General features: G+C 70.7%; 51 protein-coding genes and 4 pseudogenes (1 of these 55 cut by a window edge). 27 read left to right on the top strand and 28 right to left on the bottom strand.

The features are described 5' to 3' along the window. Together ACF088_RS19275 and dusB are read right to left on the bottom strand one after the other, a co-directional pair. Positions 1-222 carry the 5' end (the start) of a MarR family winged helix-turn-helix transcriptional regulator gene (locus ACF088_RS19275; RefSeq protein WP_392376973.1) on the bottom strand. Its footprint begins 357 nt before the window's first position, so only the first 222 of its 579 coding nucleotides appear in the window; its start codon is at positions 220-222; its stop codon lies off the left edge, out of view. A gap of 493 nt (positions 223-715) precedes the next feature. After that, positions 716-1,864 carry a tRNA dihydrouridine synthase DusB gene (dusB, locus tag ACF088_RS19270; RefSeq protein WP_392376972.1) on the bottom strand — a complete coding sequence of 383 codons (1,149 nt, stop codon included), beginning with the start codon at positions 1,862-1,864 and terminating at the stop codon, positions 716-718. 164 nt (positions 1,865-2,028) lie between these two features. On the opposite strand from dusB, the gene ACF088_RS19265 reads away from it, so the two are divergent. Next, positions 2,029-3,483, top strand: a complete 1,455-nt coding sequence (locus ACF088_RS19265) for an MFS transporter (RefSeq protein WP_392376971.1) — start codon at positions 2,029-2,031, stop codon at positions 3,481-3,483. Between the two features lie 171 nt (positions 3,484-3,654). Here ACF088_RS19265 and ACF088_RS19260 read toward each other — a convergent pair whose 3' ends face one another. After that, on the bottom strand, positions 3,655-4,602 hold the full coding sequence (locus ACF088_RS19260; protein ID WP_392376970.1) for a helix-turn-helix transcriptional regulator: 948 nt from the start codon (positions 4,600-4,602) through the stop codon (positions 3,655-3,657). 122 nt (positions 4,603-4,724) lie between these two features. On the opposite strand from ACF088_RS19260, the gene ACF088_RS19255 reads away from it, so the two are divergent. The 3 genes from ACF088_RS19255 (at position 4,725) to ACF088_RS19245 (ending at position 8,312) form a co-directional block, all read left to right on the top strand. Continuing rightward, positions 4,725-6,239, top strand: a complete 1,515-nt coding sequence (locus tag ACF088_RS19255; protein WP_392376969.1) for an MFS transporter — start codon at positions 4,725-4,727, stop codon at positions 6,237-6,239. Between the two features lie 295 nt (positions 6,240-6,534). After that, positions 6,535-7,539 carry an aldo/keto reductase gene (locus ACF088_RS19250; RefSeq protein WP_392376968.1) on the top strand — a complete coding sequence of 335 codons (1,005 nt, stop codon included), beginning with the start codon at positions 6,535-6,537 and terminating at the stop codon, positions 7,537-7,539. A gap of 191 nt (positions 7,540-7,730) precedes the next feature. Further along, positions 7,731-8,312 (top strand): TetR family transcriptional regulator, encoded by a 582-nt coding sequence (locus ACF088_RS19245; RefSeq protein ID WP_392376967.1) that lies wholly within the window; start codon positions 7,731-7,733, stop codon positions 8,310-8,312. A 231-nt stretch (positions 8,313-8,543) separates the two neighbouring features. Here the strand turns inward: ACF088_RS19245 and ACF088_RS19240 are convergent, their stop codons facing one another. From ACF088_RS19240 to ACF088_RS19230, 3 genes are all read right to left on the bottom strand, one after another. Next, positions 8,544-9,698 (bottom strand): N(5)-(carboxyethyl)ornithine synthase, encoded by a 1,155-nt coding sequence (locus ACF088_RS19240; RefSeq protein WP_392376966.1) that lies wholly within the window; start codon positions 9,696-9,698, stop codon positions 8,544-8,546. A gap of 95 nt (positions 9,699-9,793) precedes the next feature. After that, positions 9,794-10,069 carry a DUF2087 domain-containing protein gene (locus ACF088_RS19235; RefSeq protein ID WP_392376965.1) on the bottom strand — a complete coding sequence of 92 codons (276 nt, stop codon included), beginning with the start codon at positions 10,067-10,069 and terminating at the stop codon, positions 9,794-9,796. Positions 10,070-10,327: 258 nt separating this feature from the next. Beyond that, complete coding sequence (locus ACF088_RS19230) at positions 10,328-10,768, bottom strand: MarR family winged helix-turn-helix transcriptional regulator (protein ID WP_392376964.1); 441 nt, start codon at positions 10,766-10,768, stop codon at positions 10,328-10,330. A gap of 93 nt (positions 10,769-10,861) precedes the next feature. Here ACF088_RS19230 and ACF088_RS19225 point away from each other — a divergent pair, with 93 nt between their 5' ends. Beyond that, positions 10,862-11,236, top strand: a complete 375-nt coding sequence (locus ACF088_RS19225; protein ID WP_392376963.1) for a cupin domain-containing protein — start codon at positions 10,862-10,864, stop codon at positions 11,234-11,236. Between the two features lie 238 nt (positions 11,237-11,474). Here the strand turns inward: ACF088_RS19225 and ACF088_RS19220 are convergent, their stop codons facing one another. Next, complete coding sequence (locus ACF088_RS19220; protein ID WP_392376962.1) at positions 11,475-11,903, bottom strand: VOC family protein; 429 nt, start codon at positions 11,901-11,903, stop codon at positions 11,475-11,477. Between the two features lie 583 nt (positions 11,904-12,486). On the opposite strand from ACF088_RS19220, the gene ACF088_RS19215 reads away from it, so the two are divergent. Beyond that, positions 12,487-13,167, top strand: coding sequence for a DUF899 family protein (locus tag ACF088_RS19215; RefSeq protein ID WP_392376961.1), 681 nt, complete (start codon positions 12,487-12,489; stop codon positions 13,165-13,167). Between the two features lie 19 nt (positions 13,168-13,186). Here the strand turns inward: ACF088_RS19215 and ACF088_RS19210 are convergent. The 4 genes and pseudogenes from ACF088_RS19210 to ACF088_RS19195 all read right to left on the bottom strand — a co-directional run. Next, positions 13,187-14,105 (bottom strand): annotated as a pseudogene (locus tag ACF088_RS19210) (IS982 family transposase). A 222-nt stretch (positions 14,106-14,327) separates the two neighbouring features. Then, positions 14,328-14,921: a TetR/AcrR family transcriptional regulator gene (locus tag ACF088_RS19205; protein WP_392376960.1), complete on the bottom strand. Its 594-nt coding sequence runs from the start codon at positions 14,919-14,921 to the stop codon at positions 14,328-14,330. A gap of 82 nt (positions 14,922-15,003) precedes the next feature. Further along, positions 15,004-16,326 carry an MFS transporter gene (locus ACF088_RS19200; RefSeq protein ID WP_392376959.1) on the bottom strand — a complete coding sequence of 441 codons (1,323 nt, stop codon included), beginning with the start codon at positions 16,324-16,326 and terminating at the stop codon, positions 15,004-15,006. A 134-nt stretch (positions 16,327-16,460) separates the two neighbouring features. Continuing rightward, positions 16,461-16,577: pseudogene (locus ACF088_RS19195) on the bottom strand (IS982 family transposase); the annotation flags it as partial. Positions 16,578-16,620: 43 nt separating this feature from the next. On the opposite strand from ACF088_RS19195, the pseudogene ACF088_RS19190 reads away from it, so the two are divergent. Next, positions 16,621-17,193: pseudogene (locus ACF088_RS19190) on the top strand (transposase family protein); the annotation flags it as partial. 622 nt (positions 17,194-17,815) lie between these two features. After that, positions 17,816-18,556: a hypothetical protein gene (locus ACF088_RS19185; protein ID WP_392376958.1), complete on the top strand. Its 741-nt coding sequence runs from the start codon at positions 17,816-17,818 to the stop codon at positions 18,554-18,556. Positions 18,557-18,818: 262 nt separating this feature from the next. Here the strand turns inward: ACF088_RS19185 and ACF088_RS19180 are convergent, their stop codons facing one another. Continuing rightward, the gene (locus ACF088_RS19180; protein ID WP_392377167.1) at positions 18,819-19,457 is read right to left on the bottom strand and encodes a response regulator; all 639 of its coding nucleotides are present in this window, start codon (positions 19,455-19,457) and stop codon (positions 18,819-18,821) included. Positions 19,458-19,465: 8 nt separating this feature from the next. Next, a complete protein-coding gene (locus tag ACF088_RS19175) occupies positions 19,466-20,692 on the bottom strand; it encodes a sensor histidine kinase (RefSeq protein WP_392376957.1) in 1,227 nt (408 codons plus the stop codon). A 177-nt stretch (positions 20,693-20,869) separates the two neighbouring features. Between ACF088_RS19175 and ACF088_RS19170 the strand changes: the two genes are divergently transcribed. Further along, positions 20,870-21,301 (top strand): hypothetical protein, encoded by a 432-nt coding sequence (locus ACF088_RS19170; RefSeq protein WP_392376956.1) that lies wholly within the window; start codon positions 20,870-20,872, stop codon positions 21,299-21,301. A 499-nt stretch (positions 21,302-21,800) separates the two neighbouring features. Here the strand turns inward: ACF088_RS19170 and ACF088_RS19165 are convergent, their stop codons facing one another. Then, a complete protein-coding gene (locus ACF088_RS19165) occupies positions 21,801-23,183 on the bottom strand; it encodes a glycine--tRNA ligase (protein WP_392376955.1) in 1,383 nt (460 codons plus the stop codon). 211 nt (positions 23,184-23,394) lie between these two features. On the opposite strand from ACF088_RS19165, the gene ACF088_RS19160 reads away from it, so the two are divergent. The 5 genes from ACF088_RS19160 (at position 23,395) to ACF088_RS19140 (ending at position 27,980) form a co-directional block, all read left to right on the top strand. Continuing rightward, positions 23,395-24,357, top strand: a complete 963-nt coding sequence (locus ACF088_RS19160) for a metal ABC transporter substrate-binding protein (RefSeq protein ID WP_392376954.1) — start codon at positions 23,395-23,397, stop codon at positions 24,355-24,357. Positions 24,358-24,436: 79 nt separating this feature from the next. After that, positions 24,437-25,216 carry a metal ABC transporter ATP-binding protein gene (locus ACF088_RS19155; protein ID WP_392376953.1) on the top strand — a complete coding sequence of 260 codons (780 nt, stop codon included), beginning with the start codon at positions 24,437-24,439 and terminating at the stop codon, positions 25,214-25,216. A gap of 82 nt (positions 25,217-25,298) precedes the next feature. After that, complete coding sequence (locus ACF088_RS19150) at positions 25,299-26,198, top strand: metal ABC transporter permease (protein WP_392376952.1); 900 nt, start codon at positions 25,299-25,301, stop codon at positions 26,196-26,198. Between the two features lie 148 nt (positions 26,199-26,346). Next, positions 26,347-26,778 carry a transcriptional repressor gene (locus ACF088_RS19145; RefSeq protein WP_328386914.1) on the top strand — a complete coding sequence of 144 codons (432 nt, stop codon included), beginning with the start codon at positions 26,347-26,349 and terminating at the stop codon, positions 26,776-26,778. A 608-nt stretch (positions 26,779-27,386) separates the two neighbouring features. Continuing rightward, positions 27,387-27,980: a hypothetical protein gene (locus ACF088_RS19140; protein ID WP_392376951.1), complete on the top strand. Its 594-nt coding sequence runs from the start codon at positions 27,387-27,389 to the stop codon at positions 27,978-27,980. Positions 27,981-28,074: 94 nt separating this feature from the next. On the opposite strand, the gene ACF088_RS19135 is transcribed toward ACF088_RS19140, so the two are convergent. The 3 genes from ACF088_RS19135 to ACF088_RS19125 form a co-directional block, all read right to left on the bottom strand. After that, positions 28,075-28,893: an isoprenyl transferase gene (locus tag ACF088_RS19135; RefSeq protein WP_392376950.1), complete on the bottom strand. Its 819-nt coding sequence runs from the start codon at positions 28,891-28,893 to the stop codon at positions 28,075-28,077. Positions 28,894-28,967: 74 nt separating this feature from the next. Next, positions 28,968-29,714, bottom strand: coding sequence for a DNA repair protein RecO (gene recO, locus ACF088_RS19130; RefSeq protein ID WP_350250842.1), 747 nt, complete (start codon positions 29,712-29,714; stop codon positions 28,968-28,970). 37 nt (positions 29,715-29,751) lie between these two features. After that, the gene (locus ACF088_RS19125) at positions 29,752-30,051 is read right to left on the bottom strand and encodes a hypothetical protein (RefSeq protein WP_392376949.1); all 300 of its coding nucleotides are present in this window, start codon (positions 30,049-30,051) and stop codon (positions 29,752-29,754) included. 118 nt (positions 30,052-30,169) lie between these two features. On the opposite strand from ACF088_RS19125, the gene ACF088_RS19120 reads away from it, so the two are divergent. The 8 genes from ACF088_RS19120 to ACF088_RS19085 all read left to right on the top strand — a co-directional run bounded on the left by ACF088_RS19120 (position 30,170) and on the right by ACF088_RS19085 (position 36,886). After that, complete coding sequence (locus ACF088_RS19120; protein ID WP_392376948.1) at positions 30,170-31,003, top strand: helix-turn-helix transcriptional regulator; 834 nt, start codon at positions 30,170-30,172, stop codon at positions 31,001-31,003. Then, the gene (locus ACF088_RS19115; RefSeq protein ID WP_392376947.1) at positions 30,985-31,275 is read left to right on the top strand and encodes a DUF397 domain-containing protein; all 291 of its coding nucleotides are present in this window, start codon (positions 30,985-30,987) and stop codon (positions 31,273-31,275) included. Before ACF088_RS19120 ends, ACF088_RS19115 begins: the two co-directional genes overlap by 19 nt. A gap of 241 nt (positions 31,276-31,516) precedes the next feature. Further along, the gene (locus tag ACF088_RS19110; RefSeq protein ID WP_392376946.1) at positions 31,517-32,965 is read left to right on the top strand and encodes an ATP-binding protein; all 1,449 of its coding nucleotides are present in this window, start codon (positions 31,517-31,519) and stop codon (positions 32,963-32,965) included. Beyond that, positions 32,962-33,390 carry a roadblock/LC7 domain-containing protein gene (locus ACF088_RS19105; RefSeq protein ID WP_350250847.1) on the top strand — a complete coding sequence of 143 codons (429 nt, stop codon included), beginning with the start codon at positions 32,962-32,964 and terminating at the stop codon, positions 33,388-33,390. The genes ACF088_RS19110 and ACF088_RS19105 overlap by 4 nt, the downstream gene beginning before the upstream one ends. Then, on the top strand, positions 33,387-33,749 hold the full coding sequence (locus ACF088_RS19100) for a DUF742 domain-containing protein (RefSeq protein ID WP_030413708.1): 363 nt from the start codon (positions 33,387-33,389) through the stop codon (positions 33,747-33,749). The genes ACF088_RS19105 and ACF088_RS19100 overlap by 4 nt, the downstream gene beginning before the upstream one ends. A gap of 28 nt (positions 33,750-33,777) precedes the next feature. Next, entirely contained in the window at positions 33,778-34,356 is a 579-nt protein-coding gene (locus ACF088_RS19095; RefSeq protein WP_392377166.1) for an ATP/GTP-binding protein, read from the top strand. Beyond that, entirely contained in the window at positions 34,353-35,735 is a 1,383-nt protein-coding gene (locus ACF088_RS19090; protein ID WP_392376945.1) for a cytochrome P450, read from the top strand. The genes ACF088_RS19095 and ACF088_RS19090 overlap by 4 nt, the downstream gene beginning before the upstream one ends. Further along, positions 35,651-36,886 (top strand): cytochrome P450, encoded by a 1,236-nt coding sequence (locus ACF088_RS19085; RefSeq protein WP_392376944.1) that lies wholly within the window; start codon positions 35,651-35,653, stop codon positions 36,884-36,886. The genes ACF088_RS19090 and ACF088_RS19085 overlap by 85 nt, the downstream gene beginning before the upstream one ends. Before the next feature lie 156 nt (positions 36,887-37,042). Here ACF088_RS19085 and ACF088_RS19080 read toward each other — a convergent pair whose 3' ends face one another. From ACF088_RS19080 to leuA, 3 genes are all read right to left on the bottom strand, one after another. Then, positions 37,043-37,741 carry a TerB family tellurite resistance protein gene (locus ACF088_RS19080; RefSeq protein ID WP_392377165.1) on the bottom strand — a complete coding sequence of 233 codons (699 nt, stop codon included), beginning with the start codon at positions 37,739-37,741 and terminating at the stop codon, positions 37,043-37,045. Between the two features lie 339 nt (positions 37,742-38,080). Continuing rightward, positions 38,081-39,115, bottom strand: a complete 1,035-nt coding sequence (locus ACF088_RS19075) for an SGNH/GDSL hydrolase family protein (protein ID WP_392376943.1) — start codon at positions 39,113-39,115, stop codon at positions 38,081-38,083. A 189-nt stretch (positions 39,116-39,304) separates the two neighbouring features. Continuing rightward, positions 39,305-41,083, bottom strand: a complete 1,779-nt coding sequence (gene leuA, locus ACF088_RS19070; RefSeq protein ID WP_392376942.1) for a 2-isopropylmalate synthase — start codon at positions 41,081-41,083, stop codon at positions 39,305-39,307. 327 nt (positions 41,084-41,410) lie between these two features. On the opposite strand from leuA, the gene ACF088_RS19065 reads away from it, so the two are divergent. The 4 genes from ACF088_RS19065 (at position 41,411) to ACF088_RS19050 (ending at position 45,647) form a co-directional block, all read left to right on the top strand. Next, the gene (locus tag ACF088_RS19065; RefSeq protein WP_392376941.1) at positions 41,411-42,499 is read left to right on the top strand and encodes a M4 family metallopeptidase; all 1,089 of its coding nucleotides are present in this window, start codon (positions 41,411-41,413) and stop codon (positions 42,497-42,499) included. A 132-nt stretch (positions 42,500-42,631) separates the two neighbouring features. After that, positions 42,632-42,898 carry a protealysin inhibitor emfourin gene (locus ACF088_RS19060; RefSeq protein ID WP_392376940.1) on the top strand — a complete coding sequence of 89 codons (267 nt, stop codon included), beginning with the start codon at positions 42,632-42,634 and terminating at the stop codon, positions 42,896-42,898. 116 nt (positions 42,899-43,014) lie between these two features. Next, on the top strand, positions 43,015-44,388 hold the full coding sequence (locus tag ACF088_RS19055; RefSeq protein ID WP_392376939.1) for a GH1 family beta-glucosidase: 1,374 nt from the start codon (positions 43,015-43,017) through the stop codon (positions 44,386-44,388). Continuing rightward, the gene (locus ACF088_RS19050; protein WP_392376938.1) at positions 44,385-45,647 is read left to right on the top strand and encodes an MFS transporter; all 1,263 of its coding nucleotides are present in this window, start codon (positions 44,385-44,387) and stop codon (positions 45,645-45,647) included. The genes ACF088_RS19055 and ACF088_RS19050 overlap by 4 nt, the downstream gene beginning before the upstream one ends. 94 nt (positions 45,648-45,741) lie before the next feature. Here ACF088_RS19050 and era read toward each other — a convergent pair whose 3' ends face one another. The 6 genes from era to ACF088_RS19020 form a co-directional block, all read right to left on the bottom strand. Further along, on the bottom strand, positions 45,742-46,689 hold the full coding sequence (gene era / locus ACF088_RS19045; RefSeq protein ID WP_392376937.1) for a GTPase Era: 948 nt from the start codon (positions 46,687-46,689) through the stop codon (positions 45,742-45,744). Positions 46,690-46,881: 192 nt separating this feature from the next. Then, positions 46,882-47,247 (bottom strand): cytidine deaminase, encoded by a 366-nt coding sequence (locus tag ACF088_RS19040; protein ID WP_392376936.1) that lies wholly within the window; start codon positions 47,245-47,247, stop codon positions 46,882-46,884. A 711-nt stretch (positions 47,248-47,958) separates the two neighbouring features. After that, positions 47,959-49,302, bottom strand: a complete 1,344-nt coding sequence (locus ACF088_RS19035) for a hemolysin family protein (protein ID WP_392376935.1) — start codon at positions 49,300-49,302, stop codon at positions 47,959-47,961. 11 nt (positions 49,303-49,313) lie between these two features. Continuing rightward, positions 49,314-49,811, bottom strand: coding sequence for an rRNA maturation RNase YbeY (ybeY, locus tag ACF088_RS19030; protein ID WP_088797596.1), 498 nt, complete (start codon positions 49,809-49,811; stop codon positions 49,314-49,316). 71 nt (positions 49,812-49,882) lie between these two features. Beyond that, positions 49,883-50,887 carry a PhoH family protein gene (locus ACF088_RS19025; RefSeq protein ID WP_159480811.1) on the bottom strand — a complete coding sequence of 335 codons (1,005 nt, stop codon included), beginning with the start codon at positions 50,885-50,887 and terminating at the stop codon, positions 49,883-49,885. Positions 50,888-51,089: 202 nt separating this feature from the next. Next, the gene (locus ACF088_RS19020; RefSeq protein WP_392376934.1) at positions 51,090-52,235 is read right to left on the bottom strand and encodes a carbohydrate kinase family protein; all 1,146 of its coding nucleotides are present in this window, start codon (positions 52,233-52,235) and stop codon (positions 51,090-51,092) included. 66 nt (positions 52,236-52,301) lie between these two features. On the opposite strand from ACF088_RS19020, the gene ACF088_RS19015 reads away from it, so the two are divergent. Continuing rightward, on the top strand, positions 52,302-53,657 hold the full coding sequence (locus ACF088_RS19015) for a 6-phospho-beta-glucosidase (RefSeq protein WP_392376933.1): 1,356 nt from the start codon (positions 52,302-52,304) through the stop codon (positions 53,655-53,657). Between the two features lie 218 nt (positions 53,658-53,875). On the opposite strand, the pseudogene ACF088_RS19010 reads toward ACF088_RS19015, so the two are convergent. Both ACF088_RS19010 and ACF088_RS19005 read right to left on the bottom strand, forming a co-directional pair. Further along, a pseudogene (locus ACF088_RS19010) lies at positions 53,876-55,165 on the bottom strand (aminotransferase class III-fold pyridoxal phosphate-dependent enzyme); the annotation flags it as partial. Between the two features lie 315 nt (positions 55,166-55,480). Next, positions 55,481-55,879 (bottom strand): hypothetical protein (locus tag ACF088_RS19005; RefSeq protein ID WP_392376932.1); only part of this gene is annotated, 399 nt, incomplete at its 5' end.

Below are 55,879 nucleotides of genomic sequence, written 5' to 3'. Positions count from 1 at the left end.
CCGCTCGCCCCAGATCCAGACCACCCACAGCACGACGAAGGAGGTCCAGGTCAGCTCGGCGTCGCGCAACACGGAGTTCTCGAAGTACTGCCGTACGGCGGCCGCGGCGCGATGGATGCTCGCAACCGCGGCCATCCGCTCATGACAGACGAGGACGGGAGTGTCACCGAGTTTGGCCTGGACCGCCTTCTCCGTGTCCCCGAGGGAACGGTGCCCGCTCACCACAACAGCCCCCTCAGCCTCTGCCCGGCCCGTAGGTGCCCGGCACCGTGACACCCGGTGCCCGTACGGACTCAAACGGTAGCGGCGGGCGGCGGCCGTCCCTTCGCCGACACGCCCCGCAGACTCCGCACGCCCCGCACGCCCCGCACGCCCCGCACGCCTCAGGCTGCCTCCGAGGGCCTCCTGTCCGTACGGGGGGCAGCGCCGCTGCTTCCGCCGGGCCCGTCCCCCGTACGGGCCCGGCGGAGGTTCCCCGATTCCTCCGGGCGGCCGGATGCGCGCCACGCTCAGACTGCTGCCTGACGTAGCGTCAGGGTCAAGGCCCGTCCGGTGAATACCGGGGGCGTGCCCCGTGAGTACGCCGTGAGTACCCCGTGAGCACCTCCGGCAAGGGTGACCGCGCAGCCATGGGGCACCTGGCCTCAGGGCAACAGTGCGCCCCGGCACCTCCGCCCTATGGGGAGGTGCCGGGGCGGTGGATCAAGGCCCGGCCTCAGCCGCCCGACGTGTCCAGCTCCGCGTCGGCGTCCACGCCCGCGCAGTCGTAGGGGTCGTCCAGCCAGCCGTCCGGCAGGACGACACGGTTGCGGCCGGAGGTGCGGCCGCGCGGGCCGTCCGCGCCCACCGGCCACGACTGGTCCAGGTCCAGCTCCGACAGCAGCGCGTCCAGTTCGTCGAGCGAGGAGGTCACCGCGAGGCTGCGGCGCATCTCGGAGCCGATCGAGAAGCCCTTGGTGTACCAGGCGACGTGCTTACGGAAGTCGATCACTCCGCGCGTCTCGTCGCCGATCCACTCGCCGAGCAGCGTGGCGTGCCGCAGCATCACCGCCGCGACCTCCTTGAGCGTGGGCTGCGCGTACCCCTCCGAGGCCTCGCCCCCGGTACCCGTGCCCTCGAAGGCGGCGACCAGGTCGCCGAACAGCCAAGGCCGTCCCAGGCAGCCGCGCCCCACGACCACCCCGTCACAGCCGGTCTCCCGCATCATCCGCTGTGCGTCGTCGGCCGACCAGATGTCACCGTTGCCGAGCACCGGGATCTCCGGGACATGCTCCTTGAGGCGCGCGATGGCGTCCCAGTCGGCGGTGCCGCCGTAGTGCTGGGCCGCGGTCCGGCCGTGCAGCGCGATCGCCGTGATGCCCTCCTCGGCCGCGATCCGCCCCGCGTCCAGGTAGGTGATGTGGTCGTCGTCGATGCCCTTGCGCATCTTCATCGTGACCGGCAGCGACCCCGCGTTCGCCACCGCCTCGCGCAGGATCGAGCGCAGCAGGTTCCGCTTGTACGGCAGCGCCGAGCCGCCGCCCTTGCGGGTCACCTTCGGGACCGGGCAGCCGAAGTTCAGATCGATGTGATCGGCGAGGTCCTCTTCCGCGATCATGCGGGCGGCCTTGCCGACGGTGTCCGGGTCGACGCCGTACAGCTGGATCGAACGCGGCTTCTCGGTCTCGTCGAAGTGGATCAGCTGCATGGTCTTCTCGTTGCGCTCGACCAGCGCCCGCGTCGTGATCATCTCGCTGACGAACAGTCCCTTGCCGCCACTGAACTCCCGGCACAGCGTCCGGAACGGGGCATTGGTGATCCCGGCCATGGGCGCGAGCACCACGGGCGGCTGCACCGCATGCGGACCGATCTGCAGCAGAGTCATGACGGCGATACCTTCGGCTTTCTTCGGCTTTCTTCGGCTTGCTTCGACGGGACGGGCGAGCCGCGGCCGTACGGGCGGTCCGGCCACTGCGATCTCCCATTGTCCCGCACCGCGGGAGTGGCCCTGCCGGGGCCGGATACCCACGATCGTTGTAGCGTTCAACCATGCCGGATCTCAGCCGCCGACGGCGTCTCCTGGTGCTGGCGATCTGCTGCCTGAGCCTGCTGATCGTCAGCCTGGACAACACCATCCTCAATGTCGCCCTGCCGTCCATTCAGCACGAGCTGCACGCCTCGGTCGCCGGTATGCAGTGGACGATCGACGCCTACACCCTGGTCCTGGCGGCGCTGCTGATGCTGGCCGGTTCCACCGCCGACCGGCTCGGCCGGCGCCGGATCTTCCTGGTGGGGCTGGTGGTCTTCGCGGTCGGCTCGCTGCTGTGCAGCCTGGCGCCCGACCTGGAGTGGCTGGTGGTCTTCCGGATGGTGCAGGCGGTCGGCGGCTCGATGCTCAACCCCGTCGCCATGTCGATCATCACCAACACCTTCACCGAACCGCGGGAACGGGCCCGCGCGATCGGGGTGTGGGGCGGGGTCGTCGGCATCAGCATGGCGGCCGGGCCGGTGATCGGCGGGCTGCTGGTGCAGAGCGTCGGCTGGCGTTCGATCTTCTGGATCAACGTCCCGATCGGGGCGCTGGCGTTCTTCCTGACCCTGCGCTACGTCCCGGAATCCCGCGCTCCCAAGCCGCGCCGCGTCGACCCCGTCGGCCAGCTGCTGGTGATCGCACTGCTCGGCTCGCTGACGTACGCGATCATCGAGGCGCCGGATGCCGGCTGGACGTCCCCCGAGATCCTGGTGTTCGTGCTGGTGGCGCTGGCGTCCCTGGCCGGTCTGATCGCCTACGAGCGGCGCCGTAGTGAACCCCTCATCGACCTGCGGTTCTTCCACAGCGCACCGTTCAGCGGGGCCACGATCGTGGCGGTGTGCGCCTTTGCCGCGCTCGCCGGCTTCCTCTTCATCAACACGCTGTATCTGCAGAACATCCGTGGTCTGTCCGCTTTGGACGCCGGTCTCTACATGCTCCCCATGGCCGGGATGACGCTGATCTTCGCACCGGTTTCGGGGCGGCTGGTCGGCAACCGGGGGCCCCGGCTGTCGCTGCTCCTCGCCGGTACGGCGATGGGGGCGAGCGGGCTGCTCTTCGCGGCTTTCGACGCGCAGGCGACGAACTCGTTGCTGTTCACCGGCTATGTCCTGTTCGGCATCGGATTCGGCCTGGTCAATGCGCCGATCACCAACACCGCGGTGTCCGGTATGCCGCGTGCCCAGGCAGGGGTGGCCGCCGCCGTCGCCTCCACCAGCAGGCAGGTCGGGCAGTCGCTCGGCGTCGCGGTGATCGGCGCCGTACTGGCGGGCGGGGCACACGTCGCCGCCAGCGCGGACGCCTTTGTCGCGGCCGGCCGCCCGGCGTGGTGGATCATCGCCGGCTGCGGCGCGGCCGTGCTGCTGCTCGGCGCCCTGACCACGGGCCGGTGGGCGAAGGCAACGGCCGACCGCACGGCGCTGCTGTTCGACGACGAGGCGCGGGGGCAGCAGGCGGCGGACGCACGGTCGTAGGGGGCCGGATGGTCCGTGTGGCGTGGTGGCGGGTTGGCGTGGTGCCGCGGTGCCGTCCGGTGCCTTCGTCGCTCTCCTCGCGGCGCCGTCTGCTTCCGGCCCCCGCCCCCGCCGCCCGTACCCCTCAGTCCCCATACCTCTCAGCCCTCGTGCCCCTCAGCGCTCGTTCCCTCAGACCGTGACGAGCGCCGGGGGCTCCGCCGACTCCGCCGACTGCGCCGATTCCGCCGCCAGCTGTTCCAGCCGCTCCCGGCTCACCTCGTCCACCGGTGTGTAGGACAGCAGCTTGGGTCCGGGGTTGGGCCCCGTCCACAGGCTCATTGCGGACAACTGCAACACGCCCACCCGGGGATGCCGGAAGAGCTTGACCGAACTCATCGGGCGGATGACTTCATGCTGTGCCCAGATCTCCCGGAACTCGGGCGACGCCTCCGTCAGCCGAGCGACCAGCGCCTTCCAGGCCGGTTCCGCGACATGCTCGGCCATCGACGCCCGGAACTTGGCGGCCATCACCCGCAGCGTGGCGTCCAGATCGACCATGCTCGACCGCCAGCCGGGGTGGGTGAACGCCAGCCACATACAGTTGCGGTCCGCTTCGGGCAGCGCATCGAGGTCGCACATCAGACGGCCGTATGTGCCGTTGTAGGCGAGGATGTCGAACCGGCTGTTCTGGACGAGCGCAGGGAACGGCTCCAACTGGCGCAGCATCAGCCGCAGTTCGCGCGTGACGCCCGTGCACTCCGTGCCCGGCGTCGGATCGATCGCCCCGGCCAGGGCGAACAGATGGCTGCGCTCGGCGCGGTCGAGCAGCAGCGCACGGGCGACCGCGTCCAGGACCTGCGGCGAGACGTGGATGTCCCGGGCCTGTTCGAGCCAGGTGTACCAGGTGACCCCGACGGCACCGAGGTGCGCGACCTCCTCCCTGCGCAGACCGGGGGTACGACGGCGGGCACCCCGCGGCAGCCCGACCTGCTCGGGCGTGATCCGCTCCCGCCGGCTGCGCAGAAAAGCGGCCAGCTCCGCCCGGCGGGCGGTGTCGTCGCGCGGAGTGGTGGCGGCGTGCGGCGGGGCACCACCAGGGCCTGTGGCAGTCTGCGTCAGGGGCATGTCCACGGTCATGGCTCCAGCGTGCCGCAGTCCGCAGCCAGTTGCCAGGTAGCACTGGTACCAGGATAAGAACACTCTGGTACCAGTCTGAGCGGCCGACGATCATCGGGTCCGTGAGCGATACCCGAGCACAGATGACCACTGCGGAAGCCACGGCTGCGCCCCCTGGAGCCGCGGCCACCCTCGCGGATCCCGCGATCCCGAAGACCCCGGCGGCCCCGGCGGCCCCGGCCGCACCGGGCCCCGCCGCGCAGCGGCCCCCGGCCACGACCGCGCTGACCCCGCTCGGCCTGCTGACCGTGCTGCTGGGCGCGGCCCTGCCCATGATCGACTTCTTTATCGTCAATGTCGCGCTGCCGACCATCGACCACGACCTGCACGCGGGGCCCGCGATGCTGGAGATGGTGGTGGCCGGCTACGGCGTCGCCTACGCCATGCTGCTGGTCCTCGGCGGCCGGCTCGGCGACATGATCGGCCGCCGTCGGCTGTTCCTGTGGGGCCTGGCCGCCTTCGGCCTCACCTCACTCGCCTGCGGTCTCGCGCCGGACGCCGGGACACTGGTGGCCGCCCGGGTCGCCCAGGGCGCCGCGGCCGCACTGCTGCTGCCGCAGGTACTGGCCACCATCCAGGCCACGACCACCGGCAAGCGGCGCGCCAAGGCCGTCAGCCTGTACGGGGGCACGGCCGGTGTCGCCAGCGCCGTCGGCCAGGTACTCGGCGGCCTGCTGGTCTCGATGGACCTGGCGGGCACGGGCTGGCGCGCGGTCTTCCTGGTGAACGTCCCGATCGCCGCCGCGGCCTGGCTGCTGGCCGCCCGTACGGTCCCCGAGACCCGGTCGCCGCACCCGAGCCGGGTGGACGGCCCCGGCACCGCGCTGCTCGCCGCCACCCTGCTCACCCTGCTGCTGCCGCTGACGGAGGGCCGGGCGGCCGGCTGGCCCGTGTGGTCCTGGATCCTGCTGGCCGCATTCCCCTTCGCCGCCACCGCGTTCGTGCGCGTCGAGCGCCGGGCCGAACGCGCCGGCCGCACCCCGCTCGTCCCGCCCTCGCTGCTGCGCATCCCCTCCGTGAACAGCGGACTCACCATGATCATCCCGTTCACGCTGGGCTTCGGCGGCTTTATGTTCGTGGTCGCCGTCGCCCTCCAGAACGGGCTGCACTACGGCCCGCTCGCGGCCGGGCTGTCCCTGGCGCCGCTGTGCGTCACGTTCTTCTTCGCTTCGCTCGCCGGTCCGCGGCTGGTGATGCGGTTCGGGCGGCGGGTGGTGGTCGCCGGTTCGCTGATCCAGGGCATCGGCCTGATCGCCCTGGCACTGACCGTGCACACGGGCTGGCCCGGGATATCGGTGGCCGGGCTCGCGGCGAGCATGGCCGTCCTGGGCCTCGGGCAGGGCATGGTGCTGCCGGTGCTGATGCGCATCGTGCTGAGCGAACTGCCGGTGGCGCAGGCGGGCGTGGGCGGGGGCGTCATGGTCACCACCCAGCAGTCCGGCCTCGCGCTGGGCGTGGCCACCCTCGGCACTCTCTTCCTCGCCCTGATGCCGTCCCTCGGCATCCGCGACGCGATGCTCGCCGCCCTGCTGACGCAACTGGTGATCGTCGCAGGCACGACGACGCTCGCACTGCGCCTGCCCCGCCTCGTGCGCTGACCTGGGCCGACCTGGGCTGACGGGAGCCGACCTGGGCCGACCAGGGCTGACCGGGCTGACACGAGCCGACCTGGGCGGGGACGGAGGGGACGGCGGGGGCGACGGGGGCGACGGGGGCGACGGGGGCGACGGAAGGGGACGCGACTCGCGCATGACGGGACGCGACTCGCGCATGACGACTGACAATTATTGAAATCTGTCATCCGTCATGTCATAGTGAAGACAGGGCACAGCCCCCGCCCTCGCCCCCAGCCCCCCACGCCCCCTCATCCCTCCCGTCCTCCAGGAGCACGCAGTGCAGACCCGCACCCTGGGCACCACCGGCCCGCAGACCTCCGCCCTCGGCCTCGGCTGCATGGGCATGTCCGCCCTCTACGGCGACAGCGACCGCAGCGAGTCCATCGCCACCCTTCACGCCGCCCTCGACGCGGGCATCACCCTGCTCGACACCGGTGATTTCTACGGCATGGGCCACAACGAACTGCTGATCAACGAGGCCCTGCGCACCGCCCCCGCGGCGGCCCGCGAAAAGGCGCAGATCAGCGTCAAGTTCGGCGCCCTGCGCACGGTCGAAGGCGGCTTCACCGGCTATGACGGCCGGCCGAATGCGGTGAAGAACTTCGCCGCGTACTCCCTCCAGCGCCTGGGCACCGATCACATCGACATCTACCGGATCGCCCGGATCGATCCGGACGTCCCGATCGAGGAGACCGTCGGCGCCATCGCCGAACTGGTCGCGGCCGGACACGTCCGGCACATCGGCCTCTCCGAGGTCGGCGCGGAGACCCTGCGCCGGGCCGCCGCCGTCGCCCCGATCTCCGACCTCCAGATCGAGTACTCCCTCATCTCCCGCGGTATCGAGGAGACGATCCTGCCGACCGCCCGCGAGCTGGGCATCGGCATCACCGCCTACGGCGTCCTGTCCCGCGGCCTGATCAGCGGCCACTTCAGCCGGGACCGCAGACTCGCCGCGAACGACTTCCGTGGCATGAGCCCGCGCTTCCAGGGCGGGAACCTCGACCGCAATCTCGACCTGGTGGACGCACTGCGCAAGATCGCCGAGCAGAAGGGCATCTCGGTCGCGCAGACCGCCATTGCCTGGGTGCTCTCCCGCGGCGAGGACATCGTCCCGCTGGTCGGCGCCCGCCGCCGCGACCGGCTGACCGAGGCACTCGGCGCCCTGGAGGTCACCCTCGACGCCGACGATCTGGCCGCCATTGAACGCGCCATCCCTGCCGACGCCGCCGCCGGTGACCGCTACCCCACCGACCAGATGGCCCACCTGGACAGCGAGCGCTGACCCCGGGGGAAGCGTGACCGACGGAGCGGTTACGGGGCACGGACAGGTACCGTCCGTACGTACCCGGCGCACGGATCCGGTGTACCTGCGCACCGGCGACCGGTGCCGGCACCGGCGCACCCACCCGTGTGCCACCCGGACCGCTCGCAGGCCCCGCCCCACCCCGCCCCTCCCGAAAGGCCGACCGCCCCATGCCGCCCGAGACGTTGACCCCTGAGCGCATCCTCGAAGCCACCGAGGAGGTGCTGCGCCGCTACGGTCCGGCCAAGGCCACGGTCGTGGATGTGGCGCGCGCCCTGGGCGTCAGCCACGGCAGCGTCTACCGTCACTTCCGTACCAAGGCGGCGCTGCGGGAGGCGGTCACGGAGCGCTGGCTGGACCGTACGAGCAAGGAGCTCTCGGTCATCGTCGCGACGGAAGGGCCGGCTCCGGAGCGTCTGGACCGCTGGCTGAGCGCGCTGTTCGAGGCCAAGCGGCACAAGGCCGGTGACGATCCCGAACTCTTCGCCACCTATATGACGTTGATCGGAGAGAGCGGCGGTGTGGTCGACCGGCACGTCACCGATCTGGAAGCCCAGCTCACCACCATCATCGAAGCCGGCGTCGGCCAGGGCGCGTTCCACACCCCCTCCCCCGCCACCACCGCCCGCGCCGTCTTCGACGCCACCGGCCGCTTCCACGACCCGTGCTACGCCCCCGAGTGGTCCCGCCCCGGGATCACCGCCGACTTCGAGGCCGTCCGCGACCTGGTCCTCCGAGGCCTGCGCGGCTAGGTCCGGCCAGGCGCTGTCTTCACAGTTCCCGCTGCCTCGCGGCCTGCGAAGAAGGCCGTGGCACGCCGTAGAACCAGCGCAGTGACCCCGTACGTTCACCGGGTTCCCGTGCAAGGGGCGCGGCGTGACCTACATGGGTGCTGAAGGTATGCCGGTCCCGCAGCGAGCCGAGCGAGCGCCCGGTCGACGGCGTACCGGGTGCTGGTACACCGTCGACCGGGCGGCGCCGACTCAGAGCGGCACGTGCGGATACTGCTCGGCGCGGTGCTGGAAGGCCAGGACCGCGGGGTTCTGGACGGTGCCCTCGCGGATCTCGATCGCCCGGCGGATCGTGCCGTCACCGTCCCAGCCGGCCGGTCCTTCGAGGACCGGCCGCAGGAACGGGATCAGCGCCTCGCTGTTCTCCCAGGTGGCCGCGTCCCACAGGTAGGAGGGGCTGTGGTCCACGCCGTAGTACTGGACGTGGTCGCCGACGGTGAACATCGGGGCGTTGAAGGTGGTCGGCCGGGCCCAGGCGAAGCCCATGCCCTCGTCGCAGGAGACATCGATGACGAGGGTGCCGGGCGCGAGCTTCGGCAGGTCCTCCTTGATCAGGAACATCAGCGGCGCCGCGGTGTCCTGGAGCACGCAGTTGACGATGATGTCGTGCCGGGCGAGGAACTCGGCCAGTGGCTCCGGGCCGTCCTCGGTGAGCGCGATGCTGCGCCGCGGGTCGAGGGTGTCGTCGGCCACGTCGTGGTCGAAGTGCACGATCCGCGCCGAGTGGATCGGTGAGCTGACGGCGGTGACACCGCGGGCGGTCAGCACGTCCACGTCGTGAACGCCCAGCGCGCTGAGCGCGGTGACCGCGCCGCGGGCGGTGGCGCCGAAGCCGATCACCACCGCACGCCGCCGGCGGCCGTAGTCACCGGTCGCACCGGTCAACTGCATGGCGTGCAGCACCGATGAGTAGCCGGCCAGCTCGTTGTTCTTGTGGAAGACGTGCAGGTTGAACGAACCCTCCTGGGTCCAGTGGTGCATCGCCTCGAAGGCGATCACGGTGAGCCTGCGGTCGATGGCGGCCTGCGTGACCTTCTCGTCCTGCACGCAGTGCGGCCACCCCCACAGCACCTGCCCGTCCCGCAGCTCCGCCAGATCCTCGTGCAGCGGTTTGGCGAGCAGGATGACATCACACTCCGCGATCAGTTCCTGGCGAGAGCGGAAACCGGCGACCGACGGTGCGAGCTGGCTGTCCGGGACACCGAAGTGCTCTCCGTAACCGGTCTGCAGATAGATGCTGGGCTGGAGGTCGGTGTCGATGCGTCCGAAGTGCGCTGGGTGGATTGGCAGACGGTGCTCGTTCTCTTTGCGGGTCTGCGACATGATGCCGAGCTTGAGCTGCTGCAAAGTACCCCTTTGATTACTCCCTGTTTAACACACCCCCGGCGTGCGGGGACCCCGACCAGCAACACTTCTCCGGCCGGGCACAGGGGGAAGAGGCGCTACCCGACCCTCCGGTAGCTGCTGCCGTCCTCGGGGCGGGCCAGCAAGCCCGCCACGACGAGGTAGCGGCGCAGCGCCGAGCAGTCTTCGTGCACCGTCAGCAGCGCCTCGTTGACCTCGCGCTCGCTGTATTCCCGGTCCCGCTCGAACAGCGTCTCCGCGAGATGTACGAGCAACTGCTCGCGGCGGGCCGCCTTCCGCGGGATCGCCGTGAGCCGCCCCCGGGAGAAGAGGGAGGCCACCCCCTGTGAACCGCTCGACTCATGATCAGACATGCCGGAAGCCTCCCGCGCCACCCCGCACCCGGCAACGCATTTTCACGCGGTGACCGGACATCGCACGTCACGGCGTTACCCGGCGACGCACTTCACGGAGTGACCCGACAACGCGCTTCACGGCGTTACCCGGCGACGCACTTCACGGGGTGCCCCTGCAAGGCGCTTTGACGAGTGAGGCGGCGACGGCGAGCGGGCCACCGCCTCGCCCCTCGGCTCACCTCGCCCGTCCCCGGGGCCCGGGCCCCGGGCCCCGGCTCACCAGGCAGGCCGGATCGGGCCGTTGGGTGCGAGCCGGGCCAGGTCAGTGGCGAGTGCTCCAAACCGCTCCGCGCCCAGCGCCTCCCGCCACGGTGCGACGGCCGCTCGGGCCGCCTGGTCGGCGGCGTGCGTCGCCGCCCGGCCACGCGCCGTCAGCTCCAGGAGCCGGGCACGGGCGTCCTGCGGGTGTGGCCGACGCAGCACATATCCCTTGCGGACCAGTTCCTCGACCAGTTGGGCGGCGGCCTGCTTGGTGACTCCCAGATGCCCGGCCAGATCGGCGGTGGTGACCTCGCCCCGGGAGATCCGGGCAAAGGCGAATCCGTGCACGGGGCGCAGGTCCGCGAACCCCTGCGCGGCCACACGTGTGTGAATCTCCTGCACCAGCTGTCCGGACAGCGCGAGCACGAGCGTCGAGAAGGACAGGTCGTCATCCATGCCTTGACTATAACTGGACAAGACGCTTGTCTATATGGACAAGCAACTTGTCCATGTGGCAGGCGCGCAATGCGGCTGCCCGGGGAGGCTGACATGTCCTTCATCCGCAGTAACGAAGCCGCCGTTCACGAGGTCCACGGCGCACGCTTCCGCTCCTACGTCCGACCCGCCACCGGCAGCCGTGATCTCGCGGCCTGGACATGCGAGGTGCCGGCCGGAACGGTGCCCCCGGCTCATGTGATCAGCCAGGAGGAGGCCTTCTACGTCCTGTCCGGCCGGCTGCGCTTCTCCATCGACGGCGAGACCGCCGAACTCGGCCCCGGGGATGCGGCGGTGGCTCCCGCCGGCTCGGCACTGGCGGTGGCCAATCCGGCCGACGAGCCGGCGCGGATGTGGGTCACCACCCGTGCCGGCCTGACCGCCGAGCTGGCCGACGGCAGCAGCATGGCACCGCCCTGGGCGAACTAACGGCTGTCCCTCAGCTCTTCGGTCAAACGGTCCAGCAGCTCGTCGCCCCCGTCACGCACCCCGCGCCCGGCCATGCACGTCTGCCGCGGTCATGTACGCCCGGCCCCAGACGTGCGCGTCCGGCCCCAGACATATACCCGGGGCCGGACGTGCGACCGAGGCTGGACGTGCAGCCGGGGCCGGACGTGCAGCCGGGGCCCGTGAGCTGAGCCGTTCGGTGGGGCCCACGGGCCATCGGCTAAGGCCGGAGGTAGGGCCGGGTGATGATCTCCATGTTGTGGCCGTCCGGGTCGGTGAAGTACGCACCGCGGCCGCCGAACAGGCGGTTGATCCGGCCGGGTTCGGTGTGGCCGGGGTCGGCGAAGTAGGTGACCCCGACCGTTTCCAGACGGGCGATCATGTGGTCGAACTGCTCGTCGGGCACGAGAAATGCGTAGTGCTGGGACTGGATCGGCTCGTCACGCTTCTCGTAGTAGTCGAGCGTCACGCCGTTGCCGAGGTCCACGGGAAGAAACGGCCCGAAGGGAGCACCGACCTTCAACCCCAGTATCACGGCCAGGAATTCGGCCGAAAGCTGCCGGTCCCTGGCGTAGACGGCGGTGTGGTTCAACTGCACGGGGCTCACCGGCAGCTCGGATTCCTGCAGGCACTGCTGTTCGTTCGGCATAGCTGGTGGGTGTCTCCGGGTCTTGGGGTCGGGGTCCGCTGGGAAGGACGCCGCACAGGGGCGTCACGCGAAAGACTCGGAAAGGGGGGCGGGGCTCTGGCCCGCCTCGCGCTCACGCCGAGGCCGGGGACCCCACTCGTGCATGGCCCATGGCCGACCCGGCAGTCACCCGGCCGACCTTAGTGATCACGACGGGCCGAGGCAACGGTCGTGGTCGGACAGACACCGCCCAGGGACGGCCCGCATCCGCCCAGGGACGGCCCGCATCCACCCGGGGACGGCCCCCGCATCCACCCGGGGCGTTGGTGGCAGCGGTCGACGGCCTTGCCACGCCGTCCCGGATGCCGGGGGGCGGGGGCCGATACACGCGCCAGGCGTAGCGCACCAGGCGTAGCGCACCAGATGTAGCGCACCAGGTGTAGTGCCCCGTGGCGGGGGCGCGTCCGGTGGATCTTGGTTGATCCGTAGGAGTGCACTGACCAGGTCCTTGTCGTTTCGCTCCCTGGTGAGCCGGTGCGCAGGCATACGTTGGCGGGCCACAGCAGAGGGTGGCCACCGGACAGTCGCCGAGCCAGGGGTAACAATGCGTCAGACCAATCTCACCGGGGAGCCGGCCGCATACGTCAGCGCCCGTGAGGAGCTGCGGCAAGCCGAGATCGAGCTGATGCGTCATCGTGAACGCGTCGCCGACCTGCGTCGCCGACTGCCGCTGGGCCCTGTCGTCGATGACTATGTGTTCGAGGAGGGCCCTGCCGATCTGGCGGCCGCTGACACGCCGGCGTGGACCGTGCGCCTGAGTGAACTCTTCACCCGGCCCGGGCGTGACCTGGTCGTCTACCACCTCATGTACGGCAAGAAGCAGACCGAGCCGTGCCCCATGTGCACGATGTGGCTCGACGGGTTCAACGGAGTGGCCCGCCATGTCGCGCAGAACGTCGACCTCGCGATCGTCGGCGCGGCCGGCCTGCCCGCGCTCCGCGCGCACGCCCGAGACCGGAAGTGGACGAACCTGCGGCTGCTCAGCGCCGGGTCCAATACCTTCAAACACGACCTGGGCAGCGAGGACACCGAGGGCAACCAGGACTCGACAGTGTCAGTGTTCACCCGCGACGACACCGGGTCGGTACGCCACGTCTACTCGGTGCACCCCCGGATGTCCGATGACATCGACCAGCGGGGCATCGACCTGCTCAGCCCGGTATGGCACCTGCTCGACCTCACCCGCCAGGGCCGGGGCAACTGGTTCGCCGCACTCAACTACTAGATGATCGATTCCAAGGGCTTTAGTGGTCGTACGCGGTCAGTGCGCGCATGACTGGCTGGTCGGTGTGGTCGTTGTGCCAGATGGCGGCCGTGAGCGCGAGGATGCGCTGCAGGACACGGACCGCCACGCCTGCGGGTGTGCGACCGCGGTGGCGTTCGAGGTCGAGTTGGCCCTTGAAGGTCTCGTTGATCGATTCGATGACTTGCCGCAGTGGCTTGAACAGCTGTGATCCGGCCCGTTCGGTTTCGCCCTTGCGGGCCGGTCGCAGCAGCCGGATGTCCAGCTCGGCCAGCTGCTGCTCGAACTCGCGGCCGAAGTAGTTCTTGTCGCCGATCAGTGTCTGGCCGGGACGCTCGTCGATGAGCTGCGGCTCGACGGCGAGCAGGTCCAGCAGGGTCTCGCGTTCGTCGGCCTTGGCGCCGGTAAGGGCGAAGGCGACGGGCAGGCCGTGCAGGGTGCACACCAGGTGCAGCCGCAGTCCTCAGAGGAACCGGCTGTGGCTGGCGCAGTAGCCGTACTGGGCCCATCCGGCCAGGTCGGAGCGTTTGACGGTCTCGCGGGAGCGTCCGCACTCGACGGGCGTGGAGTCCACGACCCACACGTCGTCGGTCCACAACGTGGTATCGACCGCCAGTGTGCGGGTGACGCGCCGGATGAGCTCGGCGGCCTTGCGCAGCCGCTTGTTGTAGCCGGGCTGCTGGGGCAGGTAAGGGAACAGGTGCCTCAGGTGGGCGCGGGCGTGCCGCAGCCACCGGGCCTCGGAGGTGAAACCGAGCATGGCCTGCATCATCGCCAAAGTCACCAGCTCGGCGTCGGTGAGCCGCGGTGCAATGCCTGCCCACAGCCGGCCGCCACGGGGCAAACTGCGGCGCATCCTTCAACACGTCATCGGTCTTCACATAGAGTGCGGTCACGAGGGAGTCCAACTCTGTCTTCACACACTGACGTTGGACTCCCTCCTCCTATGCGCGCAGGCGAACCCTTGGAATCGATCATCTAGCCGCTCGTGGACGTAGCCGTCGACGGCGCGGATCGGGCCTGACCGGAGCCGGCGGCCCGGTGCGTTGGCCCGGGCCGCTCTACCGACGCCACGTCGGTAGCCCTGGCGCACCGCGTGGTTCACGCTCGCGGTCCCGGCCCGCGTGCGTGCCGAGCGCCGCTCATGCCTCGGCGGATGCGCCCGTCGCCGCCGCGATCAGGGCGGTCGCCGCCGCGCGGGAGGTCGCGGCCACCGTGGAGTCGTGGTCCATCAGGGCGGAGATGCCGGCGCCGTCGTAGAGGAGTTGGAGCTGGCGACCCAGGGCGTCGGGGTCGGCGGCGCCGGCCTCGGCGGCGAGGCGGGTGAAGAGTTCGCGCATCCAGCCGCGGAAGGCGTCTGCCGCTTCCTGGACCAGCCCGCCGGGGCTGGCCTCGGCGCCGGCGCGGATGAAGGCGCAGCCGCGGAAGTCGGGCCGGTCGAACTGCCGCCCCTGGGACTCGAAGACCGCCAGCATCTGCTCGCGGGGCGTGTCGCGCTCCGCGACGGCCCGGGCGATCCGGTCGGCGGTGGCCGCGTGCCGGGTGTCGAGGTACGCCCGGACGAGCTGCTCCTTGCCGCCGAAGGCGTTGTACAGCGACGCCTTGGCCACGCCCGCGTGCTCGATGACCCGGTCGATCCCGACGCGCTGCACGCCCTCGGCGTAGAACAGCTCGTTCGCGGCGGCGAGCAGGCGCTCACGCGCCGACGGCTTCGCGGTGCCCTGGACACTCGCCATGACGGTCACTCCTTCAGACAGGTCTGTCTACATTATGCGCCGGCCGCGCCCCTCCGGCCGAGTCCCGGCCGGAGGCCACCCCTCAGGCGTTGCCGCCGACCCGCTCGCCCGGCAGGACCGCCGCCCCGTCCCGACCGCCGCGCAGCAGCCCGAGCAGCGCGAACACCGCGAGGACGATCACGGCGACGCCGTACTCCTGCGCGGTGGCGGTCAGTCCGCCCGCGTGGACGACGAGGAACCCGGCGATCACGGCGGGCACCCCCATGCCCAGGTAGGAGACGACGAAGAGCAGCGACATCACCCCGGAACTCTCGTGCGGCCGGGCCAGCGGCATCACCGTACGGATGCCGCCCTGGAACCCGCTGCCGAAGCCGACGCCCGCGATGGCGGCGCCGACGAAGAAGCCGGTGGGGGAGGAATCGCGGATCGAGACGAGGGTGAGGGTCACCCCGGCGATCAGCGCGAGGATGCCGGTGAGCATCACCGTCCGGGTCGCCGCCTTCCGCAGGACCAGCACCGAGACGGCGGCCACCCCGGCGAGCACGAACAGGCTCAGCCCGCCGAGGACTTCGGACCTGGAACCGGTCAACTGCCGTGCGAGGGACGGACCGAGCGACCCGTACAGCCCGGCCAGCGCCCAGACGGCGAACAGCACCGGCGCGGCCACCAGCATCGGGTGGCGTACAGCGCGCGGCAGCTTGATCTCCGGCGCCAGGCTGGCCAGCGCCCCCGGCTTGCGGATCACCGTCTCCGCCATCAGCGCGACGGCGACGGTCTGGAGGACGAAGACCGCCAGCAGCCCGAGGTAGACCAGATGCGTGGGGGCGGGCAGGAACTGGACGACGAGGCCGGAGACCAGCGCGCCGGTCGCCGTGCCGATGCCCGGGACGACCGCGTTGGTGATCGTGCCGCGCGGCCGGTCGATGTCCATCATCCCCGCCCCGATCGCACCGAGCGCGGCGCCGGTCGACAGTCCCTGGACGATCCGGGCGACCATCAGCCCCGACACGCCGTCGGCGGTGGCGAACACGACCATCGAGGTGGCCTGCGCCGCCAGCGCAGCCAGCAGTATCGGCCGCCTGCCGACGTGGTCGGAGAGCTTGCCCATGGTGAGCAGCCCGAGCAGCACGGCCACCGCGTAGACGCCGAAGACCACGGTGGTGGTGATCGGGTCGAAGCCCCATTCGGCCTGGTAGACCGCGTAGAGCGGGGTCGGCGCGCTGGAGGCCGCCAGGAACGAGATGGTGATCGAGGCGAGTACGTACAGCGCCACGTTCGGCGGCAGCCGCCGGCCCCGCGCGGATACGGCAGCGGAGTCGGATCCGGAAGCGGATCCGGAAGCGGCGGGCGCCGCATCCGAGGTGCGCGCCGGTTTGGACGCCGGGACGACCGAGAGATTCGTCATGACCATTCCCGTCCGAAGCATGAGTAGACCTGTCTGTCTAATCGCGAATCAGATTAGACAGACAGGTCTACTCAGGTCAAGCGGGAGAGGCGAGCGTCGCTCGGGGCGCGCTCACGGGTTCACGCGCTCGCGTTGAAGGTTTCGTTGACCGACTCGATGATCTGCCGCAATGGCTTGAACAGTGGTGCTCCGGGCCGTCCCGGCTCGCCCTTGCGGACCGGCCGGAGCAGCCGGATGTCCTGCTCGGCCAAGGGTTGTCCCGTAACCCCTGGTCAGGGGTTAGATGATCTTGATGTGGCTGCTGTGATCACGGCGTCGGAGTCGTCCTGGATGGGCCCGTTCACCGGGCTGAGTCCGCGCTGCTTCGGCAAGTTGGTGACCGCGGTTCGGCGTGAGCATATGGCGGACGTGCACCGGGGGCGTCCGTGGAGCCTCCCGCTGGAGGACCGTCTCCTGCTGGTTGCGGCGTACTGGCGGACGGACTTGACGAAGCGCCAGCCGGCTCCGCAGTTCGGAATCTCAAAGTCGGCCGCGGACCGGATCATCGATCACCTGGGTCCGCTGCTCGCGCTCCAGCCGCGCAGGCGGTTCCGTAAGAACGCCGTGCTGATCGCGGACGGGACGCTGGTGCCCACTCGGGACCATACGGTGGCCGAACAGTCGAAAAACTACCGCTATTCCACGGCCCATCGGGTCGTCATCGACGCCGACACGCGCCTGATCGTCGTGGTCGGCCGACCCCTGCCGGGCAATCGCCACGACTCCCGTGGCTGGGAGGAGTCCGGCGCCAAAGCCGCCGTCGGAAACACCATGACCATCGCCGACGGCGGCTATCAGGGCACCGGATTGGTCATCCCGCACCGCCGGAGCACCGAGGGCGCACGCCCGGCGGTGCCGTCGCCCGCGTCATGCAGCGCATCCTCGCACTGACCGCCGCACTCTGGCACAACGACCACACAGGACAGCCCGTCCTGTCTCACTGACCGCCCATGACCAAACCGATGACCAACGTAAGGACCACTGACCCCTTGGAATCGATCATCTAGGCATTTCGCCACACTCGGCTGCCAGGTGTGTTGTCGCGGTACATCGGCGACGGGGCAACACACCAAGGCCCGCCCAGGACTCACCCAGGGCCCGCCCAGGGCTCACCCAGGACGTGTCTGATGGGTCGGGTGACTTCCGAGTGTCCTGACCGTTCCGATCGCTGCGGGGCGGGACACCTGTGCCCATGACCTCGATCTCGACCTCGACCTCGACCTCGACCTCGACCTGTCGGATGCTCCTGGCTCCGGCAAGCAGGTGCGGGTCTCCCCACTAGCGTCCGCGTCCCGGCCCTTCGGGCTCTCCTCGGCGTCCTTCCTCTCCTCCCTCTCCTCACACCCGTTAGTCGGACGTTAGCGGAGCGGCAGCCTTGCGACAGCGGCCCCGACCAGAGTGGGGAACGTACCGAGGAAACAACGACGCCGCCTGTCCGGGGGGACCCGAAATGAGCTCCAGCACCACCGTCCGCACCGCTCGCCGCCGCACCCTGCGCATTGCCGTCGCGGCCCTGACCGCAGCCGCCGGCCTCACCCTGACCGCCTGCTCCGGCTCGGACGCCGCCGGCGCGAAGCCCGCGGCCCACGCGGAGTCGGGCAAGGCCGCCGTCGAGTCCAGCGGCACGGGCTCCTCCGCCGGAGCGCAGGGTTCCGATGCCCAGGCGGGCTCCGGTGCCAAGGCCGACACCAAGACCGACACCAAGGCGGGCGCCGCGGGCCAGCAGTCGGGCAAGCAGTCTGGCAGCGCGAACGCCGCGGGCGGTGGCAAGGCGGCATCCCCGGTCCGCACCCAGCGCCTGGCGGACGGCATCAGCAAGGCCGAGATCTACAAGCTCGGCGACCAGCACTACCGTGCCAAGATCGTCGCCCGCGGTTCGGTCCTGGCCACGCTGGAGACGAAGGGGCGCGACGACGGGCTCGACGCCAACGACATGTTCGTCACGCTCACGCTGGACGGCCAGGTCCACTCCTGGATGGGCGGCGGACACCAGGGACCGGGCACCTTCAAGCTCGCGGGCGGCTGGACGGCCAAGGTCACGAAGGTCGGCGAGCTGCGGTACCGCGCACAGATCATCGGCCACGACGGCGTAGCCGCCACGCTGGAGACGAACCAGCACGACGTCGGGCTCGACGCCAACGGCATCTACCTCGTGCTCAGCAGCGGCGGCGTGATCAGCGCCCACGAGTAAATGACGGCCCTGCTCAATGCCGGCCCGGCTAAATGCCCGCCCGGCTGCGCGGTGGAGCCACCTTTGACGGGCGGCTCCACCGCGCAGTGACGGAAGCGTTCGCATGGCCCTGAAGCCCTCCCGGCACCTCGCGAAGGCGGCCCGGCAACGGCAACGCCCCCTTCCGGGAAGTCAGGAAGTCGGGAGGTCGGGAAGTCGGGAAGTCGGGAAGTCGAGTCCACGCGGCGCCCGCACGTGAGGCACGCGACCCATCGGACAGGGCCTAGCCGCCCACCCCGAGGAAGTGCAGCACCGCCAGCACCCGGCGGTGATCGGCGTCCGCCCTGGGCAGGTCCAGTTTGGCGAGGATGTTGTTGATGTGTTTGGCGACCGCGCTCTCGCTGACCACGAGCTGTGCGGCGATGCCCGCGTTGGAGCGGCCCTCGGCCATCAGGGCGAGCACATCCCGTTCGCGGGCCGTCAGCCGCTCCAGCGGATCGCTGGCCCGCCGCACCAGCAACTGGGCGACGACCTGCGGGTCCAGCGCGGTCCCGCCGTCCGCCACCCTCCGCAGCGCCTCGATGAATTCCTCGACATCCGCGACCCGTTGTTTGAGCAGATAGCCGACGCCGCTGGTGTTCGTCGCGAGCAGATCGGCCGCGTAGCGCTCCTCGACGTACTGGGAGAGCATCAACACGGCGGTCTCCGGCTGGTTCTGACGTATCGACAGCGCGGCACGCACGCCCTCGTCGGTGAAGCCGGGCGGCATCCGGACGTCCACCACCGCGAGGTCGGGCCGGTGTTCGTCGACCGCCGCCAGCAGCTCCTGCGCGTCCCCCGCCTCGGCCGCCACCTCAAACCCGGCCATCTCCACCACCTTGACCAGCCCGATCCGCAGCAGCACGGAGTCCTCGGCGATCACGGCACGCCTCACATCGGGCACGGCAGCTCCACGTTCATCATGGTCGGGCCCCCGACGGGGCTGCTCATCCGGAAGGTTCCGTCCACGGACCGCACACGCTGGGCGAGCCCCTTCAGACCGCTCCCCTTGGACGGATCGGCGCCACCCACGCCGTCGTCGGCGATCACCACCCGCAGTATCTCGCCGAGCCGGGTGACCGTCACGTCCGCCCGGGTCGCCTTCCGTGCGTGCTTGGCGATATTCGTCAGCGCCTCGGAGACGACGAAGTAGGCGACCGCCTCGACGGCCGGTGCCGCACGCTGCGGCAGGCCGGGCGGCAGATCCACCCGCAGCCGGACCGGCAGCGGGGCACGGGCCGCGAGTCCGGACAGCGCGGCGTCCAGCCCCAGCTCGTCCAGAACGGCCGGATGCAGCCCGCGCACCAGGTTGTTGAGCTCCTCGATGGCGTCCTTCGCTTCGCGGTGCGCGGCGTCGATGACCTCCCGCGCCTCCGGCGGCAGATCCGTGAGCGTGGCCTTGGCCAGCCCCAGGTTCAACGCCAGCGACACCAGCCGCTGCTGCGCGCCGTCGTGCAGATCCCGCTCGATACGCCGCCGTTCGGCATCCGCGGCGTCCACCGCACCGGCCCGGCTCTCGGTGAGGTCCTCGACCCGGCGCGCCAGCTGATCGGACCGGCTCACGCCCAGCAGCCCCTGCCCGGCCAGGATCTCCAGCCGGACGAGTCCCGCGGCCAGAGGGGGCACCGTGGCAAGCGCCAGCAATCCCGCTACCGTGAGGTATGTGGCGTTGGTGGTGTAGCCCCCGTACTCGCGCCGCCACTCTGCCGGCACCAGCCAGACCCACACCAGGACCAACGACGCCACCACTGCCGCCAACAGCAGTGCCAGCAGCAGGAATTCCAGTACCCCGAGCAGCGGACCGATCAGCAAGGTGTAGCCGAACTGCCGCCTGAGCTCCCTGAACCGCAGCCGCGGCAGCTCCACGCCGCACAGCGCCCGGAAGCGCCAGCGCTGCGGCTCGGTCAGTCCCCAACCCGCGACGATCAGCAGGGGAAGCGAGAACGCCAGCACCACCGTCGTCTCGGGGTCCGGGTCGAACGCGGTGCCGAGCAGCAGTATCACCACCCAGAAGTGCAGCAGCGCCGGGATGAGGTGCAGCGTCACCCCGACGCCTATGAAGGCGATGTCACGCCGCATACGGACGAGAGCCCGGCGCAGCCGGGTCGGGACGGTCATGATCCAACCGTAGGGGGCGGGTCCACCCGGCGGCCATGACAGCAGTGTCCGCAGCGGGGGTGTAGCTGGTGCCACCCCAAGTCGGACAGCGACGTTACTGACGGTGGCCTGCGAAAACCGGAGTGTTGAGGACGAGCCCGACGGCCGGGTTCGCGACGTCCGAAAGCGACCCTTCCCATGACTCCGACCGCCTTCAACACCCCGTTCAAGGGCGGCAGTTGCCCGGTCACCGGCAGCACCCGCGGTCCCGTACGGCTCACCGCGGCGCGCCGCCTGCAAGGCAGGATCCTGACCGGCGCCGGGCTCGCCCTCCTCCCCTGGCTCGGCTACCTCGCCGGCACCCTGCCGCCCGCCGAGGCCGCCGCCTGGGTCGCCCTCGACGCCCTGGAGGCCGCCGCCCTCCTCACCGCCGGCACCCGTCTGCTGCGCACCGACTCCCGCCACCGAGCCCCCGCGGCCGCCGCGGCCCTCCTGCTCCTCGCCGACGCCTGCCTGGACCTGGCCACCGCCGCCCCCGGCACGGAGCTGGCCACCGCCCTCGCCATGGCCGTCGGAGCGGAACTCCCCCTGGCGGGCCTGTGCGCCTGGCTCGCATCGCGGCGGACGTGAGAGGCCGGGGGTGGCTGGGGAATCGACCCAAGGGGTGGGCCCGGAGGATCGGCCCAAGAGGCGGGCCCGGAGGATCGGCTCAAGAGGCGGGCCCTGGGAATCGGCTCAAGAGGCGGGCCCTGGGAATCGGCCCAGGGCGCGGACCTAGGGGGCGGGCGAACACATCCCGTAGGGGGTGCGAGGGCCCCCTACGGGCCACAACGCGGCGGCGCGGGGAGTCATTCCCGCTGAACGGCCCGCCGCCCCGCCCCTGCCACACCCGCCGGCCCCTGCGCCCCCAACGCCGGCAACGCCCCCAACACCCCACACACAAAAGCGCCGGCCGGCCACGGAAAAATCCGAGCCCGGCCGGCGCTTGAAGCACGCCCGAGATCACGCCTGAAGTGACGCCTCAGGTCACACCTGACGTCACAACGTCACAGGCGGCCGCCGCCCCATCACGCCTGACATCACAGGTGGGCGCCGCCCCGCGAAGGGACCGGCGCCGCCCCGTGAAGGACTAGCAGCCGAGCAGCCGCGCGCCCAGGTAGCCCTGGATCTGGTCCAGGCTGACCCGCTCCTGCTTCATGGTGTCGCGCTCGCGCACGGTCACCGCGTTGTCGTCGAGGGTGTCGAAGTCGACCGTGACGCAGAACGGCGTGCCGATCTCGTCCTGGCGGCGGTAGCGGCGGCCGATCGCGCCCGCGTCGTCGAACTCGATGTTCCAGTTCTTGCGCAGGTCCGTGGCCAGCCCCTTCGCCTTCGGCGACAGCTGCGGGTTACGGGACAGCGGCAGCACCGCGACCTTGACCGGCGCCAGGCGCGGGTCGAGCTGCATGACGGTGCGCTTCTCCATCTTGCCCTTGGCGTTGGGCGCCTCGTCCTCGATGTACGCGTCGAGCATGAAGGCGAGCATCGCGCGGTTCACACCGGCGGCCGGCTCGATGACGTACGGAGTCCAGCGCTCGCCGGCCTCCTGGTCGAAGTAGGAGAGGTCCTGGCCGGACGCCTTGGCGTGCGCGGACAGGTCGTAGTCGGTGCGGTTGGCCACGCCCTCCAGCTCGGAGAACTCGGTGCCGCCGAAGTTGAAGCGGTACTCGATGTCGGCGGTGCGCTTGGAGTAGTGCGAGAGCTTCTCGGCCGGGTGCTCGAACCAGCGGATGTTCTCCTCGCGGATGCCGAGGTCGCGGTACCAGTTCCACCGCTCGGCCATCCAGTACTCCTGCCACTCCTCGTCCTCGCCCGGCTTGACGAAGAACTCCATCTCCATCTGCTCGAACTCACGGGTCCGGAAGATGAAGTTGCCGGGCGTGATCTCGTTGCGGAAGGACTTGCCCATCTGCGCGATGCCGAACGGCGGCTTCTTGCGCGACGTCTGCTGCACCTGGGCGAAGTTGGTGAAGATGCCCTGCGCGGTCTCGGGGCGCAGGTAGGCGACCGAGGCGGTGTCCTGCGACGGGCCGAGGTGGGTGGAGAGCAGGCCGGAGAACTGCTTGGGCTCGGTGAAGCTGCCCTTGTTGCCGCAGTGCGGGCAGTTCAGGTCGGCGAGGCCGTTCGCCGGGAGCTTGCCGTGCTTGGCCTCGTACGCCTCTTCCAGGTGGTCGGCGCGGAAGCGCTTGTGGCAGGAGGTGCACTCGGTGAGCGGGTCGGTGAAGGTGGCGACGTGGCCGGACGCCTGCCACACCTCGGGGGCCAGGATCACCGACGAGTCGAGACCGACCACGTCTTCGCGGGAGGTGACCATGGCGCGCCACCACTGACGCTTGATGTTCTCCTTGAGCTCGACGCCCAGCGGACCGTAGTCCCAGGCAGCGCGGGAGCCGCCGTAGATCTCACTACAGGGATAGACGAAGCCACGGCGCTTGCTCAGGCTGACGATGGTATCGATCTTGTCGGCGGCCACGGTGCTCTCTTCATTACGACGACGAACGATGGATGGGCGGCGCCCGAGCGTCTCGATGGGGGGTGGTGGTCGAAAGACGGGTGGGCGAATAGTTCAGGGTACCGGCGGCCGTACCCTCTGGATCAAATCGGTTCCGGCCCCGCTGTCGCCCCGCTCACACCCACCCACCTGTTGTTGACAATCGTTTCCAACTTTGTTGAAAATGAGTGTCATGAACATACGCCGTCACATATCCACCGCGGCCCTCGCCGGAGTCTCGGTGCTCGGCCTGCTGGCCCTCTCCGCCTGCTCCCCCGCCGGCGGGGCCCGCACCGAGGACGGCAGGCTGCGGGTGACAGCGTCCTTCTACCCCATGGAATTCCTCGCCCGGCAGATCGGCGGGAAGCACGTCGAGGTGACCGACCTCACCAAGCCGGGCGTCGAGCCGCACGACCTGGAGCTCACCCCGCGGCAGACCGGCGAGCTCGGCGAGTCCGGCGCGATCGTCTACCTCAAGGGGCTGCAGCCCGCCGTGGACGACGCCGTGGCGCAGTCCGGCAACAAGCACGTCGCCGACGCCGCCTCCTTCACCGCCCTCGAAAAGCACGGCACCGAGGTCGACGGCCACCACCACACCACCGGCGACAACCACTCGCACTCCGAGGCCGAGGGCGGCAACGATCCGCACATCTGGCTCGACCCCGTGAAGTACGCCGAGGCGGCCAAGGGCGTGAACAAGACCCTCGCCAAGGCCGACCCGGACCACAAGGCCGACTACCAGAAGAACACCGATGCGCTGGTGAACAAGCTGGACGGGCTGGACAAGGACTTCCGGGACGGGCTGAAGAAGCGGTCCTCGGACACCTTCCTCACCACCCACGCGGCCTTCGGCTACCTCGCCGAGCGCTACGGCCTGACCGAGGAGGCCATCAGCGGCCTCGACCCCGAGTCCGAGCCCAGCGCCCACCGCATCAGGGACCTGCACACCCTCGCCACCGAGCACCACGTCTCGACCGTCTTCTTCGAGACGATCGCCAACCCGGCCACCGCCAAGGCCCTGGCCGGTGACCTGCACCTGAAGACCGATGTCCTGGACCCGCTCGAAGGGATCAACGGCAAGTCCCGCGGCAGGGACTACTTCGGGGTGCAGCGCGCCAACCTCGCCGCCCTCCAGAAGGCGCTCGGCAGCAAGTGACGGCCGGCGGACAAGTGACCGGACAAGCGACGGACACCAACAAGTGACGGACACCGCACAGCACGTGACGGAGGTCACCATGAACCATTCGCCCGCCCAGCCGGTCATCGACCTGCGCGGGGCCACCGCCTCGCTGGGCGCCCGCCCCGTACTGCGCGGCGTCGACCTGGCGGTGCACACCGGCGAGGTCGTCGCGCTGCTCGGCGCCAACGGCTCCGGCAAGTCCACCGCCGTCCGCTCGGTGATCGGCCAGGTCCCGCTCACCGGCGGCGAGCTGGCCCTCTTCGGCACTCCGTTCCGGCGGTTCAGGGACTGGGCGCGGGTCGGGTACGTACCGCAGCGCACCACCGCGGCCGGCGGCGTCCCCGCCACCGTCCGCGAGGTCGTCACGGCCGGCCGGCTCGCCCGTACGAAGCTGGGCATCCTGCGCAAGGCCGACCGGGCCGCGGTGCACCATGCCCTGGAGCTGGTCGGCATGGCGGACCGGGCCAAGGACTCCGTCAACGCGCTCTCCGGCGGACAGCACCAGCGGGTACTGATCGCCCGCGCGCTGGCCGGCGAACCGGACCTGCTGATCATGGACGAGCCGATGGCCGGCGTCGACCTGGCCAGCCAGGAAGTCCTTGCCTCCGCACTGCGCAAGCAGGTCGGCCGCGGCACCACCGTCCTGCTCGTGCTGCACGAGCTGGGCCCGCTGGAGCCGCTGATCGACCGCGCGGTGGTGCTGCGCGACGGGTGCGTGGTCCACGACGGCCCGCCGCCCGAGGCCGTGGGCCAGCATGCGCTGCCCGGCCACGACCACGTCCACCCGCACGCCGATGCGGCCGCGGAACCGATCCGGACGGGGCTGCTGAGCTGATGCCGCGACCTTCGGGGGACGCCCCCCGCACCCCGGCCCGCCACCGCCCGAGCACCGGCTCCCTTCTGCGAGGACGACCGACATGGAAATCCTGAACTACGCCTTTATGCAGCGGGCCCTGATCGCCGCCCTGATCGTCGGCGTCACCGCCCCCGCCATCGGCATCTACCTCGTCCAGCGCCGCCAGGCCCTGATGGGCGACGGCATCGGCCATGTCGCACTCACCGGCGTCGGCCTCGGCTTCCTGCTCAACACCAGCCCGGTGTGGATGGCCACCGCCGTGGCCATCGCCGGCTCCGTCGTCATGGAGCTGATCCGCTGGTACGGCAAGACCCGCGGCGACCTCGCGCTGGCCATGCTGTTCTACGGCGGTATGGCGGGCGGCGTGATGCTGATGAACCTCTCCGACGCCGGCTCCAACGCCAACCTCGGCACTTACCTCTTCGGCTCGATCACCACCGTCTCGCCCCAGGACATGACGACGATCTACGTCCTGGCCGCCCTGGTACTGGCGATCACGATCGGGCTGCGCCGTCAGCTGTTCGCCGTCTGCCAGGACGAGGAATTCGCCCGGGTGACGGGCCTGCCGGTGCGGCTGCTCAATCTGCTGGTCGCCGTCACCGCCGCGGTCACCGTCACCGTGGCCATGCGGGTCGTCGGGCTGCTGCTGGTCAGCGCCCTGATGGTGATCCCGGTCGCGGCCGCCCAGCAGATCAGCCGCAGCTTCGCGGTCACCTTCGCGGTGGCCGTCGCGATCGGTGTCGCGGTCACTCTTACGGGCACCGCCACCTCGTACTACGTGGACGTGCCGTCCGGCGCAACGATCGTGCTGTTCGCCATCGGGCTGTTCGTGCTCTTCACGGCGCTCGCCGCGCCGCTCGCGAAAAAGCGCGCCAGGGCTGCCGCGGAGGGCTCCGAGGGGTGCACTCTGGAGGTACCCGGCGGCCGGACCGCCGTGGACGATGTGAGCGTGGCCGGATGAGCGCGGGCGGAGAGGTGCCGGCAGGTAGCGTGGGGCAAAGAGACGTACGCGTAAGCATCCCCCCGGTGGTCCGGTCATCACCTGGCACAATGGCGGGACGCACGTGCAGGGGGAAGTCCTGACGTCCTGACGTCCTAGGGAGGCAACGGTGGCGACGAGCGCGGGATCTCCGGTACGCGGCCGGTCGACGCGGCAGCGGACCGCGGTGTCGGCCGCACTCGACGAGGTCGACGAGTTCCGCAGTGCGCAGGAGCTGCACGACATGCTCAAGCACAAGGGCGACTCGGTCGGGCTGACCACCGTCTACCGGACGCTGCAGTCCCTCGCCGATGCCGGTGAGGTCGACGTACTGCGCACCAGCGAGGGCGAGGCCGTCTACCGCCGGTGCAGCACCGACGATCACCATCACCATCTGGTGTGCCGAGCCTGCGGCAAGGCCGTCGAGGTCGAGGGCCCCGCGGTGGAGAAGTGGGCCGACCAGATCGCCGCGGAGCACGGCTTCCGGGACGTCGCGCACACCATCGAGATCTTCGGGACCTGCGGGGAGTGCGCGGCACGGTCCGCCGCGGAGCAGAAGTAGTAGAGCAGAGCAGAGCAGCGGAGCCGGAGCAGCAGAGCAACGGCAACGGCAGCAGCGAGCACGCGAACGGGCCGCCTTCACACGGCGGCCCTTCCGTCTGTCCGGACCTCTGGCCGTCAACTCCCCCGAACCGGACCGCTCCAGGAGAAAACTGTCAGGTACACGCCGGTGCTAGCCTTACGCGGCATCAGCGTGGAGCTACACGCATACACGGGGGTAGGACATGGGCGTTCTCGGGGAACTCCGGGACGACGGCACCAAGCTGGTCGGCGACGCGCCGTCGGCCGCGTCGCACACGGCCGCATCGCACACGGCCGCGTCAAGGAGATGATCACGATCTCCGACGACCTCTCCTCGCCGAGCACGTCGGCCACCCGCCTGTCGCAGGTCTGCTGACGGAGCGTCGGCCCTGCTGGGCGACACGCCAGCCCCTGCCGCGGGCGACACGTCGGCCCTGCCAGGGCGAGATGTCGGCCCTGCCGGGGCGCTTCGGCCCTGCTGATGACACACCAGTCCCGCTGACGACCTAGCAGCCCCTCTCGGGTCGCTACGCGCCCGGGCCTGCCCCGCCGGTACGTCCCGGCCCGCACACGAGAGAGAACTCCTGCATGTTCACCCGCCGCCTGCTCGCCGCAGCCGCTGTCGCTGCGGCGCTGGCCACACTCACCTCCTGCAAGGGGGAGGACACGGGCGCTTCCCCGGAAGCAACCGCCTCGTCCGCCCCCGGCGCTTCGTCCCCGGCGTCCCCGGCGTCCACGCCGTCCGGCTCACCGGCCCCCTCGGCCCCGGCTTCGGCTCCGGCCTCGCCGGTGAAGGACCTGCCTATCGACCCGGAGCCGTCCTCCGACTGCACCCCCGGCAAGGTGGCCAAGGGGCACCGGATGGTGCAGGTCATGGGCACGCCGTCGCAGGGCGCGCTGTCCGTCCGGGAGGCGAAGTTCGCCTGCGATCCCAATGGCGGAGGGTATGCGGGGGCGGGGCAGGCCGCCCGCCAACCGCTGGCCCCGGGGGCCACGGCCGAGCTGAGCACCGGCGCGACGGGCCACCGCACGGTGCCCCTCGCCACGCTCACCGAGCACCTCACCGCCTGCCTGAAGCACGACCAGGTCAAGCCGCCGCTCGCCTGCTCGGGAGACATCTACGAGATCACCCTGACCGGCTCCGGTGCCGTCTCGCACCTCCGCGAGGTCTGGCACTCCTGACGGCACACGGCGAAGAAGGGCCAGGGGCCGGCGGCGTTCGTGCGAACGCCGCCGGCCCCTGGCCCTGCCCCTGGACGCCTTACGCCCGGACGCCTTACTTCGCCGACGGGTCCTCCGCCTCCGGCGCCGCCCCGAACCTGCGGTCCCGCTTCGCATACTCCAGGCACGCCTGCCACAGATTCCGACGGTCGAAATCCGGCCACAGAATGTCCTGGAAAACCATCTCGGCATAGGCGCTCTGCCAGATCAGGTAGTTCGAGGTCCGCTGCTCACCGGACGGCCGCACAAAGAGATCCACATCCGGCATGTCCGGGTAGTACATGTACTTCGCGATGGTCTTCTCGTTCACCTTCGACGGGTCCAGCTTTCCGGCCCGCACATCCGCCGCGATGGCCGCCGCCGCATCGGCGATCTCGGCCCGCCCGCCGTAATTGACGCAGAAATACAGCGTCATGGCGTCATTGTCCTTGGTCTGCTCCTGGGCGATCTGGAGTTCCTGCACCACGGACTTCCACAGCTTCGGCATCCGGCCGACCCACCGGATGCGAATACCCAGCGCGTCCATTTCGTCACGGCGCCGCCGGATCACATCGCGGTTGAAGTTCATCAGGAAACGGACCTCGTCGGGCGACCGCTTCCAGTTCTCCGTCGAGAAGGCGTACAGCGAAAGATTCTTCACGCCCATTTCGATGCAGCCCTTGAGGACGTCCAGGACGACGCCCTCGCCGACCTTGTGCCCCTCGGTCCGCGGCAGCCCGCGCTCCTTGGCCCACCGGCCGTTGCCGTCCATGACGACCGCCACATGGTTCGGGACGAGCTCACCGGGGATCTTCGGCGGCCGCGCACCGGAAGGGTGCGGCTCGGGCGTCACGTACTCACGTCGATTACGGCCCAGAATCCCGCGTCGTGCCATGCGGCCCACGTCTCCTATGTGTCTTGAGGGCGTTTTTGCCTTGAGGGGCGTATGTGTCTTGAGGGTGGTCTTCGCTATTTCTCTACGTACCGGAGGGAACGCAGGCCCCGCTCCAGATGCCAGTGCAGGTACGCCGTGACGAGCCCGCTGCCCTCCCGGGCATGACGGGCCTCGCAGGCGTCCGCGGTCTCCCAGTCGCCGGTCAGCAGCGCGCTGAGGAGCCCGATGGCCTCAGAGGAGGGTACGACGCTCCCCGGCACCCGGCAGTCACCGCAGGTCACCCCGCCCGCCCCCACGGAGAAGAACCGGTTGGGGCCGGGCAGCCCGCACCGCGCGCAACTGTCGAAACTCGGCGCATAGCCGTTGACGGCGAGCGAGCGCAGCAGAAAGGCGTCCAGCACCAGATGCGGCTCGTGCTCGCCATTGGCCAGCGTCCGCAGCCCGCCGACCAGCAGCAGGTACTGCTGTACGGCGGGCTCGCCCTCGTGGTCGGTGAACCGCTCGGCGGTCTCCAGCATGGCCGTGCCGGCCGTGTAGCGGGCGTAGTCCGTGACGATCCCACCGCCGTACGCCGCGATCGTCTCGCTCTGCGTACACAGCGGCAGCCCGCGCCCGATCAGCTCGCTGCCGCGCGCATAGAACTGCACATCGACGTGCGAGAACGGCTCCAGCCGCGCCCCGAACTTCGACTTCGTCCGCCGCACCCCACGGGCCACCGCACGGACCCGGCCGTGCCCCCGGGTGAGCAGCGTGATGATCCGGTCCGCCTCACCCAGCTTCTGGGTGCGCAGCACGATGCCGTCGTCGCGGAACAGACTCATGGCGCCATTCTCGCGCATCGGCGGGGCCGGACGTCCCTCAGGCCCGCTCGCCCCGGCTGCGTGCGTTGACATAGGCGGTCGCGACGCTCAGCCGCTCCGCGACGGTGTCCCGCGGGTGCGGCGCGGGCTCGTCCGGGCCCGGCGCAGCCCCGTCGAGCGCACGGGTCAGCCGCCGGGCGACGTCCATCGTGCAGCGCCCAAGCTCCACGAGCGGCGGCAGATACCGGTGCTCGTACGAGACGGGATCGGGGCGCAGGGAAGGCAGCACGACGCCCGCGCGGGCGAGGGCTTCCCGCAGATCCGTCGTCACGGTTTCCACTTCCTTGGGCTGGCTCATGATCGTCCGCACTTTCCGTGAGGGGTTTCACTGTTCGCATTCAGAGCGTGACGGTGCGGAACTAGGCTGGGCAAGGAGGGCGGCAATACAACTGCCGGGCAGAGAAAGGGAGTCAGCAATGGCCCGAGCTTCACGGCATGCAGCATGGGAATTCTGGGGCACCGAACTCAAGCGGCGCCGGGAAGAGGCCGGCTTAACCCAGGAGGCTCTGGGGCGGATGGTCTTCGTCTCCGGCGGCTACATCAGCCAGTTCGAGCAGGCGTTCCGAAGGCCGCAGTTGGATGTGGCAGTGCGGATCGACGAGGTTCTACAAACCGACGGTTTTTTCGAGCGGACCTGGCGCCAGCTGATCGACGACAAGCGGTACCCGGATTACTTCGCGGCAGCGGCGGAGCTGGAGCGGCTGGCAACGAAGATCTGCGAGTTCGCACCCATGATCGTGCCGGGACTACTGCAGACGTCGGCGTATGCGCACGCCCTCATGATCGCGGGCAATCCGCTCGCGACGGACGAGTACATCGAAGCGGGGGTCCACGCCCGCCTGGAGCGGGCAGCCATCCTCAAGGAAGCCGCAAGGCCGATGTATTGGGTGGTGCTGCACGAGGCCGGACTCAAGGTCCCAGTGGGCGGGGCAGCCACCATGGCCGAGCAATTGGAGTACATCGCGCAGCTCACGCGCGAGCGGAGGCTCCTCCTGCAGATCCTCCCATTCGCCGCCGGTCCGTACCCTTCCATGGGCAAAATGTTGAAGATCATGGAGTTCGACGATGCCCCGCCAACCGCCTATACAGAGGGCGTGCGTTCGGGAAATCTGCTGGACGATCCGGCCGTAGTGAAGCATGTACAGGCGGACTACGATCTGGTCAGGGCCGCCGCACTGTCGCCGGAGGCGTCCCTGGCCCAGCTCGAATCGGCGGCGGAGGACTACAGACGATGCGCGAGTACGACCTGAGCGCCGCGAGTTGGCGCAAGAGCAGCTACAGCGACGACAAAGGCGGCGACTGCATCGAGGTCGCCCACGACTTCCCCGGCGCTGCCTCCTGGCGCAAGAGCAGCTACAGCGATGGCAACGGCGGCAGCTGCGTCGAGGTCTCCGACGACCGCCCCGGCATCGTCCCCGTCCGCGACAGCAAGACCCCCCACGGCCCCGCCCTGGTCTTCCCGGCCACCGGCTGGACCGCCTTCGTCGACGCCGTCAAAGCCGGTCATCTCGCCGCTTCCTGACCGCCTTTCACCAGGCGTTCACACCAGTCACACAAAGGCCCCGCCATCCCACTGGATGACGGGGCCACATCACGTTATGGTCCGGGTCATCGCGGGCGGAAGGCGACCTTCCGCACTTCTCCGTCCCCCATGGGAAGTGGCCCTCACGGCACGTCAACAGCCCGGTAGCATCCCGTGATGATCGGCAGCACAACGCCGTGATGGCCGGCCGACCCCGTCAGTACCCCAATTGAGGATCTCGATGACATCCATACCGGAGGCGCTGTTGTGGTGCCTCAGCGCAGGTACGGCCGCCGCCGTGGTCCTGGCGGCGCTCTCGATCCGCGCGCGCGGGCAGCGCGCCGGTCTGAGATCGCGCCTGTCCGCCGCTGAGGAACAGAACAGCGCCACGCTCCACAGCAATACGGAGCTGTCGGCCCGGCTGCGCGCCACCGAGGCCGAGATCCGGCACCTGGCCGGTACCCGGCTCCCCGACCTGACGCTGGCGCTGGCCCACCCGCATGTGCCCGTACCGGGGCTGCTGGACGCCCGGTTCGCCGGGACGGAGACCGACCAGGCGCTGAGCGCCGTACTGGAGCAGGTCAGCGACGCGATCACCAAGGAGCGGGCGCGCGTCGACGCCGCCGCCCAGTCCACCCTGCGCGGCGCGACCACCACCATCCAGGCGCTGCTCTACCAGCTCCAGTCGGCGCTGCAGGAGATGCAGCACCGCTACGACGACCCGAACGTCGCCCACGACCTGCTGAACGCCGACTTCCTCAACGAGCAGGCGCTGCGGCGTATCCAGGCCACCGGTGTCGTCTGCGGCGCCTGGCCGGGCCTCACCCGCGAGGACTCCTACCTCGCCGAGCTGGTCGTCGGCGCCACCTCCCGGCTGCGCGGCTACGAGCGGGTACAGGTCAGCAACCAGTTGCGCGACCCGGTCGCCGTGGTGGCGCGGGCCGTGGAGCCGGTCGCGATCGTGGTGACCGAGCTGCTGGCCAACGCGCTGCACCACTCGCACCGTGAACTGCCCGTCATCATCACCCTCCAGCAGGGCAACCGCGGCGCCTCGGTCATCGTCGACGACTACGGCGTCGGGATGCACGACGACGAGATCAAGGCCGCGATGGAGCTGCTGTCGGGTGACGACAGCCTGCTGCTCACCCAGCTCGGCGACCCGCCGCGGTCCGGGTTCGCGGCGGCCGGACAGCTGGTGCGCCAGTACGGCTTCGGGGTGCATGTCGAGCCGTCGCCGTACGGCGGTGTGCGTGCGGTCGTGTACATCCCGGGTGACCCCCTTCTCACCGTCCTCGACGAGAGCGCCCAGCCGATGTCCGTGATGGCTCCGCTGCCGCACCGTTCCGGGGTGCCGGACCGGGCCGGCTCCGCGCTGCCGACCGGCGCCACGACGCCGTCCCCGGCAGCCGCCGCACCCGCCGCACCCGCCGCACCGTCCGCGCCCGCCGCGCCGTCCGCGGCCTCCTACGAGGCGCCCGCCCCGCAGGCCGAGGGCGAGCTGCCGCGCCGGCGCCGCCGTAAGCCCGTCTCCGAACTCGATGAGAGTGCCGAGCGCACCGCATCGCTTCCGCCGCGCTCCCCGGAGGAGACCGGATCCCGTTGGGCCGCACTCCAGCGCGGTACCGAAACCGGCCGGGCAGCCGCCCAGTCAGAACCCCCTCGCAGTCCCGAAGGGAACCCGCAGTCATGAACAGCCCCACCCGCCGCCGTGTCGCCGAGGACAAGTCCTGGGTGCTGGCGCCCCTCATGGAGTTGCCGCATGTTATTCACGCAGCCGTGATCTCCGGTGACGGTTTCATCGAGGGCGCCTCGCCGGGCCTGAAGCGTGACTCCGGCGAGGGTGTCGCCGCGATGATGTCCGCGCTCCAGGGCGCGGGCCGTGCCGTGACCGCGGCGTTCGCCGGGAAGGACGACACCCGGCTGCGGCAGACGGTCATCGAGTCCGACGAGGGCTTCGTCTTCGCGATACCCGCCGGCGAGAACACCTGCCTTGCGGTCTTTGCCGGTCCGGAGGTGAACATGGGCGTCGTCGCCCACCACATGCAGATCCAGGTGACGACCCTGGGCAACAAGGTCATGAACAGCCCGGCCCGGGATACGGGTAACCCCGTATGACCCCGCGCCAGAGCAGCGGCAGGCGCCTCGTACCGGCCTATCTGGCCACCGGCGGGCGCGCCCGTCCCAGCCGCAACACCCTGGACCGGCTCACCCTGCTGCACAGCGTGGGGATGCCGATCACCAGCGAGGTACGCCCGGAGGAGCACCGCATCCTGGAGCTGCTCCAGCCCGGGGCGCTGTCTCTGGCCGAGGTCGCCGCCCACCTTCACCTGCCCGTGAGCGTGGTGAAGGTGCTGGTGGCCGACCTCGTCGATGCCGGGCGGCTGCACGCCCGTGTCCCCATTCCCGAAGCCGAGCAATTCGACCGACAGATCCTGGAGAGGGTTCTCGATGGACTCCGCTCTCTCAAGTCCTAGCGCCCACGCCGACGCGAGCACCGGCAGCATGTACCTCTCCGGCGAGCACCAGACCCTGGTCAAACTCCTGGTGGCGGGGCCGTTCGGGGTCGGCAAGACCACGCTCATCCGCGCGTTGTCCGAAACCCCGCCGCTGCACACCGAAGAGGTCATGACCCAGACCGGCGCGATCGTCGACGACCTCGCCGGCGTCCGGGAGAAGACCACCACCACCGTCGCCATCGACTTCGGGCGGCTGACCCTGCCCGGGGACCTGGTGCTGTACCTGTTCGGCACACCCGGGCAGAAACGATTCCGCCCCCTGTGGCAGGACATCGCCCGGGGCGCGCTGGGCGCCCTCGTCCTCGCCGACACCCGCCGGCTGGCGGACTCCTTCGAGGTGATGGACATCGTCGAGGAGGCCGGGCTGCGCTACGCGGTGGCGGTCAACACCTTCCCCGACGCGCCCCAGTACGACGTCGAAAAGCTCCGCGAGGCGCTCGACCTGCACCCCGAGACGCCGCTGGTGCTGTGCGACGCCCGCGACCGGGAGCAGTCCGTCGACGCGCTGATCGCGCTCGTCGGGCACGTCCTGGCCCACACCCCCGAGGAGACTCCGAACCCGTGACTTCCCCGCACCAGCCGGGAGCCGCACCGCCACCGGGCTGCCCGGCGCACGCCGCCGCGCCGTACCAGCAGGCGCCGGCCCAGCCCGACGCCCACACGCCGGTGAAGCTCTACGGACCGGACTTCGCCGCCGATCCGCACCGCATCTACGCCCAGTTGCGGCAGTTCGGTGCGCTGGCTCCGGTCGAGATCGCGCCGGAGGTGCCCGCGATGCTGGTCACCGACTACCGGGCCGCCCTCGATCTGCTGCACGACGACGCCACCTGGTCGAAGGACTCGCGGGAGTGGATGACCACGGTCCCGCCGGACTCGCCGGTCATGCCGATGCTGATGTGGCGCCCCAACCTCTTCTACGCCGACGGGCCGGCGCACGTCCGCTACCGGGACGTCGTCGTCGACAGCTTCAAGCTCGTCGAGCCGCATGAGCTGCGCGCCCGCGTCCACCACGCCGCGGACTCCCTGATCCGGCGCTTCGGCGCGCACGGCGAGGTCGATCTGATCGCCGACTATGCACGGCTGATCCCGCTGTTGATGTTCAACAACCTCTTCGGGATGCCGGATTCGTACAGCGACCGGCTGATCTCGGCCATCGGGGGCATGCTGGACGGCAACTCCCCCGAGGAGGCAGCCGCCGCCAACGAGGCGTACACCAGCTACATCATGGAGCTGGTCGGCTCCAAGAAGGCTCAGCGCGGGCCGGACCTGACCTCCTGGTTCATGGACCACCCGAACGCGCTCAACGACGAGGAACTGATCCACAACGTCATCCTCACCATGGGCGCGGGCAACGAACCGCTCGCCAACCTCATCGGCAACGCGCTGTCGCGGATGCTCTCCGACGACCGCTACTACCACACCCTCTCGGGTGGCGCGCTGACCGCGCACGACGCCATCAACGAGGTGCTGTGGAACGACCCGCCGCTGACCAACTACTCCGCGCACTTCCCGGTCCGTGACGTCTTCTTCCACGGCACCTGGGTGCGCAAGGGGCAGTTGGTGATGGTGTCGTACGCGGCCGCCAACAGCCAGTTCGACACCACCGGGCAGACGGGCCCCGGCTCGGGCGGCGGCTCGCACCTGTCCTGGGCGGCCGGCCCGCACGCCTGCCCCGTGAAGCGGCATGCGCTGCTGATCGCCACCACCGCGATCGAGCGGCTGACCGCCTGGCTCTCGGACATCGAACTCGCCGTGGACGCCAGGGAGTTGCAGTGGCGCAACGGCGCGTTCCACCGGGCCCTGGCCGCGCTCCCGGCCCGCTTCACCCCCATCACCCCCGACCAGGCAGGAGCCACTCCATGGCACAACAGGGACAGCAGCCCTACGTCATCGACCCGGTCGGAAGCGACATCCACCGAGAGGCCGCCCGTCTCCGCGCGCTAGGCCCGCTGGCGCGCACCGAGCTCCCCGGCGGCATCGAGGCCTGGTCGGTCACCAGCCACAGCCTGCTCAAGCAACTGCTGACCGACGACCGGGTCTCCAAGAACCCCCGGGAGCACTGGCCGCTGTGGCAGCGCGACGACATCCGCGGCAGCTGGCTGCAGTCGTGGATCGGCGTGACGAACATGTTCACCGCGTACGGCGCCGACCACCGCCGGCTGCGCAAGCTCATCGCCCCGGCGTTCACCGCCCGCCGCACCGACGCCATGCTCCCGCGCGTGGAGGCCATCACCACGGCCCTCCTGGACGACCTGGCCGCGCACCCCGCGGGCGAGCCCGTGGACCTGCGCGCCCGCTTCAACCATCCACTGCCGCTGCAGGTGATCTGCGAGCTGTTCGGCTTCCCGGAGGGCGAGCAGCGCGCCGAACTCGCCCGTCTCGTCGCGGCCATCATGGACACCACGGCCACCCCGGAGCAGGCCGCCGCCACCGGCGCGGCCGTCCATGCGCTGCTGTCCGGCCTGGTCGCCGCCAAGCGCGAGCACCCGGCCGACGACCTGACGAGCCTCCTGGTGGCCGCGCGGGACGACGAGGGGCAGCGGATGACCGAGCAGGAGCTGCTCGACACCCTCCTGCTCGTCATCGGGGCGGGCCACGAGACCACCGTCGACCTCCTCGGCAACGCCGTGCACGCCCTGCTCACCCACCCCGAGCAGCTCAAGCTGGTGCGCTCGGGTGAGGTCTCCTGGAACGACGTGATCGAGGAGACGCTGCGCTGGGCCCCCAGCATCGCCGCCCTCCCGCTCCGCTTCGCCGTGGCGGACATCGAGATCCCGGGCGGCCCGACCATCCGCAAGGGCGAGGCGATCCTCCCGGCGTACGCCGCGGCCGGCCGTGACGCCGCCTTCCACGGCGAGACGGCCGACGACTTCGACATCCGGCGCACCCACCAGGAACACCTGGCGTTCGGCCACGGCGTCCACCACTGCCTGGGTGCCCCGCTGGCCCGGATGGAGGCACGGATCGCGCTGCCGGCCCTCTTCGCCCGCTTCCCGGGCCTCCAACTGGCCGTACCGGCGGAGGAGTTGGCGCCGACGGACGGCTTCATCTCGGGCGGGCTGCGCAGCCTGCCGGTGCGTCTGACGCCGGGCTGAACCGCCCGGCCGCTCCCGGTGTCCGACCCCGTCGCCCTGCTGTGGTGGCGGGGTCTTTCCGGCTCCGCTCCCGCGCGGCCCGTGCGGCCTGCCCGGCCCGCACGGCCCGGGGCAGGTCACGTATCCGGCGGCGCGTCCAGCCGGCCGGCCCGCGCCTCAGGACGGCGTACGCGCCGCCGCCAGCAGCCGGTTCGTGTCGGCGGGGCGGAGCATCAGGGCGCTGCCGACCGTGCTCAGCACCTCGCGCTCCGCGGGCGTGTAGGAGCCGTCCGCGAGAGCGATACGGGCGCCCTGGAGGAGGATCGCTTCCCGGCCGGCGGGGGCGAGGTGCGGGGCGAGCGGCTCCAGCGCCTCATGGAGCTCTATGGCCAGCGCGGTGCCGCACGGGTCCAGGCCCTGGGGGCCGCAGTGGCCGCCGGTCACCGCGTCGTAGGTGCCGGTGAGCCGGCCGGTGTCGGCGGCGAGGGCGGCGAGCAGGGTCAGCAGTTCGTCCTCGGAGCAGTCCGCGAAGCCGGCCGCGCGGACCGTGCCGACGGCGGTGTCACGGACCGCGCGGGAGGAGGTGCCCCCGGCGGCCAGCAGCGCGAGGGTGACGGTGTGGACGGCGTCCCTGAGCATCGCGGAGAAGCGGACGGTGGTGGGGTGGTCGAGGGCGTCCGGGCCGAAGCGGCCGTGGCAGGCCGAGCACTCCAGGACCGGGCCGGTGGCGCCGCGGGGCACGAGCGGGACGCCGAGGACGGTGAGACGGCGGCGGCCGGCCCGGCGGAGGTAGTTGCGGTCCCCGCCGCAGTCCGGACAGAAGAACTCGCCATCGGCGACGGTGCGCCAGGACGTGCGCACACCCATCACACACATCTTGTGCCTCACGTCAGCCCTCCGTAACTCTCCCGTAGCCCTCCGGCACGGGTGGGGGTTCCCCAGCGGTAGCTGGGTGAGTACCCCGTGGCCCCTCGCGTATGGGACGTGATGTTAGCCACATACATGATGTGACGTCAGCACCTCGTACCGGACAACTGGCCGGATGGCGAAGGCCTCTGCCCTCTTGTGCGGGAGGGGCAGAGGCCTGTTGGCGCCGTGAACAGCGTGGCTGTCAGGAGGCGGGCGGCGGGTGAGGCGGTTGCGGGACCCGGTCGCGCCGCGGGCCGGGCTTGGCCAAAACGGTGAGGGTGCGGCCGGAGCGCACCCGGGTCCCCGTCACCCCATCGAGGTCATCAGGGCCCGGGTCACCTGGTGTGCCTGGCTGTCCAGGCCGCGGGCGTTGGGGTGGACGAAGGTGCAGGCCTCGCCGGAGCCGGGGATGGTCTTGCACAGCTCCGACGGCGCGTCGGTCTGGTCGCCGTCACCGGTGAGGTTGTCCCGGATGCCGTACATCCATTTCGCGTCGCCGCTCTGGCACACCCCGTGCGCCGCGCTGGGCCCGTAGGTGTCGACGTAGAGGGCGGCGTGCTGCTCGGCGTGCCGGTGGAGCAGCCCGTTCAGACGCTTTTCGAGCCCGTCCAGCCAGGGCATGTCGCCCTTCTTGATGCTGCCGAGCTGGTTCCAGTGCAGGAACGAACAGCCGGAGCTGTCCGGGACGATGGCGGGGTAGCCGACGACGGCGATCCGCGCGTGCGGTGCGCGCCGGTGGATCACCGTCATCATGTGGGCGAAGTCGGTGTCGAGCTGCGCGAACCGCTCCTCCAGCCAGCTCTCCCCCGCACCCCCGCCGGTGTAGTGGTTGGTGCAGGGCTTGGTCTGCAGGGGCTTGGTGATGCCCAGTTCGAGGCAGGTGCTGACGATGGTCCCGAAGCCGAGGGAGTTGCCGCCGATGCCGACGGTGACGTAGTCGGTGTCGGGGGACAACGCCTCCACCTGCGGGGGCAGATCGGACCAGCCGCCCGGGGGCGGGACCGACGGCGGTCCGTAGATCTTGGATGCCGGCTGGGGCCCGAGGACCCCGTCGACCACCTCGGCGGCCCCGCAGGTCCTATCCGTCAGGTGGAACCCCAGCTGACGGGCGACCTGGTGCGGATAGTTGCGCGCGGAGCGGCCGCAGCCGTCGTCCTCCTCCCAGGGGCGGACGAACACCCCGGCGCTGTACGAGTCGCCGAGTGCCACATACTCCGGACGGTCCGCCGCCCGGGCCGGTGCGCCCGAAGCCGCCGGGGCGAAGGCGGAAGCCACCACGGCCAGCGAGGCGGCCGTCGCCACGAGAAGCCGGGAGAGTGCGGGCATGCCGTATCTGCTCATCTGCACGTCCTTGGTGTCCGGCGTCGTGGCCTGTCCGACGAGCGCCGGTCACCAAACGTACTGATGCGTTCACTCACTGTGACGTGGAGGGGGTTCAAACCCCACCTTCAGGTGGCGGGGTCGCACAACGGCGCCCCCGCCGCTCGGGGAGAGCGACGGGGGCGCGTGCGGGGCGGTGCGACCGGCGGGTCAGCGGCCCGCGCGGTTCACGGCGGAGACGACGGCCTTCAGCGAGGCGCGCGTGGTGTTCGCGTCGATGCCGATGCCCCACAGCACCTTGTCACCGATCGCACACTCGATGTACGAGGCGGCCAGCGAGGAGGCGCCCTCGCTCATGGTGTGCTCCTGGTAGTCGAGCAGCCGCGCGTCGACGCCGATGCCCTGCAGCGCCTGGAAGAACGCGGAGATCGGGCCGTTGCCGGTGCCGGTCAGCACGGTTTCCGCACCGTCCACCTCGGCTTCGACGGTGAGGGTGTCGATGCCGTCCTTGTCGGTGGTGGTCTGGCCGTTCCTGACCTGGATACGGCCCCACGGGTTCTCGGGGTTGGGCAGGTACTCGTCCTGGAAGGCGGACCAGATGGCGGTGGGCGTGATCTCGCCGCCCTCGGTGTCGGTCTTCTCCTGGATGATCCGGGAGAACTCGATCTGCATCCGCCGCGGCAGGTCCAGGTGGTGGTCGTTCTTCAGGACGTAGGCGATACCGCCCTTGCCGGACTGCGAGTTGACGCGGATGACCGCCTCGTAGGAGCGGCCGACGTCCTTGGGGTCGATGGGCAGGTACGGGACCGCCCACTCGATGTCGTCCACGGTCTTGCCGGCGGCGGTGGCCTCGGCCTCCATGGCGTCGAAGCCCTTCTTGATGGCGTCCTGGTGGGAGCCGGAGAAGGCGGTGTAGACCAGATCGCCCGCGTAGGGGTGGCGCGGGTGGATCTCCATCTGGTTGCAGTACTCGCTGGTTCGACGGATCTCGTCGATCTGCGAGAAGTCGATCTGCGGGTCGACGCCCTGGGAGAACAGGTTCATGCCCAGCGTCACCAGGTCGACATTGCCGGTGCGCTCGCCCTGGCCGAACAGGCAGCCCTCGATGCGGTCGGCGCCCGCCATGAGCGCCAGCTCGGCGGCGGCGACGGCGGTGCCCCGGTCGTTGTGCGGGTGCACGGACAGGCAGACGTGCTCGCGCCGGGACAGGTGGCGCGACATCCACTCGAAGCGGTCGGCGTGCGTGGACGGCGTCGAACGCTCCACGGTGGCGGGCAGGTTCAGGATGATCTCGCGGCCCTCTTCGGGCTGCCAGACGTCACAGACCGCCTCGCAGACCTCCAGCGCGAAGTCCAGCTCGGTGTCGGTGAAGATCTCCGGGCTGTACTGGTAGCCGAAGATCGTCTCGTCGCCGAGGATCTTGTCGGCGTACTCCATGACCAGCCGGGTGCCGTCCACGGCGATCTGCTTGACCTGCTCCTTCGAGCCGCGGAAGACGACCCGGCGGAAGGTGGGCGCGGTGGCGTTGTACAGGTGGACGGTGGCCCGGTGGGCGCCGCGCAGCGACTCCACGGTGCGCTCGATCAGCTCCTCGCGGGCCTGCGTCAGGACGGAGATCGTCACGTCCTCGGGGATCGCGCCCTCTTCGATGATGGAGCGGACGAAGGCGAAGTCGGTCTCACCGGAGGACGGGAAGCCGACCTCGATCTCCTTGTAGCCCATGCGTACCAGCAGATCGAACATCTCGCGCTTGCGGGCCGGCGACATCGGGTCGATCAGCGCCTGGTTGCCGTCCCGCAGGTCGGTCGAGAGCCAGCGGGGCGCGACGGTGATGCGGTTGTCGGGCCAGGTGCGGTCGGGGATGTCGACGGCTTCGTAGCGGCCGTACCTGTGGACCGGCATGCCCGAGGGCCGCTGCAGCTGCGTCGCGCTGGTGACCGGGGTGGGCCGGCCGACGGCATGGCCTGCGGGGCTCGACGGATTCGTCATGGTGCGTGGGGCTCCTCGTATGTCCGCTGGGGGTCCCCCTGCTCCTGGGGAGTCAGGGAGGGGCCGACGGGGCGAAAAGATCGCAACACCGAACTCCGCGGGGAGGGGGTCGGCCTACGACTACAGGCCCTCGCCGCGGCAGCTAAGGAGAAGCAGCCCGAAACGCATGATGCACAGCACCTTAGCCGAGGTCCGCCCTGCATGGCGGTCGCGTATCAGTATGCGGGACCGGGCGGACTTTGTTCCCCAAATGCGACCAACCACACTTTTTCGGGAATTTCGGCCGCAGGCAGTGACAGCGGCATTACACAGTGCCACCGTTTGTGCATGGACCTCAACGACGCGCAGTCAGATCCCGCCACCGGCCACACCCCCGTCTTCTGCACGATCATCCCGCCGCACATCCTCGACAACCTGGCGCAGTCCGACGACCCGGAGCGGCACGAGCCCGCCCGCCGCACCCTGGAGCACGACCACGCACGGCGCACCGAGCGCCGCGAGCTCGCCGCCCGCGGCGGGCTGACCCCGGGAGAGCCCGGCGCCGCCGCCGACAAGCCGAACCGCACCGTCTACGACGCCCGCCACCGGGAGGACCTGCCCGGTCACAAGGTGCACACGGAGGCGGACGGCCCCGTCAAGGACGCCTCCGTCAACCGCGCCCACGCCGGCCTCGGCGCCACCTTCGAGCTCTACCTCAAGATCTACGGCCGGAAGTCCATCGACGGCGCCGGCCTGCCGCTCAACGCGACCGTCCACTATGGCCGGAAGTACGACAACGCCTTCTGGGACGGCGAGCGGATGGTCTTCGGCGACGGCGACAACGACCTGTTCAAGGACTTCACCATCCCCGTCGACGTCATCGGCCACGAGCTCACCCACGGCGTCACCCAGTACACCGCCAACCTCACCTACGAGGGCCAGCCCGGCGCCCTCAACGAGTCCGTCTCCGATGTCTTCGGCGTGCTGATCAAGCAGTACGCCCTCGGCCACACCGCCGACCAGGCCGACTGGCTGATCGGCGCCGACCTCCTCGGCCCGAACGTCACCGGCAAGGCGCTGCGCTCGATGAAGGCCCCGGGCACCGCGTACGACGACGACGTCCTGGGCAAGGACCCGCAGCCCGCCACGATGAAGGGCTATGTCCGCACCACCGACGACAACGGCGGCGTCCACATCAACTCCGGGATCCCCAACCACGCCTTCTACCTGGCCGCCACCGCCCTCGGCGGCAAGGCCTGGGAGCGGGCGGGGCAGGTCTGGTACGACGTCCTGACCGGCGGCAAGCTCTCCAAGGACGCGCAGTTCGCCGACTTCGCCGCCCTCACCATCAAGGCCGCCCAGGCCCGCTACGGCGCCGGTGACGAGCACGAGGCGATGGTCAAGGCCTGGACACAGGTCGGTGTGACCCCGAAGTAGCCGGTGTGACCGCGAAGTAGCAGAGCCACGAGGTCCGCGGGGCGGGCGGCGCCGGCAGGCACGCCCGCCCCGCGCACGGTTAGCGTGGCCGTACGGGGTAGAAGTCCGTCGGAGGACGTCGGAGGAGTCGTTATGCGCATTCACGTTCATCGCACCGGCGGTTTCGCGGGTGTCGACCGCCGTGCCGAGGTCGACACCTCGGACCGCCCGGACGCCGAGGACTGGCAGGCACTGGCCAAGGACGCCGTCGCCACCGCCCGCACCGAGCCCCCCGTCGGAGTGCCGGACGGCTTCAGCTACCAGATCACGGTCGACGGCCGGACGGTGTACTGCTCCGATCCGCGGCTCACGGACGAGCAGCGGAAGCTGATCACCAAGGTGATGAAGGAAGGGGCCTAGCGGCCGCGGCGCCACCACACCCCCGCCCCCGCCGGGGTCGGCCGGCACAGCGCCCCAACTTCCCTTCCGCGCCTGCCCCTTGACACCGTTACCGCCGGTTACAAAGATCCGGGGGCATGACGAGCGAACCGGTGTCCGACGCGCTGCCCCGCTTCCCCCGTGACTTCGTGTGGGGGGTGTCCACGTCCGCCGCGCAGATCGAGGGAGCGGTGGGGGAAGACGGGCGGGGGCTCTCCGCATGGGATGTCTTCGCGGCCCGGGCCGGGCGGATCAAGGACGGGTCGGACGCCCGGGTGGCGACCGATCACTACCACCGGTACCGGGAGGACGTGGGGCTGCTCCGGGAGCTCGGGGTCGGGGCGTACCGGTTCTCGGTGGCCTGGCCGCGGGTGGTGCCGGACGGGGACGGGGCGGTCAACGGCGCGGGGCTGGACTTCTACGACCGGCTGGTGGACGCGTTGTTGGCGGCGGGGGTCGCACCGGTGCCGACGCTCTTCCATTGGGATACCCCGCAGGCGCTGGAAGAGCGCGGCGGCTGGCTCCGGCGGGAGACCGCCGAGCGTTTCGCGGCGTATGCGGATGTGGTGGCGGGGCGGCTCGGGGACCGGGTGGAGCGGTGGATCACGCTCAACGAGCCCGCCGAGGTGACCTTGCTGGGGTACGGGCTGGGGCAGCATGCACCGGGGCGGCAGCTGCTGTTCGAGGCGCTGCCGGCGGCGCACCACCAACTGCTGGGACACGGGCTGGCCGTGCAGGCGCTGCGGGCCCGCGGGGCGCGGAGCATCGGGATCGCCAACTCCCACGGTCCGACCTGGACGGCGAGCGCGTCGGAGGCGGACACCGCGGCGGCCGGCCTGTACGACCTGCTGCTCAACCGGCTGTTCGCGGAGCCGGTGCTGCTGGGGCGGTATCCGGACGAGGAGCTGGCGGCGCTGCTGCCGGGGCCGGTCGCGGAGGATCTGAAGGTCATCTCGCAGCCGTTGGACTGGTACGGCATCAACTACTACCAGCCGACGCTGGTGGGCGCCCCCGGGGCGGACGGTGCCGCGGCGGCCGACTTCGGCGGGATCCGGCTGCCGCCCGAACTGCCCTTTGCGCCCCGGGAGATCGAGGGGTACCCGCGGACCGACTTCGGGTGGCCGGTGGTGCCCGAGGCGCTGACCGAGCTGCTGGTGTCGTTCCGGGAGCGGTACGGGGACCGGCTGCCGCCCGTCGTGATCACCGAGAACGGGTGCGCGTACGAGGGGACCGAGGACCGGGAACGGATCGCGTTCCTGGACGGCCATCTGCGGGCGCTGCATGCGGCGATGGCGGCCGGCGTCGATGTCCGCGGGTACTTCGTGTGGTCGCTGCTGGACAACTTCGAGTGGGCGGAGGGGTACGCCCGGCGGTTCGGACTGGTGCACGTGGACTACACGACCCTGGAGCGGACGCCCAAGGCCTCGTACCACTGGCTGCGAGACGTGTTGCGGGAGCAGGCCCGGGGATGAGCGGCCCGGCTCCCGAGGCGCTTGCGGAGCCGTCACAACGGGCCGGGCGGGCGTGGACCGCCGCGCTGTCGCTGGCCAACGGGGCGATCTGGGTCGGGTGGTACGGGCCGCTGCAGATCCTGCTGGCGCTGCAGGCCGCGCAGCTCGCACCGCCGGGGACGCCGAAGGAGTCGGTGCTGGCGTGGGTGACCGGGGCGGGGGCCGTGGTCTCGATGGTCTCCAACCCGCTGTTCGGGGCGCTGTCGGACCGTACGGCCTCGCGGTTCGGGCGGCGTACGCCGTGGATCGCCGCGGGGGTCGTGGGCGGGGCCGGTGCGCTCGTCCTGCTGGCCGGGGCGGGCACGGTGCCGGTGATGGTGCTGGGGTGGTGTCTGGTGCAGCTCACCCTCAATGCGGCCTTCGCGGCGATCACCGCGGCGGTGCCCGACCGGGTGCCGCGCCGGCAGCGCGGGGCGGTGGGCGGCTGGCTGGGTGCCGCGCAGGTCCTGGGCGTGGTGGCCGGTACGGGCCTGGCGACGGCCGCGGGAGGAGTGGCCGCGGGTGGAGTGGCCGCGGGCTATCTGGCCTGCGCCGGTTTCGTGGTGCTGGGCACCCTCCCGTATGTGCTGCTGCTCCGGGACCCGGTGCTGCCGGCCGGGCGGCGTCCGGCGCTGAGCGTGCGGGCGCTGGCCGCCGGGTTCTGGATCAGTCCGCGCCGCCATCCCGATCTGGGGTGGGCCTGGCTGACCCGGTTCCTGATCAACCTGGGCAACGCGCTGGCCCTGCTCTACCTGCTGTACTACCTGCGCGATGTGCTGCACCGGCCGGACCCGGGCGGCGGGGTGCTGGTGCTGACCGCGGTCAATGGCGTGACCTTGCTGGGCACGGTCGTGATCGGCGGCAGCTGGTCGGACCGGGCCGGGCGGCGGCAGCCGTTCGTGCTGTGGGCCGGGGTGATCATGACGGTGGCGACCGGACTGCTGGCCGGATGGCAGACCTGGCCGGGTGCGCTGTGTGCCGCGGCGCTGCTCGGGGTGGGGTTCGGCGTCTTCACCTCCGTCGACTTCGCGCTGATGACGCAGGTACTGCCGGCCGCCGCGCACCGCGGCAAGGACATGGGCGTCATCAATATCGCCAACGCGCTGCCGCAGGTGGCCGCCCCCGCACTGGCCGCGCCGATCGTCCATCACCTGGGCGGCTACCGGATGCTGTACGCCGTCGCGGCGGCGGTCGGGCTGGTGGGGGCGCTGCTGGTGCGACGGATCCGGGGCGTGGCGTAGGAGGCGTGGTGTGAGAGGCGCTCCGGCACACCCCGGGCGCGCGGGAGCCGTGAGCCGGGCCGGGCCGGACCGGACCCAGAGACCGGAGCGGGGCTCAGAAGCCCAGTTTGCGCAACTGCTTCGGGTCGCGCTGCCAGTCCTTGGCGACCTTGACGTGCAGATCCAGGAAGACCGGCGTGCCGAGCAGTGCCTCGATGTGCTTACGGGACTTCGAGCCGACCTCCTTCAGGCGCTTGCCCTTGGGGCCGATGATGATCCCCTTCTGGCTGGGGCGCTCGATGTAGACATTCGCGTGGATGTCGAGGAGGGGCTTGTCGGCGGGGCGGTCCTCGCGCGGGAGCATCTCCTCGACGACCACCGCGATGGAGTGCGGCAGCTCGTCACGGACGCCCTCCAGCGCGGCCTCGCGGATCAGCTCGGCGACCATGACCTGCTCGGGCTCGTCGGTGAGATCGCCCTCGGGGTAGAGCGGCGGGCTCTCCGGGAGCATCGGCACGAGCAGGTCCGCGAGCAGCGCCACCTGGGTGTCCCCGACCGCCGAGACCGGGATGATCTCGGCCCACTCGATGCCCAGCTCCTTGCCGAGCTGGTCGATGGCGATCAGCTGGGCGGCCAGCGCCTTGGAGTCGACCAGGTCGGTCTTGGTGACGATGGCGACCTTGGGGGTCTTCTTGATGCCGGCCAGTTCGGTCGCGATATAGCGGTCACCGGGGCCGAGCTTCTGGTCGGCGGGCAGACAGAAGCCGATGACATCGACCTCGGACCAGGTGGTGCGGACCACGTCGTTCAGCCGCTCGCCGAGCAGCGTGCGCGGCTTGTGCAGACCAGGGGTGTCGACGAGGACCAGCTGCGCCTCGGGGCGGTGCACGATGCCGCGGACCGTGTGGCGGGTGGTCTGCGGGCGGTTGGAGGTGATGGCCACCTTCGTACCGACGAGAGCGTTCGTCAGGGTGGACTTGCCCGCGTTGGGGCGGCCGACGAAGCAGGCGAAGCCCGCGCGGTGCGCGGCGGAGGACTCTGTACGAACGCTCATGGCGCCCATTCTCCCCGATCCCGGGCGCGGCTCCGACCAACCGGCGGCAGCGCCCGGTACGGGGCGGCCGCAGCGCCCGCGGTACGGGCGGCCCGCCGCAGCCGGTGGGCCGCCCCGAGCGCCGTCCGTACGACGCCCGTGCGGCTCTCCCCGACCACGCCCGTACAGCCCTCCCGTACCAGGTCCGTACGGCTCCCGCGCTCAGGCCGGTACGTCGCCCGCCGGGACGGTGCTGCGCAGGGTGCCGTCGGGGCCGGCGACCAGGACGGGCGTCGCGGGCCCGCCGAGGTCCCGTACGGCCGCACGGTCCGCGTCGGCGGCGCGCTCGGCGTCGGTGACCACGGCCGCGGCCTCCAGGGACGTGGCCCCGCTGGCGACGGCCATCGCCACGGCCGTCTGCAGCGCGCTGAGCTGCAGCGAGTCCAGGGCGACGGTGCCGGCGACATAGGTGCGGCCGGTCTCGTCGCGGACGGCGGCACCCTCGGGCACGCCGTTACGGGCCCGCGCCGAGCGGGCAAGCGTGATGATCTTGCGGTCTTCCGGGTCCAGCGGTGCGGCTTCGCTCATACCGGCGAGCATATGCGGGGCGCCGGACGGCGGCGGGAAAGGGGGCGGCCCCCCACTCACGCGACATGGCTGGGCGCGAACTTGCGCCCCGTATCCGCCAGACCGACCAGGCTGACCGTGGTCAGGGCTCCACACACTCGGGGGAATTGTCCTGACACCAGCCGCCGGGCGGATGGCTCATCTCGTCATAGCCCTGGACGAGGCCGACGATCACGACGAGCGAAAAGGCAAGACAGGCGAAAATTCCCACCCAAAAGGCAATTTTTGTGCCCTTGTGTCGGTCGATGGCGGCGAGACATCCTTTCCGCAACGGAGACGCAGACCGTTTTGAGTGATGCGGATCCCGCGATCCTGCCTGCGCGGCCGGGGCCCGGCCGGCGCCCGCCTCCGTTCCCTTCGGCCCGTATCACCGCGCCGCGGGCCGAAGGGAACGGAAGGGAACCGAAGGGAGAGATGGCTGCCCCGGTCCCCCGCTCCGGGGCAGCCTGCGCGGCGAGATCTCTGTGACGATTTCCCTCACGCACGACGGCCGCACTCCCAGCGACCGCCTGAAGATCTTTCCATGAGGCACACGGCGGAATCCAGCCCCACCGGAAATGGCTTGCAGAACATTTCCGGTGCACTGGAGATAAGTAGCCTTGTGGGGTTCGGCGGCGGGAATTATTCCCCACTGAACTCCACAAGGAATTACGCGGCGAATTCCGTATGCGTTCAGCCGGCGGAGCGGCCGCCCGCCCAGGGCCCCCCGGACGCGCTCGCCCCCTCGGGACGCACCGGCTCGCAGACCACCGTGATGATCTTGTTGCGGCGGCCGGCCGGGGATTCCGCGGTCAGCCGGAGCGCCTTCAGGCCCGGGTCGGACGCGTCCTCGGAGAGGTCCACCTCGGCGGTGGCGCCGGCGATGGGGACCCGGCCGAGGAGCTTGGCGAGCAGTCCGCCGACCGTTTCGACGTCCTCGTCGTCCAGCTCGGCCAGGCCGTACAGCTCGCCGAGGTCGCCGATGTCCAGCCGGGCGGTGACGCGATAGCGGCCGTCGCCGAGGTCCTCGACGGGCGGCAGTTCCCGGTCGTATTCGTCGGTGATCTCGCCGACGATCTCTTCCAGGATGTCCTCGATGGTGACAATGCCGGCGGTGCCGCCGTATTCGTCGATGACCACCGCGACATGATTGCGGTCCTGCTGCATTTCGCGCAGCAGATCACCGGCATTCTTGGTGTCGGGGACGAAGACGGCGGGGCGCATGGCCGTGGAGACCAGTTCGTTCTCGGCGTCGCGGCTGATGTGGACCTTGCGGGCGAGGTCCTTGAGGTAGACCACGCCGACGACATCGTCCTCGTTCTCGCCGGTCACCGGGATGCGCGAGAAGCCGGAGCGCAGGGCCAGGGTGAGCGCCTGGCGGATGGTCTTGAAGCGCTCGACGGCGACCAGGTCCGTGCGCGGCACCATCACCTCGCGGACGAGGGTGTCACCGAGCTGGAAGACGGAGTGCACCATCCGGCGCTCCTCGTCCTCGATCAGTGACTCCTTCTCCGCGAGGTCGACCAGCGAGCGCAGCTCGGCCTCGGAGGCGAACGGGCCCTTTCGGAAGCCCTTGCCCGGGGTGAGCGCGTTGCCGAGGAGGATCAGCAGCTGCGGGACGGGGCCCATGATGCGGGCCAGCGGCAGCAGCACATAGGCGGCGGCGGTCGCGGTGTTCAGCGGATGCTGGCGGCCGATGGTCCGCGGCGAGACGCCGACGGCGACATAGGAGACCAGCACCATCACGGCGATGGCGACGGTCAGCGCCTGCCACGTCTTGTCGAAGGAGCGCAGAGTGGCGTAGGTGACCAGGACACCGGCGGCCATCTCGCAGCCGACCCGCACCAGCAGGGCGACATTGAGATAGCGGGTGGGGTCGGCGGCGACCGCGGCGAGCTTGGCGCTGCCGCGGCGGCCGGAGCGGACGGCTTCCTCGGCCCGGAAGCTGGTCGTACGGGCCAGACCGGCCTCCGCGCAGGCGGCGAGCCAGGCGATCACGACGAGCAGGACCGCGACCGCGATCAGCTGGGTGGTCATCGGGCGTCCCGTCAGGTCACGGTGGGGGCCGGCGAGGGGCCGGTCAGGCCCTGCTCGGTGCGCCAGCCGTCGATGATCGCCGCCTGCAGGCCGAACATCTCGGCCTTCTCGTCCGGCTCTTCGTGGTCGTAACCGAGGAGGTGGAGCACGCCGTGGACGGTGAGCAGCTGGAGCTCCTCGTCCATGCTGTGCCCGGTCGGGGCCTCCTCGCCCTGCTTCTTGGCGACCTCGGGGCACAGCACGATGTCACCGAGGAGCCCCTGCGGGGGCTCCTCGTCGTCCTTCGCCGGCGGACGCAGCTCGTCCATCGGGAAGGACATGACATCGGTCGGCCCCGGCAGGTCCATCCACTGGAGATGGAGCTGCTCCATGGCCTCGGCGTCCACGACGATCACGGACAGCTCGGAGAGCGGGTGGATACGCATCCGGGCGACGGCGTAGCGGGCGACATCCAGGATGGCCTGCTCGTCGACGGCCGTGCCGGACTCGTTGTTGACGTCGATCGACATGAGGGAGTGGGGTCTCACTTCTGTGCTGTGTGCCGGGCACGGGCCGGCCGGTGGTCCCGGCCGGCCTGCGCTCACTTGCCGTTGCGGCTGTCGTACTTCTCGTAGGCGTCGACGATACGGCCGACCAGCTTGTGGCGGACCACGTCCTGGCTGGTGAGCAGCGAGAAATGCACATCGTCGACGCCGTCCAGGATGTCCCGGACCTGGCGCAGACCGCTCTTCGTGCCGCCGGGGAGGTCGACCTGGGTGACATCGCCGGTGATCACGATCTTCGATTCGAAGCCGAGACGGGTGAGGAACATCTTCATCTGCTCGGGGTTCGTGTTCTGCGCCTCGTCGAGGATGATGAACGCGTCATTGAGCGTTCTGCCGCGCATATACGCCAGCGGAGCGACCTCGATCGTGCCCGCGGCCATCAGGCGCGGGATGGAGTCGGGGTCGAGCATGTCGTGCAGCGCGTCGTAGAGCGGGCGCAGATACGGGTCGATCTTCTCGTAGAGGGTGCCGGGCAGGAAGCCCAGCCGCTCGCCGGCCTCGACCGCGGGGCGGGTCAGGATGATGCGGTTGACCTGCTTCGCCTGCAGCGCCTGCACGGCCTTCGCCATCGCGAGGTAGGTCTTGCCGGTGCCGGCCGGCCCGATACCGAAGACCACGGTGTGCTCGTCGATGGCATCGACATAGCGCTTCTGGTTGAGGGTCTTGGGCCGGATCGTGCGGCCGCGGTTGGACAGGATGTTCTGGGTGAGCACCTCGGCGGGTGTCTCACTCACCGCTCCCTCGCCGTCCTCCGCCGCGCGCAGCATGGCGATGGAGCGTTCCACTGCGTCCTCCGTCATCGGTTGTCCGGTGCGGAGCACCAGCATCATCTCGTCGAAAAGGCGCTGGACGAGGGCGACCTCGGCGGCGTCGCCGACAGCGCTGACTTCGTTGCCCCGGACATGGATGTCGGTCGCCGGGAAGGCTTTTTCGATCACGCGCAGAAGGGAGTCTCCGGATCCCAGGACCGTGACCATCGGGTGTTTGGCCGGGACGGTGAACTGGGCGCGCGCCTGCGGTTGCGTGGGTGTCTGCGTCATGGGGCGGCTCGGTGGCCTGCTCAACCCCCATCCTTTGCTCGTATGAGGTGCCTGCCTGCACTCGACCTGCACTCGACTCCTTGGGATACAAGAGTACGACGGGGCACTGACAAGCCCGAGGGCTTTTCCTGCCGGGGGTGACCGGGACGAGCCCGGCCCGGGGCCGCCGCGGGTGACCGGGGCGAGCCCGGCCCGGGGCCGCTCAAGCCGGGCGGCGGAAGCCGATCGTGGGGACGGCGCGGGCCAGCGGGGCGGGCCGGTAGGCCGCGGGCAGCACCTCGTCCAGGAAGGCGTACTGGCGGCGCAGCGCGCCCGGTGCGCCCGCCTCGTAGGCGCGCACCTGCTGCCACCAGCCGGCGATCTCGGCCCATCCCGGTGCGGACAGCGAGCCGCCGAATTCCTGTACGGACAGCGCGGCGCTCAGCCCCGCGAAGGCGAGCCGGTCGGCGAGCGGCCAGTCGGCGAGGGTGCCGGTGACGAATCCGGCGACGAAGACATCGCCGGCGCCCGTGGGGTCCAGCGCCTCCACGGCGATGGCGGGCACCTCGGCGCTCTCGCCGGTCCGTCCGTCCACCGCGCAGGCGCCCTCGGCGCCCAGCGTGACCACCGCCAGCGGCACCCGGTCGGCGAGCTTGCGGGCGGCGTCGCGCGGGCAGTCCGTGCGGGTGTAGCGCATCGCCTCCTCGGCGTTGGGCAGGAACGCCTCGCAGTGTTCGAGGTCGGCGAGGTCGGCCGGGTCCCAGCGGCCGGTGTCGTCCCAGCCCACGTCCGCGAAGATGCGGCTGCCGCGGCCGGCCGCACAGCCCAGCCAGCCCTCCCGGCGGCCCGGCACCAGCGAGGCGACGCAGGCGCGGGACGGCGGCGGGCAGCCCGGGGCGTGCTTGCCGTCGAAGGCGAAGTCGGGCGGCGGCGCCTCGTGGCCGTGCGAGACCATCGTGCGCTCGCCCTCGTACGCCATGGAGACGGTGACCGGGGAGTGCCAGCCGGGGACGGTGCGGGACAGCGCCAGGTCGATGCCCTCACCCTGTTCGAGCGCCTCCCAGCAGTACTCGCCGTAGTGGTCGTCGCCGAACGCGGCGGCGAGGGAGGTGCGCAGGCCGAGCCGGGCCAGCGCGGTGGCCATGTTGGCGACGCCGCCGGGGCTGGAGCCCATGCCGCGGGCCCACGACTCGGTGCCGCGGACGGGGGCGCTGTCCAGGCCGGTGAAGATGATGTCCAGGAAGACGGTGCCGGTGAGATAGACGTCGGTGTGCGGATCGCCGTCGGCGCGCACTGCGGCCAGCGGATCGAGGGCCGGTGGCACTGCGGCCGGTCCCGCGGGCAAAAGGTCATCGCGTCGGCTGCTCACCGTGCTCGCTCCTCTCGTATCGGCACGTGCCGCCAGTGTGCCTGATGCTGGGGTACGTTCCGCCCCATGAGGCTGACGATTCTGGGCGGGGGCGGCTTCCGGGTGCCGCTGGTCTACCGCGCGCTGCTGGACGACCCGGCGCACTCCGTCTCCGAGGTGGTGCTGCACGACACCGATCCGCGCCGGGTGGCGGTGATCGCCGAGGTGCTGACGCGGCTGGCGCAGGGGCATCCGGCGCCGGTGCCCGTACGGGTCGCGGAGGGTCTGGACGAGGCGCTGGCCGGCGCCGGCTTCGTCTTCTCGGCGATCCGGGTGGGCGGTACGGCGGGGCGGATACGGGACGAGCGGATCCCGCTGTCCGAAGGGGTGCTCGGCCAGGAGACGGTGGGCGCGGGCGGTGTCCTCTACGGGCTGCGGACGGTCCCGGTGGCCCTGCACATCGCGGAGCGGGTCGCGGCGCTCGCCCCGGAAGCGTGGGTCATCAACTTCACCAACCCCGCGGGCACGGTCACCGAGGCGATGTCCCAGGTGCTCGGCGACCGCGTCATCGGGATCTGTGATTCGCCGGTGGGGCTGGTGCGCCGGGCGGCACGGGCGGCCGGCGTGGACCCGGCGGCCTTCGACGGGACCGGCCGGGTCGGCTACGACTACGTGGGGCTCAACCACCTCGGCTGGCTGCGGTCGTTGACGCTGGACGGCAACGAGCTGCTGCCGGGGCTGCTCGCCGACGACGCCGCGCTGGGCTCCTTCGAGGAGGGCCGGCTCTTCGGCGCCGAGTGGCTGCGGACCCTGGGCGCGCTGCCCAACGAGTATCTGCACTACTACTACTTCCGCCGCGAGACCCTCGGCTCCGTACGGGAGACCACCGAGACCCGCGGCGAATTCCTCGATCAGCAGCAGGGCGGCTTCTTCGAGCGTGCCGCGTCGGCCGGCGGCCCCAAGGGGGCGTACGAGCTGTGGGAGCGCACCCGGCTGGAGCGCGAGGAGACGTATATGGCGCACAGCAGGGAGGCCAGTGGCGGCTGGCAGCGCGACAGCCACGACCTGGAGGGCGGTGGCTACGACCGGGTGGCGCTGGCGTTGATGCACGCCATCGTGGGCGACAGCGGGACCCGGCTGATCCTCAACGTCCGCAACGGGACCACGGTGCCGCAGCTGGCGCCGGACGCGATCGTGGAGACGGTGTGCGAGGTGACGTCGCAGGGCGCCGGGCCGCTGCCCTGCGCGCCGCTGCGCGAGGACCAGTTGGGGCTGATGCTGCAGGTCAAGGCGGTGGAGCGGGCGACGGTGGAGGCGGCGGTCTACAAGGACAGGGACGCCGCGCTGCGGGCGCTGGCGCTGCATCCGCTGGTGGACTCCCCCGCGGTGGCCGCCCGCATCCTGGAACGGGCGGCCGAAGAGGCCCGAAGAGACGCGGCGTGAGGAGGCGTGAAGGCGCGGATGCGTGGGAGTGCGTGAGGGGTGAGGGGTGAGGGGTGAGGGGTGAGGGTACGGAACACCCTCGGCGCCGTCGGAATCGACTGCTTCGATGTGGCGGCGCAGCGCCGTCGTTGCAGTCCGCGATCTCCATCGGGGCCGAACCGCCCGGCGCGGAGCTGTTTTTGACGTAGCAAAAACAACGTCTGCAGGGCGAGGTCCAGGACCTCGGCGAGGCTGTCCAGCTCGGCGCCGGTGATGACCAGCGGCGGGTGAATGTTGATCACATCGGGCGCCATGCCGGTCGAAGCCACCAGCACGCCCAGCTCCGGGTGGACGGTGGTGCACAACTGCCGCAGCCGGGGCGCGTGCGGCCCGGTCAGTACGATGCGCGCGGTGCCGCCGGTGGCGTCGACCCGATCGATCACCGAGGGCCGGCGCTCCGCCAGTTCCGCCAGCCGTTCGCGCATCTCCCGCTCGAGCACGGCGACATCGGACTCGACGTCCTTCCATGCCTCCCAACGGTCGAGCACGGTATCGACCACGGCGAGCGCCTGCGGGATACCGATGTAGGTCGACGAGTGGCTACCAGGCGCGTAGTTGTCGGGGGCGGCCAACGGCTCCCGCGCCCAGACCGCGCTCAATGCCGCGCCGCCGTTGCTCAGGCCCTTGCTGGTCACCACCACATCGGGCTCGACGCCCATCAGCTGGAAGCCCCAGCGGGGGCCGACCCGGTGCATTCCGGTGAAGATCTCGTCCGCGATGACCACCGCACCGTGGCTGCGCGCGTGCTCCACCGCGGCCCTGAGCAAGGTCGGATCGGGAACCACCATGCCGCCCACGTTCTGCACGGCCTCGAAGACGAACGCCGAGACCTTGCGCCGGAAGCCGTTCCCGCCGACGCCGGACAGCTCGGAACCCCAGCGTGACACCGCGCTGACACATCCGGTGCCGCACCCGGCCGACGCGGCAGAGTGCGGGCAGGTCCGGCAGTCCGGACTGGGCAGCCGGACGACCTCCAGGCCCCAGGCGGCCAGCAGTTCGCGGTAGCGGGGGCTGGAGCTGAGCATGCTGGTCACCCCGGAGCGGCCGTGGAAGGCGCCCTCGAAGACGACCACCGTGCCGGGCCCGTTGTTGCTGAAGGCGATGCGCAGTGCGGTCTCCATGCCCTGTGCGCCGCCGAGATCCAGCTCGACCCGGCCGGGCACCTGGATGACGTCGGAGAAGAGCCGTTCGAGCCGCTCAAGGACACGCAGGCGCAGCGACGACTCGCAGAACGACGGCAGCGCGGGCAGCTCAAGGCAGCGGCGCGCCGCCTCCTGCAGGATCGAGCTGTCGTATCCCCAGGCCACCGTGCCGTTCGCCGCCTCCGCGTCGAGGTAGCGGCGGCCGTCCTCGGCCTCCAGGAAGCAGCCCGCACCGCGCACGAAGCGGGGTACCGCCGCGGCTCGGTAGATCAGGTTGCCCGCACCGGCGAACGGCGGTACCAGCGGGCCGGCCTGTGTCGTGTCCATCAGCTCAGACATGTATCGACCTCCCGTTAGAACGGCAGCCCCTCCTCGGCGTCCGGGTGCCGGGCCGTGGGCGAGGATGTGGCCAGAATCGGCGCGGCTCCGTACTCGTTGCACTCGGTCCGGCCGGTCAGCACGGCGAGCACGTCCCAGCGGGCCGGACCGTCCGGCAGCGGTGCGTGTCCGAGCGTGGCGGGCCACCGCTCGACCCGCTCCCGGTCCCCGTCCGGCCTGGCCGGTTCGGCCCACGGGTCGGTGCCGTCGGTGAGCCGCCCCAGGGCTGCGGCCAGGTCGAGGTCGTGCGCTGGGTGTCGGTTTTCAGGACAGGCACCGTTCGGCCTCCTTCGCGGTCGGGTTCTCGCCGGGTGCGGCGGACTCCCAGGCGGCGGCCGACGACGTGGGCAGCAGGGGCACCACGCCCGGTTCGTTGCACTCGATCCAGCCGGTGACCACCGACAGCACGTCCCAGCGGGCACTGCCGTACGGGAGCGGAGTGCGGGCCAACTCCGCCAGCCAGGCCCCGATGTGCTCCGGTGCGGCCGCGGTCGTGGCCAGTTCGGCCCAGGCATCGGTGCCGCGCTCCAGACGGCGCAGGGACAGGCCCGGGTCCAGGTCGTGCTGCGGGATGTCGGCCTCCAGCTGCGGCAGCAGATCGTGCGCGGGGCCGCTGCCGGGCGCGGGCGGCTGCCCGGGGCCGTCCGAGGTGAGCGCCTGGCG

The organism is Streptomyces sp. NPDC015125 (assembly GCF_043080045.1).
Taxonomy (GTDB): domain Bacteria; phylum Actinomycetota; class Actinomycetes; order Streptomycetales; family Streptomycetaceae; genus Streptomyces.
This window is presented reverse-complemented; position numbering and strand designations above follow the sequence as displayed.

What these genes read in the sequence shown, in the direction of transcription:
- dusB (WP_392376972.1), bottom strand. Translation starts at nt 1,864, where the DNA reads ATGACTCTGCTGCAGATCGGTCCGCATGCGGTGCAGCCGCCCGTGGTG.
- ACF088_RS19265 (WP_392376971.1), top strand. Translation starts at nt 2,029, where the DNA reads ATGCCGGATCTCAGCCGCCGACGGCGTCTCCTGGTGCTGGCGATCTGC.
- ACF088_RS19260 (WP_392376970.1), bottom strand. Translation starts at nt 4,602, where the DNA reads ATGACCGTGGACATGCCCCTGACGCAGACTGCCACAGGCCCTGGTGGT.
- ACF088_RS19255 (WP_392376969.1), top strand. Translation starts at nt 4,725, where the DNA reads ATGACCACTGCGGAAGCCACGGCTGCGCCCCCTGGAGCCGCGGCCACC.
- ACF088_RS19245 (WP_392376967.1), top strand. Translation starts at nt 7,731, where the DNA reads ATGCCGCCCGAGACGTTGACCCCTGAGCGCATCCTCGAAGCCACCGAG.
- ACF088_RS19235 (WP_392376965.1), bottom strand. Translation starts at nt 10,069, where the DNA reads ATGTCTGATCATGAGTCGAGCGGTTCACAGGGGGTGGCCTCCCTCTTC.
- ACF088_RS19230 (WP_392376964.1), bottom strand. Translation starts at nt 10,768, where the DNA reads ATGGATGACGACCTGTCCTTCTCGACGCTCGTGCTCGCGCTGTCCGGA.
- ACF088_RS19225 (WP_392376963.1), top strand. Translation starts at nt 10,862, where the DNA reads ATGTCCTTCATCCGCAGTAACGAAGCCGCCGTTCACGAGGTCCACGGC.
- ACF088_RS19220 (WP_392376962.1), bottom strand. Translation starts at nt 11,903, where the DNA reads ATGCCGAACGAACAGCAGTGCCTGCAGGAATCCGAGCTGCCGGTGAGC.
- ACF088_RS19215 (WP_392376961.1), top strand. Translation starts at nt 12,487, where the DNA reads ATGCGTCAGACCAATCTCACCGGGGAGCCGGCCGCATACGTCAGCGCC.
- ACF088_RS19205 (WP_392376960.1), bottom strand. Translation starts at nt 14,921, where the DNA reads ATGGCGAGTGTCCAGGGCACCGCGAAGCCGTCGGCGCGTGAGCGCCTG.
- ACF088_RS19200 (WP_392376959.1), bottom strand. Translation starts at nt 16,326, where the DNA reads ATGACGAATCTCTCGGTCGTCCCGGCGTCCAAACCGGCGCGCACCTCG.
- ACF088_RS19185 (WP_392376958.1), top strand. Translation starts at nt 17,816, where the DNA reads ATGAGCTCCAGCACCACCGTCCGCACCGCTCGCCGCCGCACCCTGCGC.
- ACF088_RS19175 (WP_392376957.1), bottom strand. Translation starts at nt 20,692, where the DNA reads ATGACCGTCCCGACCCGGCTGCGCCGGGCTCTCGTCCGTATGCGGCGT.
- ACF088_RS19170 (WP_392376956.1), top strand. Translation starts at nt 20,870, where the DNA reads ATGACTCCGACCGCCTTCAACACCCCGTTCAAGGGCGGCAGTTGCCCG.
- ACF088_RS19160 (WP_392376954.1), top strand. Translation starts at nt 23,395, where the DNA reads ATGAACATACGCCGTCACATATCCACCGCGGCCCTCGCCGGAGTCTCG.
- ACF088_RS19155 (WP_392376953.1), top strand. Translation starts at nt 24,437, where the DNA reads ATGAACCATTCGCCCGCCCAGCCGGTCATCGACCTGCGCGGGGCCACC.
- ACF088_RS19150 (WP_392376952.1), top strand. Translation starts at nt 25,299, where the DNA reads ATGGAAATCCTGAACTACGCCTTTATGCAGCGGGCCCTGATCGCCGCC.
- ACF088_RS19140 (WP_392376951.1), top strand. Translation starts at nt 27,387, where the DNA reads ATGTTCACCCGCCGCCTGCTCGCCGCAGCCGCTGTCGCTGCGGCGCTG.
- ACF088_RS19135 (WP_392376950.1), bottom strand. Translation starts at nt 28,893, where the DNA reads ATGGCACGACGCGGGATTCTGGGCCGTAATCGACGTGAGTACGTGACG.
- recO (WP_350250842.1), bottom strand. Translation starts at nt 29,714, where the DNA reads ATGAGTCTGTTCCGCGACGACGGCATCGTGCTGCGCACCCAGAAGCTG.
- ACF088_RS19125 (WP_392376949.1), bottom strand. Translation starts at nt 30,051, where the DNA reads ATGAGCCAGCCCAAGGAAGTGGAAACCGTGACGACGGATCTGCGGGAA.
- ACF088_RS19120 (WP_392376948.1), top strand. Translation starts at nt 30,170, where the DNA reads ATGGCCCGAGCTTCACGGCATGCAGCATGGGAATTCTGGGGCACCGAA.
- ACF088_RS19115 (WP_392376947.1), top strand. Translation starts at nt 30,985, where the DNA reads ATGCGCGAGTACGACCTGAGCGCCGCGAGTTGGCGCAAGAGCAGCTAC.
- ACF088_RS19110 (WP_392376946.1), top strand. Translation starts at nt 31,517, where the DNA reads ATGACATCCATACCGGAGGCGCTGTTGTGGTGCCTCAGCGCAGGTACG.
- ACF088_RS19105 (WP_350250847.1), top strand. Translation starts at nt 32,962, where the DNA reads ATGAACAGCCCCACCCGCCGCCGTGTCGCCGAGGACAAGTCCTGGGTG.
- ACF088_RS19100 (WP_030413708.1), top strand. Translation starts at nt 33,387, where the DNA reads ATGACCCCGCGCCAGAGCAGCGGCAGGCGCCTCGTACCGGCCTATCTG.
- ACF088_RS19095 (WP_392377166.1), top strand. Translation starts at nt 33,778, where the DNA reads ATGTACCTCTCCGGCGAGCACCAGACCCTGGTCAAACTCCTGGTGGCG.
- ACF088_RS19085 (WP_392376944.1), top strand. Translation starts at nt 35,651, where the DNA reads ATGGCACAACAGGGACAGCAGCCCTACGTCATCGACCCGGTCGGAAGC.
- ACF088_RS19080 (WP_392377165.1), bottom strand. Translation starts at nt 37,741, where the DNA reads ATGTGTGTGATGGGTGTGCGCACGTCCTGGCGCACCGTCGCCGATGGC.
- ACF088_RS19075 (WP_392376943.1), bottom strand. Translation starts at nt 39,115, where the DNA reads ATGAGCAGATACGGCATGCCCGCACTCTCCCGGCTTCTCGTGGCGACG.
- leuA (WP_392376942.1), bottom strand. Translation starts at nt 41,083, where the DNA reads ATGACGAATCCGTCGAGCCCCGCAGGCCATGCCGTCGGCCGGCCCACC.
- ACF088_RS19065 (WP_392376941.1), top strand. Translation starts at nt 41,411, where the DNA reads ATGGACCTCAACGACGCGCAGTCAGATCCCGCCACCGGCCACACCCCC.
- ACF088_RS19060 (WP_392376940.1), top strand. Translation starts at nt 42,632, where the DNA reads ATGCGCATTCACGTTCATCGCACCGGCGGTTTCGCGGGTGTCGACCGC.
- ACF088_RS19055 (WP_392376939.1), top strand. Translation starts at nt 43,015, where the DNA reads ATGACGAGCGAACCGGTGTCCGACGCGCTGCCCCGCTTCCCCCGTGAC.
- ACF088_RS19050 (WP_392376938.1), top strand. Translation starts at nt 44,385, where the DNA reads ATGAGCGGCCCGGCTCCCGAGGCGCTTGCGGAGCCGTCACAACGGGCC.
- era (WP_392376937.1), bottom strand. Translation starts at nt 46,689, where the DNA reads ATGGGCGCCATGAGCGTTCGTACAGAGTCCTCCGCCGCGCACCGCGCG.
- ACF088_RS19040 (WP_392376936.1), bottom strand. Translation starts at nt 47,247, where the DNA reads ATGAGCGAAGCCGCACCGCTGGACCCGGAAGACCGCAAGATCATCACG.
- ACF088_RS19035 (WP_392376935.1), bottom strand. Translation starts at nt 49,302, where the DNA reads ATGACCACCCAGCTGATCGCGGTCGCGGTCCTGCTCGTCGTGATCGCC.
- ybeY (WP_088797596.1), bottom strand. Translation starts at nt 49,811, where the DNA reads ATGTCGATCGACGTCAACAACGAGTCCGGCACGGCCGTCGACGAGCAG.
- ACF088_RS19025 (WP_159480811.1), bottom strand. Translation starts at nt 50,887, where the DNA reads ATGACGCAGACACCCACGCAACCGCAGGCGCGCGCCCAGTTCACCGTC.
- ACF088_RS19015 (WP_392376933.1), top strand. Translation starts at nt 52,302, where the DNA reads ATGAGGCTGACGATTCTGGGCGGGGGCGGCTTCCGGGTGCCGCTGGTC.